49 protein-coding genes and 1 tRNA gene (1 of these 50 cut by a window edge) are annotated in these 57,671 nt (G+C 60.7%); 21 read left to right on the forward strand and 29 right to left on the reverse strand.

Annotated elements, in window-relative coordinates:
* Window positions 1-300 precede the first annotated feature (300 nt).
* The 9 genes from rplT to recJ all read right to left on the reverse strand — a co-directional run bounded on the left by rplT (window position 301) and on the right by recJ (window position 11,056).
* The gene (rplT, locus tag DW112_RS08540; protein WP_006234421.1) at window positions 301-660 is read right to left on the reverse strand and encodes a 50S ribosomal protein L20; all 360 of its coding nucleotides are present in this window, start codon (window positions 658-660) and stop codon (window positions 301-303) included.
* A gap of 45 nt (window positions 661-705) precedes the next feature.
* Window positions 706-897: a 50S ribosomal protein L35 gene (gene rpmI, locus DW112_RS08545; RefSeq protein ID WP_006234422.1), complete on the reverse strand. Its 192-nt coding sequence runs from the start codon at window positions 895-897 to the stop codon at window positions 706-708.
* A gap of 32 nt (window positions 898-929) precedes the next feature.
* Window positions 930-1,499: a translation initiation factor IF-3 gene (infC, locus tag DW112_RS08550; RefSeq protein ID WP_089573296.1), complete on the reverse strand. Its 570-nt coding sequence runs from the start codon at window positions 1,497-1,499 to the stop codon at window positions 930-932.
* A gap of 249 nt (window positions 1,500-1,748) precedes the next feature.
* A tRNA-Leu gene (locus DW112_RS08555) sits at window positions 1,749-1,835 on the reverse strand.
* A gap of 39 nt (window positions 1,836-1,874) precedes the next feature.
* Window positions 1,875-3,308, reverse strand: coding sequence for a transglutaminase-like domain-containing protein (locus DW112_RS08560; protein WP_118328774.1), 1,434 nt, complete (start codon window positions 3,306-3,308; stop codon window positions 1,875-1,877).
* A gap of 254 nt (window positions 3,309-3,562) precedes the next feature.
* Complete coding sequence (gene fba / locus DW112_RS08565) at window positions 3,563-4,429, reverse strand: class II fructose-1,6-bisphosphate aldolase (protein WP_035137086.1); 867 nt, start codon at window positions 4,427-4,429, stop codon at window positions 3,563-3,565.
* A gap of 195 nt (window positions 4,430-4,624) precedes the next feature.
* Window positions 4,625-5,308, reverse strand: a complete 684-nt coding sequence (locus DW112_RS08570; RefSeq protein ID WP_118328775.1) for an MBL fold metallo-hydrolase — start codon at window positions 5,306-5,308, stop codon at window positions 4,625-4,627.
* Window positions 5,309-5,392: 84 nt separating this feature from the next.
* The gene (locus tag DW112_RS08575; protein ID WP_118328776.1) at window positions 5,393-7,753 is read right to left on the reverse strand and encodes a bifunctional (p)ppGpp synthetase/guanosine-3',5'-bis(diphosphate) 3'-pyrophosphohydrolase; all 2,361 of its coding nucleotides are present in this window, start codon (window positions 7,751-7,753) and stop codon (window positions 5,393-5,395) included.
* A gap of 15 nt (window positions 7,754-7,768) precedes the next feature.
* On the reverse strand, window positions 7,769-11,056 hold the full coding sequence (recJ, locus tag DW112_RS08580; protein WP_118328777.1) for a single-stranded-DNA-specific exonuclease RecJ: 3,288 nt from the start codon (window positions 11,054-11,056) through the stop codon (window positions 7,769-7,771).
* A 276-nt stretch (window positions 11,057-11,332) separates the two neighbouring features.
* Between recJ and DW112_RS08585 the strand changes: the two genes are divergently transcribed.
* Window positions 11,333-12,331: a bile acid:sodium symporter family protein gene (locus tag DW112_RS08585; RefSeq protein ID WP_118328778.1), complete on the forward strand. Its 999-nt coding sequence runs from the start codon at window positions 11,333-11,335 to the stop codon at window positions 12,329-12,331.
* Window positions 12,332-12,361: 30 nt separating this feature from the next.
* Here DW112_RS08585 and DW112_RS08590 read toward each other — a convergent pair whose 3' ends face one another.
* Entirely contained in the window at window positions 12,362-13,159 is a 798-nt protein-coding gene (locus DW112_RS08590) for a DUF4931 domain-containing protein (protein ID WP_117757687.1), read from the reverse strand.
* A gap of 3 nt (window positions 13,160-13,162) precedes the next feature.
* Entirely contained in the window at window positions 13,163-13,840 is a 678-nt protein-coding gene (locus DW112_RS08595; protein WP_089573303.1) for a copper homeostasis protein CutC, read from the reverse strand.
* Between the two features lie 284 nt (window positions 13,841-14,124).
* Here DW112_RS08595 and DW112_RS08600 point away from each other — a divergent pair, with 284 nt between their 5' ends.
* From DW112_RS08600 to DW112_RS08610, 3 genes are read left to right on the forward strand one after another with little or no spacing between them, the layout of a single operon-like run.
* The gene (locus DW112_RS08600; protein ID WP_187362357.1) at window positions 14,125-14,445 is read left to right on the forward strand and encodes a PadR family transcriptional regulator; all 321 of its coding nucleotides are present in this window, start codon (window positions 14,125-14,127) and stop codon (window positions 14,443-14,445) included.
* Window positions 14,432-15,064 carry a DUF1700 domain-containing protein gene (locus DW112_RS08605; RefSeq protein WP_118328779.1) on the forward strand — a complete coding sequence of 211 codons (633 nt, stop codon included), beginning with the start codon at window positions 14,432-14,434 and terminating at the stop codon, window positions 15,062-15,064. Before DW112_RS08600 ends, DW112_RS08605 begins: the two co-directional genes overlap by 14 nt.
* 14 nt (window positions 15,065-15,078) lie before the next feature.
* Window positions 15,079-15,342 (forward strand): hypothetical protein, encoded by a 264-nt coding sequence (locus DW112_RS08610; RefSeq protein WP_118328780.1) that lies wholly within the window; start codon window positions 15,079-15,081, stop codon window positions 15,340-15,342.
* 359 nt (window positions 15,343-15,701) lie between these two features.
* Here the strand turns inward: DW112_RS08610 and DW112_RS08615 are convergent, their stop codons facing one another.
* From DW112_RS08615 to DW112_RS08640, 6 genes are all read right to left on the reverse strand, one after another.
* Window positions 15,702-16,403 carry an ABC transporter ATP-binding protein gene (locus tag DW112_RS08615; protein WP_035137222.1) on the reverse strand — a complete coding sequence of 234 codons (702 nt, stop codon included), beginning with the start codon at window positions 16,401-16,403 and terminating at the stop codon, window positions 15,702-15,704.
* Window positions 16,404-16,415: 12 nt separating this feature from the next.
* A complete protein-coding gene (locus tag DW112_RS08620; protein ID WP_089573307.1) occupies window positions 16,416-17,276 on the reverse strand; it encodes an ABC transporter ATP-binding protein in 861 nt (286 codons plus the stop codon).
* Window positions 17,266-18,345 carry a branched-chain amino acid ABC transporter permease gene (locus tag DW112_RS08625; RefSeq protein WP_118328781.1) on the reverse strand — a complete coding sequence of 360 codons (1,080 nt, stop codon included), beginning with the start codon at window positions 18,343-18,345 and terminating at the stop codon, window positions 17,266-17,268. Before DW112_RS08625 ends, DW112_RS08620 begins: the two co-directional genes overlap by 11 nt.
* Window positions 18,346-18,354: 9 nt before the next feature.
* Window positions 18,355-19,236 (reverse strand): branched-chain amino acid ABC transporter permease, encoded by an 882-nt coding sequence (locus DW112_RS08630; RefSeq protein WP_117757685.1) that lies wholly within the window; start codon window positions 19,234-19,236, stop codon window positions 18,355-18,357.
* Window positions 19,237-19,375: 139 nt separating this feature from the next.
* Window positions 19,376-20,563 (reverse strand): ABC transporter substrate-binding protein, encoded by a 1,188-nt coding sequence (locus tag DW112_RS08635; protein WP_118328782.1) that lies wholly within the window; start codon window positions 20,561-20,563, stop codon window positions 19,376-19,378.
* Between the two features lie 271 nt (window positions 20,564-20,834).
* Window positions 20,835-22,001: an ABC transporter substrate-binding protein gene (locus DW112_RS08640; RefSeq protein WP_118328783.1), complete on the reverse strand. Its 1,167-nt coding sequence runs from the start codon at window positions 21,999-22,001 to the stop codon at window positions 20,835-20,837.
* A gap of 251 nt (window positions 22,002-22,252) precedes the next feature.
* On the opposite strand from DW112_RS08640, the gene DW112_RS08645 reads away from it, so the two are divergent.
* Together DW112_RS08645 and DW112_RS08650 are read left to right on the forward strand one after the other, a co-directional pair.
* Window positions 22,253-23,596, forward strand: a complete 1,344-nt coding sequence (locus DW112_RS08645) for a homoserine dehydrogenase (RefSeq protein WP_118328784.1) — start codon at window positions 22,253-22,255, stop codon at window positions 23,594-23,596.
* Window positions 23,597-23,810: 214 nt separating this feature from the next.
* Complete coding sequence (locus tag DW112_RS08650) at window positions 23,811-24,560, forward strand: SDR family NAD(P)-dependent oxidoreductase (protein ID WP_118328785.1); 750 nt, start codon at window positions 23,811-23,813, stop codon at window positions 24,558-24,560.
* Between the two features lie 281 nt (window positions 24,561-24,841).
* Here DW112_RS08650 and DW112_RS08655 read toward each other — a convergent pair whose 3' ends face one another.
* Entirely contained in the window at window positions 24,842-26,404 is a 1,563-nt protein-coding gene (locus DW112_RS08655; protein ID WP_118328786.1) for a cation:proton antiporter, read from the reverse strand.
* Window positions 26,405-26,588: 184 nt separating this feature from the next.
* On the opposite strand from DW112_RS08655, the gene DW112_RS08660 reads away from it, so the two are divergent.
* A complete protein-coding gene (locus DW112_RS08660; protein WP_118328787.1) occupies window positions 26,589-30,335 on the forward strand; it encodes a phosphoribosylformylglycinamidine synthase in 3,747 nt (1,248 codons plus the stop codon).
* 99 nt (window positions 30,336-30,434) lie between these two features.
* Entirely contained in the window at window positions 30,435-31,370 is a 936-nt protein-coding gene (locus DW112_RS08665) for a DMT family transporter (protein WP_117655185.1), read from the forward strand.
* Between the two features lie 101 nt (window positions 31,371-31,471).
* Here the strand turns inward: DW112_RS08665 and DW112_RS08670 are convergent, their stop codons facing one another.
* The 4 genes from DW112_RS08670 to DW112_RS08685 form a co-directional block, all read right to left on the reverse strand.
* On the reverse strand, window positions 31,472-32,614 hold the full coding sequence (locus DW112_RS08670; RefSeq protein WP_158571748.1) for a diguanylate cyclase: 1,143 nt from the start codon (window positions 32,612-32,614) through the stop codon (window positions 31,472-31,474).
* 190 nt (window positions 32,615-32,804) lie between these two features.
* On the reverse strand, window positions 32,805-33,827 hold the full coding sequence (locus DW112_RS08675) for a 2-keto-3-deoxygluconate permease (RefSeq protein WP_117797664.1): 1,023 nt from the start codon (window positions 33,825-33,827) through the stop codon (window positions 32,805-32,807).
* A 150-nt stretch (window positions 33,828-33,977) separates the two neighbouring features.
* Window positions 33,978-34,301 carry an AzlD domain-containing protein gene (locus DW112_RS08680; protein WP_117797665.1) on the reverse strand — a complete coding sequence of 108 codons (324 nt, stop codon included), beginning with the start codon at window positions 34,299-34,301 and terminating at the stop codon, window positions 33,978-33,980.
* Window positions 34,291-34,983, reverse strand: coding sequence for an AzlC family ABC transporter permease (locus DW112_RS08685; protein WP_117629653.1), 693 nt, complete (start codon window positions 34,981-34,983; stop codon window positions 34,291-34,293). The genes DW112_RS08680 and DW112_RS08685 overlap by 11 nt, the downstream gene beginning before the upstream one ends.
* A 126-nt stretch (window positions 34,984-35,109) precedes the next feature.
* Between DW112_RS08685 and DW112_RS08690 the strand changes: the two genes are divergently transcribed.
* Window positions 35,110-35,922, forward strand: coding sequence for an HD domain-containing protein (locus tag DW112_RS08690; RefSeq protein ID WP_118328789.1), 813 nt, complete (start codon window positions 35,110-35,112; stop codon window positions 35,920-35,922).
* Here the strand turns inward: DW112_RS08690 and DW112_RS08695 are convergent.
* From DW112_RS08695 to DW112_RS08705, 3 genes are read right to left on the reverse strand one after another with little or no spacing between them, the layout of a single operon-like run.
* Complete coding sequence (locus tag DW112_RS08695) at window positions 35,919-37,124, reverse strand: electron transfer flavoprotein subunit alpha (protein WP_118328790.1); 1,206 nt, start codon at window positions 37,122-37,124, stop codon at window positions 35,919-35,921. The two genes, DW112_RS08690 and DW112_RS08695, sit on opposite strands and share 4 nt — an antisense overlap.
* On the reverse strand, window positions 37,125-37,940 hold the full coding sequence (locus DW112_RS08700; RefSeq protein WP_117786358.1) for an electron transfer flavoprotein subunit beta/FixA family protein: 816 nt from the start codon (window positions 37,938-37,940) through the stop codon (window positions 37,125-37,127).
* A 2-nt stretch (window positions 37,941-37,942) separates the two neighbouring features.
* Complete coding sequence (locus DW112_RS08705) at window positions 37,943-39,544, reverse strand: FAD-binding oxidoreductase (protein WP_118328791.1); 1,602 nt, start codon at window positions 39,542-39,544, stop codon at window positions 37,943-37,945.
* A 346-nt stretch (window positions 39,545-39,890) separates the two neighbouring features.
* On the opposite strand from DW112_RS08705, the gene DW112_RS08710 reads away from it, so the two are divergent.
* The 9 genes from DW112_RS08710 (at window position 39,891) to DW112_RS08750 (ending at window position 49,614) form a co-directional block, all read left to right on the forward strand.
* Entirely contained in the window at window positions 39,891-40,187 is a 297-nt protein-coding gene (locus DW112_RS08710) for a hypothetical protein (RefSeq protein WP_089573322.1), read from the forward strand.
* A complete protein-coding gene (locus DW112_RS08715) occupies window positions 40,184-40,693 on the forward strand; it encodes a hypothetical protein (protein WP_117647479.1) in 510 nt (169 codons plus the stop codon). The genes DW112_RS08710 and DW112_RS08715 overlap by 4 nt, the downstream gene beginning before the upstream one ends.
* Before the next feature lie 90 nt (window positions 40,694-40,783).
* A complete protein-coding gene (locus DW112_RS08720) occupies window positions 40,784-41,383 on the forward strand; it encodes a hypothetical protein (RefSeq protein WP_089573324.1) in 600 nt (199 codons plus the stop codon).
* Entirely contained in the window at window positions 41,367-41,645 is a 279-nt protein-coding gene (locus DW112_RS08725) for a hypothetical protein (protein WP_117629647.1), read from the forward strand. Before DW112_RS08720 ends, DW112_RS08725 begins: the two co-directional genes overlap by 17 nt.
* 18 nt (window positions 41,646-41,663) lie before the next feature.
* Entirely contained in the window at window positions 41,664-43,094 is a 1,431-nt protein-coding gene (locus tag DW112_RS08730; protein WP_117629646.1) for a hypothetical protein, read from the forward strand.
* A 118-nt stretch (window positions 43,095-43,212) separates the two neighbouring features.
* Window positions 43,213-43,929, forward strand: a complete 717-nt coding sequence (locus DW112_RS08735; RefSeq protein ID WP_172622415.1) for a DUF554 domain-containing protein — start codon at window positions 43,213-43,215, stop codon at window positions 43,927-43,929.
* An 87-nt stretch (window positions 43,930-44,016) separates the two neighbouring features.
* Window positions 44,017-45,756 (forward strand): TerB N-terminal domain-containing protein, encoded by a 1,740-nt coding sequence (locus DW112_RS08740; protein WP_233505685.1) that lies wholly within the window; start codon window positions 44,017-44,019, stop codon window positions 45,754-45,756.
* Window positions 45,749-47,053, forward strand: coding sequence for an ATP-binding protein (locus DW112_RS08745; RefSeq protein ID WP_117797670.1), 1,305 nt, complete (start codon window positions 45,749-45,751; stop codon window positions 47,051-47,053). Before DW112_RS08740 ends, DW112_RS08745 begins: the two co-directional genes overlap by 8 nt.
* 116 nt (window positions 47,054-47,169) lie before the next feature.
* Window positions 47,170-49,614: a DEAD/DEAH box helicase gene (locus DW112_RS08750; RefSeq protein ID WP_117797671.1), complete on the forward strand. Its 2,445-nt coding sequence runs from the start codon at window positions 47,170-47,172 to the stop codon at window positions 49,612-49,614.
* 28 nt (window positions 49,615-49,642) lie between these two features.
* On the opposite strand, the gene DW112_RS08755 is transcribed toward DW112_RS08750, so the two are convergent.
* The 4 genes from DW112_RS08755 to DW112_RS08770 all read right to left on the reverse strand — a co-directional run bounded on the left by DW112_RS08755 (window position 49,643) and on the right by DW112_RS08770 (window position 54,142).
* Window positions 49,643-50,521, reverse strand: a complete 879-nt coding sequence (locus DW112_RS08755) for a spermidine synthase (RefSeq protein ID WP_117797672.1) — start codon at window positions 50,519-50,521, stop codon at window positions 49,643-49,645.
* Complete coding sequence (locus DW112_RS08760) at window positions 50,522-52,429, reverse strand: elongator complex protein 3 (protein ID WP_117797673.1); 1,908 nt, start codon at window positions 52,427-52,429, stop codon at window positions 50,522-50,524. It lies immediately after the preceding gene.
* 97 nt (window positions 52,430-52,526) lie between these two features.
* The gene (locus tag DW112_RS08765; protein ID WP_158566190.1) at window positions 52,527-53,426 is read right to left on the reverse strand and encodes a DUF4097 family beta strand repeat-containing protein; all 900 of its coding nucleotides are present in this window, start codon (window positions 53,424-53,426) and stop codon (window positions 52,527-52,529) included.
* On the reverse strand, window positions 53,426-54,142 hold the full coding sequence (locus DW112_RS08770) for a helix-turn-helix domain-containing protein (protein ID WP_117797675.1): 717 nt from the start codon (window positions 54,140-54,142) through the stop codon (window positions 53,426-53,428). Before DW112_RS08770 ends, DW112_RS08765 begins: the two co-directional genes overlap by 1 nt.
* Window positions 54,143-54,409: 267 nt before the next feature.
* On the opposite strand from DW112_RS08770, the gene DW112_RS08775 reads away from it, so the two are divergent.
* The 3 genes from DW112_RS08775 to DW112_RS08785 all read left to right on the forward strand — a co-directional run.
* Window positions 54,410-55,282, forward strand: coding sequence for a hypothetical protein (locus DW112_RS08775; protein ID WP_117640542.1), 873 nt, complete (start codon window positions 54,410-54,412; stop codon window positions 55,280-55,282).
* 119 nt (window positions 55,283-55,401) lie between these two features.
* Window positions 55,402-56,241: a tRNA (guanosine(46)-N(7))-methyltransferase TrmB gene (locus DW112_RS08780; RefSeq protein ID WP_117797676.1), complete on the forward strand. Its 840-nt coding sequence runs from the start codon at window positions 55,402-55,404 to the stop codon at window positions 56,239-56,241.
* Window positions 56,242-56,553: 312 nt separating this feature from the next.
* Window positions 56,554-57,671 carry the 5' end (the start) of an RNA helicase gene (locus DW112_RS08785; RefSeq protein ID WP_117640540.1) on the forward strand. It continues 1,564 nt past the right edge of the window, so the window shows 1,118 of its 2,682 coding nt (coding positions 1-1,118); the start codon lies at window positions 56,554-56,556; its stop codon lies beyond the right edge, outside the window.

Here is a 57,671-nt window from a genome sequence, read left to right on the forward strand (position 1 = left end):
GTCCGGTCCGACCGGGCCGCGCGGCAAGGAGATATATTGCCAGACCGCGAAGCCCTGTGGGACGTCAATTCCACTCTTCACAAGTCCTACACAACATATTGCTTTCTATAGGTAATAGAAAGACTGGTGCGGATCTTCCGCACGTATCAGATGATGGCCCTTTGGTTCAGGAATATATAGAGATCGGTCACCTATAAATGTTTATCTACCCGCGCTTTTAGCAATGTAAACCGCGCTTCAGATAAAAAGAGGGAGCGCCGCGCACAACGCGACACTCCCCTAGCGATTCAAGAGAATCTATTAGGCCTCGAGAGCCTTCTTGGCGATGGTAGCCAGCTCGTTGAAGGACTCGATGTCCTCGTAAGCCATCTGAGCCAGGACCTTGCGGTCGAGCTCGATGCCGGCAACCTTCAGGCCGTGCATGAACTGAGAGTAAGAAATATCGTTCAGGCGAGCAGCAGCGTTGATACGAGTGATCCAGAGAGAACGGATCTCGCGCTTCTTGTTGCGACGATCACGATACTGATACTGCAGGGAATGCTGGACCTGCTCTTTAGCATGCTTGTAAGTACGCGAAGCGGCACCGTAGTAACCCTTCGCACGGTGCATAACGGTACGGCGCTTCTTCTTGGCGGCAACAGCGCGCTTAATACGTGCCATGTTCTATCAACTCCTAGATGGTAAAACGAAAACGGAAACGCGAACTTAGGCGAGACGCGACTTGATGACCTTACGGTCGGCAGCGGCGATCTCGGTCTCCTGACGGAAGCCACGCTTACGCTTGGTGGACTTCTTGCTCAGGATGTGGCTCTTGAAAGCCTTGGCGCGCATAAGCTTGCCGGTACCAGTCTTGCGGAAACGCTTCTTGGTGCCGCTGTGGGACTTCATCTTAGGCATGAAATACTCCTTAATCGGTTACAGAACACTAGTTACTTGCTATCGCTTGCCGCTTTATCCTCATCGAAGGCGCCCTTAATCGGGGCGAGCAGCATAAGCATGTTACGGCCTTCCATCTTAGGCTTGGACTCGACCGTAGCGTAAGGCTTGAGATCCTCGGCGAGACGCTCGAGAACGTTAAGGCCCTGCTCCGGGTGAGCCATCTCACGGCCGCGGAACATGATGGTGATCTTAACGCGTGCGCCCTTCTTGAGGAAACGCAGAACGTGACCCTTCTTGGTCTCGTAGTCGCCAACGTCGATCTTGGGTCGGAACTTCATTTCCTTGACCTCGACCTTGGACTGGTTCTTACGAGCGGCCTTGGCCTTCATGGCCTGCTGGTACTTGAACTTACCGTAGTCCATGACCTTGCAGACCGGCGGCTCCGCGTTGGGAGCGATCTCGACCAGGTCGAGACCCTGATCGTCGGCGACGCGCTGGGCATCGCGGATGGCGAACAGGCCGAGCTGAGAGCCATCGACGCCAATCAAACGGCACGAAGATGCAGTGATCTCGTCGTTGATGCGGGTGTCATCAGACTTAGCTATTTTCCCTACCTCCATTCATAAAAAAATAACCCGGCGCTTCTTTGCAACCAGGTCGTACACATAGACATCCTCAATATGAGGAAGGGAATCTAAGTTGTATGACCAGTCAGCTGCTCATTGGCGCCAAAAGGTGGGAGCCCTCGGGTTCCTCTTTAGGGCATTGCGGGAACAACGCCTTGCGAATAATAACACGTACCGCGCGTTATCACATTACGTACACGAAAAAAGGGGGCCTTGACCCCCTTGAACGCTCACTCGCATGTATGGTGCCCGAGGCGAGACTCGAACTCGCACGTTGTTGCCAACGGTGGATTTTGAGTCCACTGCGTCTGCCAATTCCGCCACTCGGGCACGTAATGCGTGAGTTAGTTTATCACAGCTTTCTGTTGATTAGTCCGAAAATGGAACTTCAAGCATTTCGATGAGTTCGACCGAGCGGAGCATCTCGCGCCGACGGCATCCGCGACCGTCGACCGAAGCCTCACCCATCTGGTTATCGTAAGGGTCCTCGCGCATGCCGTCGAAAGCAGGCACAAATTCAGCCTGGAATCGATTATTGGCCACCATGCGCCACGGGTCGAGATTGCCAAAGTAGTGACGACGACGCCACTCCTCCCCCATCCTGCGTGCCGAGGAACCAAACGATACGTCGGCGTTAAGCCAACCGGTCTGTGGAGTATAGAACTCAGCCCAATCGTGCGGCCCCACCGAATCGGGCGCAACATACAGGCCGCTCTGCCAACGGGCAGGAACGCCCGCAATGCGGCACATGGTGATAAACGTGAGCGCCATAACGCCGCAATCGCCGCGGAGCGAGTGCACACAGTCATCGGCAATAGATCCCAAAAGCAGGTACGGTGGCTGATAGCGATAGTCGACATGCTGTGTCAGGTAATCATAGATAGCACGAGCGCGATCGAGCGGATCCTCGAGGCCATCAACGACATGCTCGGTCAGCTGTTGCAGATACGGCGTGAATGCAATGTGCGGACGGTCCTCGGAAATATCTTCGGGCAGCGGCGCGTCCATACACGGATGCGCCGGAAGCGCACCCCCATAGATATCGCGATAAGCGGCATCGATTTGATAGCGATAGGTCACCGAGAATGAGCGATCGGTCGAGGAGACCCATGAGGCAGTGCGCGCCGAGGAGTTCGCGGGAGCAACGACCCCCTCCGGCGTCATATCAAGCATCTCGACCTGAGACTGCTGGCGGCAGGCGGCGGCAACGGGAAGCCACGCGCGAACGGTCTCTCCCTCCAAAGCACCGGGGACAGATACGCATGCCTTAAGCGTGATGGCGCGAGACAGCCCGCCCTGCAACTCCATCTCCTCGAGCATCTGGTTGCGCAGCGCAATTCCATCCGTAGAATCGGGATGCAGGCCCGGAACCTCCTTGGGATACACACGCAAAGAATCAAGGAAGTTGTCGAGAACGAACAGTTCACCATCGATAAAACGCCAGTCAATACGCTTGCGATCGATCAGGTCGTCAAACTGCTCCTCGGTAAACTCTGGCCACTCCTCGCGAATCATCGCAATAGCCTGATCACGCGGCACCGAAAAATAAAGCGGCGTCTCGATCATGCGATACCGCTCGGCGCGAACGCAGGCAGCCAGCGAAGGCTCAGGGTTCTGCTCCAAAAGGCGATCGCAGGCAGCAACAGCCTGCGTCAAATACCCGGCATCCTTAAGACGAAGAATCTCAGGCGGCAGTCCAATATCGAGATAACGAAAGTCATCACAGCAAACATCAACAGAGCAACCAACAGGACCCTCGTCAATAACCTTCCCATCCGAAGGCAGCAAATTAATAACAGCCATACCAAACTCCAAGTCATTAGAACTCTCGAAGCCCATTGTAGCGAGATAAAAAAGAAAGCCCCAATAGAGGAGCCCTCAACACCGATAAACGGTACCTATAAAAATGAATTCAACCCAGTAACCCTGCGGCGGTAAACGAAGGAAGCCCCGTCCCCCGGAACTGATTCCGTCTCGCGACTTCTGGCAAAGCCAGGTGAGCGCGAGGGAAACAGCGTAGGGGAAACGGGGCCTCCGGCGGGAAGTTAAACCGCTACTTACGCCTTGTTGACGGAGCCAAACTCCTCCATGAGCTCCTTGGTGCGAGCAACGATGTTGTCGCGACCAGGCTTGAGGAGCTTGCGGGGGTCGAAGCCCTTGCCCTGCTGATCCTTGCCAGCCTCGATGTACTCGCGGACGCCCTTGGCGAAGACGAGCTGCAGGTCGGTGTTGACGTTGATCTTGGAGATGCCCAGGGAAATGGCCTTCTTGATCTGATCCTCGGGGATGCCAGTACCACCGTGCAGGACGAGGGGCAGGTCGCCGGTCTGAGCCTTGATCTCGCCCAGACGCTCGAAGGAAAGGCCAGCCCAGTCGGCAGGGTACACGCCGTGGATGTTGCCGATACCGCAGGCGAGGAAGTCGACGCCCAGGTCAGCGATCTGCTTGCACTCAGCAGGATCAGCGAGCTCGCCGCTGGAGGTCACGCCGTCCTCGGTGCCGCCGATGCCGCCGACCTCGGCCTCGATGGACATGCCCTTGGAGTGGGCAAGCTCAACGAGCTCCTTGGTGCGGTCGAGGTTAAGCTGGAAGGTCTCCTCGTGAGAGCCGTCATACATGATGGACGTGAAGCCGGCCTCGATGCACTTGAAGCAGTCCTCGTAAGAACCGTGATCGAGGTGAAGGGCGACGGGAACGGTAACGCCCGTGGCCTCGACGGCAGCCTTGACCATGTCGGCGCAGACCTTGAAACCGCCCATCCACTTAGCGGCACCAGCGGTGCACTGAAGGATCAGCGGAGACTTGGCCTCCTCGGCGGCCTGGAGAATAGCCAGGGTCCACTCGAGGTTGTTGGTGTTGAAGGCACCGAGACCGTACTTGCCGGCCTCAGCCTTCTTGAGCATGTCTGCTGCGTTGACGAGCATAAAAGAAACCTCCTGTAAGGTTGCTCCGATAACGCCTGAGATTTTACCACGGCGCACCCGGGCATAAACGTTCGTTTGTTCACGAATATCGTCCAAACAGACTTTTTTTGACCGTTTGCCCTACGGAATCGACCCGTTGGGGAAAAATAGCTTGACGTTTGGACGCTTCTCGTGCTTCAAAAGCCGACTATTAAGCTACATCTGCATGAAAGGGTTCTGCATGAGCTCGCGTGCCATGGTGGTCGAATCGCCATGGCCGGTTAGGCAAACGGTATCGGGCGGGAGAAGCCGGGCGAGCTTGGAGAGCGAGCGCAGAATCGCCGCCTCGTCGCCACCGGCAAGATCGGTGCGGCCGTGGCTGCCCGGGAATAGCGTGTCGCCCACAAAGGCAATGTTCCCCTGCTCGGTGGCAGCAAACAAGACGATCCCGCCCGGCGTATGCCCTGGCGTCTCGATCACCTGCAGGTAGATATCGCCCACCTCGATAGCATCGCCCTCGGCGAGCAGGCGCGTCGGCTCCCCGGGGTCGGGCGTCTCAATGCCCCACATAGCTCGCTGTTCCCCGATGTTCGTATGCGGCACCGCTGCGTCCTTGCCACACAGCTCGTACAGGGCGTCAACGCCAGCGGCGGCCCGAACTCCAGCGATACCGCCAACATGATCGGCATGGCCATGAGTGCATACGGCGCCAAGCACGCGTACGCCGGGATGCTCGGCTCGAATATGCCCCACTAAGCGCTCGCCTTCCCATGCGGGGTCGATAATCACGCACTCATTGTCCGAAATGACAGCATAGCTATTGGTCTGAATGGGACCGTTTACGAGCGTCTCGATCTCGACCGATCCCTTGGGAGTTAAATCCAAGGACACAGCACTCATGTCCCTCTCCTCTCTATAGAACTCGAGGCATCAAACGATGCCTCGAGTGTAGCGAATATCGATAATGTGGCACGTTCGTCGCGACTAAACGCGGCGCTTAAGCTGGGCTCCACCCTCGCCGGGCATCAAGCGACGCGCGTCGTAGACCGAGTCAACGCTGCTGATAGAGGCCAGCAGCGGATCCAGACCACTCGCGTCCGAGATCTCGACCATAAAGCGCAGGGTTGCAATACCCTCGCGGTTGGTCGACGTGGCGGCAGAAAGGATATTGCCACCCGCATCGCCAATGGCAATGGTGACATCCTTGAGCAGGCCCATGCGGTCCAGGCACTCGACCACGATCTCGACCTGGAAGAGGGTGTCGGCAGCGCCGTCCCATTCCACATCGATCATGCGCTCGGGATGCTCCATAAGACCCTTGACGTTGGGGCAGTTGGCGCGATGCACCGAAACGCCACGACCGCGCGTGATGAAGCCGACGATGTCGTCGCCCGTCACGGGGTTGCAGCAATGGGCCAGACGGACCAGCAGGCCGCTGCTGCTCTCGCCCTTGACGATAATGCCGTTGCTGGCGCTCTTGCCGCGCTTTTGCGGCTTGCGGTTGGAGCCGCGGGCAGGCTGCTTCACGACCTCGGCGATAGCCTCGGCCTTGGTGAGCTGTTCCTCGGGTTTGGGGTCCAAGATTTGCTCGACCTTATTGCCAACGGCACGTGGGGCGACTTTGCCCGCACCAACGGCGGCAAACAGGTCCTCGAGCTGCTTATAGTTAAACTGCTCCGCCACGGCGTTGAGCGCACGCGTGGATCGTGGCGTAGAGATGCCATATCCGCGCTTGCGCAGGTCCTTAGCCAGTATATCGCGGCCGGCGGCAGCGTCGTCGTCCTTGGTCGCGGCGGCGAAGTAACGGCGGATCTTTGACTTGGCGGAAGGTGTCTTAACGATCTTGAGCCAATCACGCGACGGCTTGGAACTCTTGTTGGTCAGAATCTCGACACGGTCGCCCGTCTTGATCTCATGCGTGAGCGGGGCCACCGCACCGTTGATCTTAGCGCCGACGCAGTGGTTTCCCACCTCGGTGTGAACGGCGTAGGCAAAGTCGAGCGGCGTGGAGCCGGCACGAAGCGCCATGACCTCGCCCTTGGGCGTAAAGACGAAAATCTCCTGATCGAAGAGGTCGACCTTCAGCGAATGCAGGTATTCCTTGGCGTCGGTGATCTCATCAGACGCAGCCCAATCGAGCGAATGTTTGAGCCAGTTAATCTGGTCGTCCAAGCGCTGGGCATCATTGGTCTTAGACGCGGACGATCCGCCCGACTTCTTATAGAGCCAGTGGGCAGCAATACCGTACTCGGCCTGCTCGTGCATCTCGTAGGTACGAATCTGAATCTCGAGCGGACGAGCCGTGGGGCCGATAACCGTCGTGTGGAGCGACTGGTAGTTATTGACCTTGGGCATGGCGATATAGTCTTTAAAACGACCGGGCATGGGATGCCACAATGTGTGCACCGCACCGAGCGTAGAGTAGCAATCGCGCACCGAATGGGTGATGACGCGCAACGCCACCAGGTCGTAAATCTCGGAGAACTCCTTGCCCTTGCGCTTCATCTTTTGATAGATGGACCAATAGTGCTTGGAACGACCGTTGATCTGGAAGCCCTCGAGGCCAATGCGATTGAGCTCATCGGTGAGTGTCTTGATGGTCTCGGCCAGATAGCGCTCGCGCACCTCGCGCGACTCAGCCACCATGCGCGCGATGCGCTGGTAGGCATCGGGCTCCAAATAGAAGAAGGACAGGTCCTCGAGTTCCCACTTGATAGAGCTCATGCCCAGGCGGTCGGCCAGGGGCGCGTACACGTCCATGGTCTCGCGCGCCTTAAACAGGCGGCGGTCCTCGCGCAGGGCGGCAAGCGTGCGCATATTATGCAGGCGGTCGGCGAGTTTGACGATGATAACGCGAATGTCCTTGGACATGGCAAGGAACATCTTGCGCAGCGTAAGCGCCTGCTTCTCGTCCATGCTGTCGACTTCGATGTTGGTGAGCTTGGTCACGCCGTCGACGAGCTCTGCCACGGTTTCGCCAAACAGGCCGGAAACATCGGCAAGCGAGGTCTCGGTATCCTCGACGGTATCGTGCAGCAGCGCGGCGCACACCACGTCACAGTCCATCTTAAGGTCGGCCAAAATGATGGCCACCTCGACGGGATGGTTGATGTACATCTCGCCCGAGCGGCGCTTTTGGTTGCAATGCTTCTCGGCGGCAAAGCAGTAGGCCTGTTCCACCTTAGAGAAGTCGTCCTCATTCATATATTTGAGGCACAGGCGCTCCAGCTTGTCGTAGCTGTCCGCCATAATCTCGGGTGGCAGCTCATCGGCATGCTTATAGTGCTCCATCTCCGAAAAAGGCTGGAGGGTGGAATCATGGGCGGTACGGGCTGCGGCATCCATCGAGGTCCCCTTCCCCTAGGCCCGCGGTACGATCGGGCGGTTAACTTTGGCTAGCATATCAGAAGCGCACGAATCGAGCGCCCAGCTCCGGAAAGCCGAGAACTCCATGCGCGAGCGCAAGCCCTCCAAATAGCGAATCGACCTGCTCAATTGCACGCGGCCGGGGTTTTCGGCCATCGCGATGCGACGGGTGTCATCAAACCCCGAAACGCGACAGAAACCAAGCTCTTCGAAGATTCCCAGGCCGCTTTCCACCGAGCGCTCGTCAACCGGCGTGCGAGCATCGATGGCAAGACACATCTGCGCGATGTCGATATCGCTTGCGCAGAATGAATCATCCCCGGTCTTACCGCGGTTGGAGCGCCACATGGTCTGCAACGCACGATAGAGTGTGACGAGATCGTCGCGCTCGGGTGCGTAGCAGTCGAGCAGGCGCTCGTTGATGCGGGCGTCGCGCGACGAATAGAGCAGGTGGATCACGGCGGGCTGTCCGTCACGACCGGCACGCCCGCTCATCTGGTTGAACTCAATGGCGCCAAACGGCATGTGGTACAGCACGACATGGCGGATATCGGGCAGATTGACACCCTCGCCAAAGGCAGAGGTCGAGACGATGCAGCTGAGGCTTCCGTCTCGGAATGCTTCCTCCACGCGGCGGCGATCGGAGCGCGCAAGCCCCGCGTTATAGAACGCGATATGGGTTGCGCAATCGGGCACACGCTTGCGCAACGTCTTGGCGAGCGCCACGGACTGGTCGCGCGAATTGACGTAAATGACGGTCTTCTCCCCCGTCGCCACGATCGACACCAAACGGTTCTCGCGGCTCGCAAGGTCGCGGTCGTCCTCGAGCTGCAGGTTCTCGCGCACCGTCTCGTCGACCACCGTGCGAGTAATCGGCAGCATGCGGGCAAGCTCCGACACGACCGGAGCCGTTGCGGTGGCGGTCGTGGCCAGAACGACCGGATCGCCCAAGGCCTTGAGGATATCGGGCATGTCGAGGTATGCGCTGCGGTCGCCGCCCTTGGCAAGACCGGCATGATGCGCCTCATCGATAACGACAAAACCGATACGTCCAGAACGCGCAAAGCGGTCGCGGTGAATGGACAGGAACTCGGGCGTCGTGAGCACGATGCCGGTACGGCCCGAAGCCAAGCCGGCAAACACGTCATCGCGCGCCGCCTCCACAGTCTCGCCGGTCAGCACGCCTACGCCAATGCCGAGCGCGGCCATCGTCGACGAGAGGTGATAGGCCTGGTCGGCAACGAGCGCGCGCAGCGGATAGACAAAGATGCTCGCACGCCCGCGAAGAACCGCCTCGCGCGCGGCGTGCACATGGAAGATAAGAGACTTGCCGCGCCCCGTTCCCATAACGGCCAGAACACTTTGGTGATCGGCCAAGGCATCGAGCGCCTCAACCTGCGCGCGGTGCGGCTGGTTCGATCCGATAAAGCTATGGATAAGCGAGCGCGTGAGCTCGGTATAGGAAAGCTGGGCGAGCGTCTCGCGCTTACGCGACTCCAGGCGCAGGCCGGAATCCGCCGGCTGCACGCCACGACGAAGCTCGCATGCCGGATCATCGACGCTGGGCAGCGTGGTATCGCGAACCAGAACATCCTTGATCATGAGCTTGGGCTTCACACGCCCCTGCCAATGCTCGGCAACGGCCTCGAACACCAAGTCGACAGCGCTATCGCAGTTGATGAGCTTATCGATTTGCGGCACGCGGAACATAATGGCCGGCACACTCGCGGCGCCATCGGTCGCCACAAAGCGCATGTGCTCGCCGGTTTTGCCCACCACGGCGCGGTCGCACATCGTCACGCCCTCGGCAGCCAGCAGCGGCACCTTGTTGCCCTGGCCAAACGGCTCAAGACGGGAAATCTGCTCTATAGTCTCAATATTCAGCTCGGAAAGGTCGACGGTGGCGGCGACCTCGTCGGTGTCTTCAAAGTCCTCGGCGGAAAGCTCCGATAGCACGGCGGAAAGGCGGCGGCGGAACTCATCGAGCTTGGATGCCTCGATGGTCACACCCACCGCACCGGCATGTCCGCCGCGACGAATCAGCAGGTCGGAACAACGCTCGACGGCGTCAAACAGGTTAACTTTGCCCACCGAGCGACCAGAGCCGCGCGCGATACCGTCCTCGATCGAGAACAGCAGCGCCGGCACGTGATAGCGATTGGTCAAGCGGCTCGCCACGATGCCTTTGACGCCCTCGTGCCAGCCCTCGCCGCCCACGACGATTGCGCGCCCGCCGTCATAAGTCTCCTCGACCTTCGCCATGGCATCGCGCGTGAGCTCCGCCTCGATCTCACGGCGTTGGCGATTGATTTCCTCGAGCTCGGCTGCCAGTGCACTTGCTTCGATAGGATCACGGGCAAGCAGCAGGTCGAGCGCCAGCTTGGGATCAGCCATGCGGCCGGCAGCATTCAGACGAGGGATGAGCGAAAACGACAGGCCGTCGGCCGTAATGGTAGAAAGGTCGGCCTTGGCAAGTGCGGCAAGCGCGATATAGCCGGGACGGGCCGTCGCGCGCATCTGCTGGATGCCCTCGGCGACCAGTGCGCGATTCTCGGGCGTGAGCGGCATCATGTCGGACACGGTGCCCAGCGCCGCGACCTCGATCAGCGAACGCCAATACGACGGCTTGCCCAAACGCTCGCCCAGGACCTGCACCAGCTTGAGTGCCACGCCGGCACCGGCAAGCTCGCGCGAGGGGCCCTCGTCCTCGAGCTTGGGGTCGGTCAGGGGCACGCCCTGCGGCACCTGGTCGGAGGGCTCGTGATGGTCCGTGACCACCAAATCGATCCCCAGGCTCTCCAGATAGGAGACTTCTTCCTTGGCGGCAATACCGTTATCGACGGTCACGATCAGCTGAGGGCGAGCGAGCTCGTTAACGCGGTCGAGCGCCGCGCGCGAAAGACCGTAGCCCTCGTCAAAGCGATGCGGAATAAACGGCGTGACATCGGCGCCAAACGTGCGCAGTGCCTCGGTCAACAGGCAGGTCGACGTAATACCGTCAACGTCAAAATCGCCAAAGACCGCAATGTGCTCGTGGTTGCAAATAGCACGCTCGACGCGGTCGGCAACGACCGACATGCCCGGGATAATGAGTGGGTCGGCCCAGTCGCGATCGAGCGAAGGCGTCAAAAACAGCTGACCTTCTTCGATGGATGTAATGCCGTGCGCGACCATAATACGCGCCACCAGCCCGGGAATGCCCAGGCCAGCCGAAAGCTCCTTTTCGAGCTCGGGGTTTTGCTGAGCGACCGCCCAGCGATGCGTCGTCTTAAGCGATGACATAGGCGCCCACCCCCGATAGGGGCAGGTCGCCGCGATACCTCTCACGGTTCATAGCGATGAGTCCTCTGTGTATGCCCGCTTCGGCAGGCAGATCTGTTGAACGGATTTATTATACCGTGCAGAGCAGACGCAAATCGCCGCAGCACGCCGCGGTTTCGGTAAACGATGCCGGTAATAGCCTCGAAATATTCGAGCGTTTCTGACGCACGGACGCATGCGAGCGTCTAGCATATCCATTCAAAACGGGTTCACGGGCAAAGGGAGTCACAAGCGCATATGAAGCAATGGGTTGGACTGGGCAAGTTTCTCGCGGGGCACATGCAGGTCATCGTTCCGATTTGCGTGGCACTCGGCGTGCTCTTTCCCCAACAGATTGGCGTACTCAAGCCCATCGTTCCCACCTTGTTTGCCTTTATGACGTTTCAGGGTGCGCTCAGCAACACCTTTCACCAGGTAACCGAGGTGTTCCGCCGTCCGTTGCACCTAGTCTTGGCGCTGCTCGTCTCGGCGGTGCTTATTCCCATCGCGGCGTATGCCATGGGGTCACTCTTCTTTGGCTCCAACCCCAACCTTGTCTGCGGCATTGTGCTCGAATACAGCGTGCCCGTGGCCGTCACCGCTTTTATGTGGATCAGCATGTTCGGCGGCAACGGCCCGCTCGCGCTCACCATCATCCTGACGTCCTCGGTTATCTCACCTGTGACGATTCCGCTTACGCTCAAGCTCCTGCTGGGCGCCACTGTCTCGATCGACGTGCCGAGCATGATGCAGAACATGGCCTTTATGATCGCCATCCCCGCTGTGCTCGGTATTGCCATCAATGAACTCACGCGCGGCTGGGGCCACGAGAAACTCTCTCCCGTGCTCTCGCCCGCCTGCAAGTTCATGATGATGGGCGTCATCGCGTCCAACTCCACCGCTATGAGCGAGTACGTGCTGCACATAAACGCGGTGCGCCTGGAAGTCGCCCTCTTTATTTTGGTCTTCGCCATCAGCGGCTTTGTCGTCGGTTTTCTGGTCGCACGTGCGCTGCATCTGCCATATAGCGAGACGACTACCATGTGCTTTACCTGCGGCATGCGCAACATCTCTTCGGGCGCCGTCATCGCCACGCAGTATTTTCCCGGCGAGGTCGTGTTTCCCGTCATGTGCGGAACGCTGTTTCAGCAGGTGCTCGCCTCGGTTATCGGACATCTCTTTGAGCGACTGACCGGCGAGGAGCGCGCCAAACAGCGCAAGCGGGTCAAGGCCGGGCGCGACGCGATGGCACGCTAGGCAGCACACTTTTCGCAGGCGCTCGCCTTGCTATACGAGCGTTTCCAGATGCGCACGCAGACGCTCAGCATCGATATCGAGCGTCGTCTCGGCATTGACTTGGGCCAAACGATAGCCGACAAAGTAGGGCGAAACCACCCAACGCGGCAGCGCCTTGGCAATGGTCCGACCGCCCAGGTGATAGAAGAACAAGTTGTACGACTCTGCGCGACCACCGTGGTGCTCGTTTAGGATATAGCGCAGAGCTACCTGGATCGCATCGGCAAAGAGATCCGCCTCGGCTTGGTCTCGTGCGTCATCGCTGGCGGCGATTCCCTGCGGGGCTGAAACGTTGATCTCAAAGAACCCCATGATCGGTTCGGTTGAGATATTGACCGAGATTCTCCCCTGTTGCCAGACATTGATGCCTTCGAAATTGGCAGAAGTCAGCGAAGTGTAGCCGTCTTCCTGCTCCAAACCCACAATCTGCATGTGCGGATGAACGAGACTACCGCCCGAGAGCGGACCCTTGTTCTTGTACATGAGAACGCTGCGATACTGCTGTGAATCGATCATCTGCTGCCAGCAACCCAGGGCAAACCGTATCACATGGTGGAGTTCATCCGGCTCATAGATCACCAGGTCGGCATCGTGATCGGCCGACTCGATCAGCACGGTTTGACGGGTGGCGCGCAGGGTCTTGAACTTATTCTCGAGCCAGATGCAGTCACCATCGCGCCGGATGATATCGGCAAGTTCCTCGGTATCGCAAAAGGGACACGCGGTGCCAGGGCGCCGGTTGTCGTCGGGCTTACCGTTCGCCTGCTGAACGTCAAATACCAGCGCCACGGGTTACGCCTCCAGCGGCACGATCTTGGTGCCATGGAGCTCGGAGACGCTCAATGCCGCCGCCACGGTATCGCGGTTGGCCGTAGAAATGCCGCCGCCGGGAAGGATGGTCAGGCGGTCGCCCGCATACTCGACAAGACGCGACAGGTGCTCCAGGTTGTCCTCGATCGGCGTTCCGGCAGCACCACCATGCGTCAGGATGCGCGTGATGCCGCAGTCGGCGAGTGTGTCAATGGCGTCCAGCTGAGCCTCGGGCGAGAGCTGGTCAAAGGCCATGTGGAAGGTGATATCGATGGCCCCGCGCTTGCACTCCTCGGTCGCGCAGCCCGTAGCCATCACGAGGGCGCCGAGGGTGAGCTCGTCGAGCGCCCAGCCGCCGGCACAGGGCTTGCAGCAGCCAAAGACCAGGCCGTCAACGCCGGCGCTCACGGCAAGACCCAAGTCCATCTCCATCATGCGCAGCTCGTCCTGGTTGTAGTGAAAGTCACCGCCACGCGGGCGAATCATGCACATCACTCGCGCGTCATGCTCGTGAGCATAGCTGACCGTAGTGCTGATAACGCCGGCCGAGGGCGTGGTACCACCGACGGCAAGGTTGTCGCACAACTCGATGCGCTTAGCACCGGCATCGATAGCCGCCGGCACACGCTCAAAGTTCTCGGCACAAAACTCGTACAGCATAGATAGCCCCCAGGAGACATTTCGATTTCCACACGGCATTGTCGCACGTTAAATAGCAACCCGCACGATGGAACAAAACCTTGACAAGGAGTGTCCCAAAGTGCCGGCACATAAGGAACGTCCCCAGGTGCCACCTTGAGCGATGGGTACTCATTTAAGTACGTCCCCAATGAGTACCCGCAGGGGACAGACAGACCGGACTCCCTATACGACAACTGTTGACATCATATACTATGTGTCGTATAGTAGGTGTTACACAGTATACTACGAAAGGAGGTGTGCGGATGGAGGCACAGATGAAGCGCGGCTTCCTCGAGGCCTGCGTGCTCGCGGCCGTCTCGGGCGAGGAATCCTACGGCTATCAGATCGTGAAGGACGTGCCCGCGAGTATGGGGCTCACGGAATCCACGCTCTATCCGTTGCTCAAGCGCCTGGAGAAGGCGGGCTGCATCACCGCGCGCTCCGCCGAGCACAACGGGCGGCTGCGGAGGTACTACCGCATCACGGACGCCGGGCGCGAGCGTATCGCCGAGTTCCTCGCCGAATGGCCATCCGTGCAGGAGATCTACCGTTACGTGGAGGGGGCGCACCATGACGCGCGATGAGTTCTTGAACCGGCTGGGCGATCTTCTGGCCTGCCTGCCGGCAGATCAGGTAAAGGAAACGCAGGAGTTCTACGCGGAGGCCATCGCCGACCGTATGGAGGACGGCATGACGGAGGCCGAGGCTGTGGCCGCCATGGGCACGCCCGGTGAGGTCGCCGAGGCAACGCTCAACGAACTGCCCGCCGTGCCGCGCGCGATCGCGAGGACCAAGCGCAAGAGCACGGCACTTCTATGGGCGCTCGCCATCGTGGGCTCTCCGGTATGGATTCCGCTGCTGCTCGCGTTCGTCGCCGTTGCCGCTGCAGTCTACATCTGTATTTGGGTTCTTGCGCTCTGCGTGTGGATCGTGGCCGCGGCATTCGGGGGCGCGGGCCTGGTAGGGCTCCTGTTCGCCGTGGACGGCATCATTATCGGGCATGTTCCGTACGTTTTGGCCTCGATGGGAATGGGATTCGCTTCCATCGGTGTGGCGCTCCTCACGGGAGCCGGCGCCTGGACGGCGTCCAAGCAGATCGCGCGCCTCTCTGCCCTTTGGGCGAAGAAAGCCGTTTCGCCCTTCTGGAAAGATCGAGGCAATAAGAGCCGCATGGGCGCCGAAGCGGCGCCGCTCACGGCATAGGAAGGAGTGCAAACATGTCCAGCGTAAAAAGGACTTACCTTGCCGTAGCGGGTGGGCTTGTTGCCACGGGGCTCGTCCTGGCTGCTATCGGATTTGTGGCCTCCGGCTTTAACCTCGCTGTGCTCAACACGCAGATCGACCTGCGCGATGACACCATCATTCTGGGTGGTGTTGAAATAGACGACCCGACAGGGCTTCCACTCATCGAGCAGCTTGCCGAGGTCGGCGAGATCCATATTGGATCTGCAACGACTGGTTCGTCTTCTCCTCGCAAATGATCGAGCTCGTAGCAGCCGTCCCCCCCTTCGGGCGCACCACGACGGGCATGAGCACGCCGCGCTCGGAGCCTTTTGACCTAGTCATTGGGGACGTTCTTAAACGACTAGTCATTCAAGAACGCCCCCAATGACTACCGGCAGAAAAGGAACGTCCCCAAGTGTCACCCCCATGTGCCAGCGACAACGGAAACGCCGATGTTTTGGAAATGTTAGCGAGCGGGCCGCATTTGAGACAAGGTGACGTGAAACGAAAGGGCGCTGACCTTCTGGTCGCGCCCTTGAAGTTGAACGTCAGATTGTCCAAATGCGGCCCGCGCAGCGTCGAGCCGTTACGCCGTTCGGCAGAACGGCGTAACAACCTAGCCGCCCAGGTAAGCCTTGCGGACGTTGTCGTCGTGCAGGAGCTCTTGGCCGGTGCCGGTCATGGTGATCTTGCCGGTCTCGAGCACGTAGCCGCGCGTGGCGATCGAGAGCGCCATCTGGGCGTTCTGCTCGACCAGAAGCACCGTGGTACCGGCCTTGTGCAGGTCCTCGACAATCTGGAAGATCTGCTCAATCAGAATCGGCGCCAGACCCATGGAAGGCTCATCGAGCATGAGCAGCTTGGGGTTGCTCATAAGGGCGCGCCCCATAACGAGCATCTGCTGTTCGCCGCCCGAAAGGGTGCCGGCGACCTGGCGACGGCGCTCCTTAAGGCGCGGGAACTGCTCGTAGACGCGCTCAAGGCCCGGAGCCACCGTGGACTTGGGCTGCGTGTAGGCGCCCATCTCCAGGTTCTCCTCGACCGTCATCTGCAAAAAGGCGCGACGGCCCTCGGGAACCTGGGCCAGGCCCTTGCCCACCAGTTTATCGGCAGGCGTATGGGTAATGTCCTCGCCCATAAACTTGATGGAGCCGGTCTTGGAACGCAGCAGGCCCGAGACGGTTTTAAGCGTCGTGGACTTACCGGCGCCGTTCGCGCCGATCAGGGCCACGATCTCGCCCTCGTTGACGTTAAAGGAGATGTCCTTGATGGCGTGGATAGCGCCGTACCAGACGTTGATGTTGTAGACGGAAAGCATCGGCTCTGCCATTTAGTTCTCCCCCTTATCCTGCTTGCCCAGATATGCCTCAATTACGGCATCGTTGTTCTGGATCTCCTCGGCCGTGCCCTTGGCGATGACCTTACCAAAGTTGAGCACGCAGATGCCCTCGCAGATGTTCATGACGAGCGACATATCATGCTCGATAAGCATAATGGCGATGCCAAAGGTGTCGCGGATCTTGACGATGTTCTCCATGAGCTCCGCGGTCTCGGACGGGTTCATGCCGGCGGCAGGCTCGTCGAGCAGCAGCAGTTTGGGGTTGGTGGCAAGCGCGCGGACGATCTCCAGACGACGCTGGGCGCCGTAAGGCAGCGAGCCGGCCTGCTCGTTTGCCAGGTGCTCCATATCAAAAATGGACAGCAGCTCCATGGCGCGCTCGTGGGCGGCCTTCTCGTGCTTCCAATACGTCGGCAGGCGCAGCACGCCCTCAAAGCCGGAGTAGCGCTCCTGGTTGTGCAGACCGACCTTGACGTTGTCCTCCACCGTCATGGTGTTGAACAGGCGAATGTTCTGGAAGGTACGGGCAATACCCATGCGGTTGACCTGATAGACCGACTTGCCCGAGGTGTCCTCACCGTCGAGCAGGATGGTACCGTGCGTGGGCTGGTACACCTTGGTGAGCAGGTTGAAGACCGTGGTCTTACCGGCACCGTTGGGACCGATCAGACCGGCGATCTCGGTCTTACCGATGGTCAGGCTAAAGTCGTCGACTGCCTTAAGGCCGCCAAATTCAATGCCCAAGTGGATGCACTCGAGCGCCGGGCGCTGGCCCAGGTCGCGGTCGGGAACGATGGCGCCAGAAGGATACGGGACCATCTTGCCCTTGTTGAACTCAAATTTACTGGGCATCGGCTGCCACCTCCTTCTTGGAAGCAAAGCGGTCCTTAATGCGTGCGAAGAACGCCTTGAGCTGCGGGTTGTTGGTAAAGATCATGACCAGGATCAGCACGATGGCGTAGATGAGCATGCGGTAGTCCGAGAACTGACGGAGCAGCTCGGGAAGCACCGTGAGCAACGCCGCCGCGATGACGGAGCCGCGCATATTGCCCAGACCGCCCAGGACCACGAATACCAGGATGAGGATGGACGTGTTGAAGTCGAACTTGGTGGCGGAGAGCTGCGAGAAGTTACCGCCGAAGAGGGCTCCGGCAGCACCGGCGAGAGCGGCGGAAACCACGAAGGCGATCATGCGGTACTGGGTGACGGAGATACCCACGGACTCGGCAGCGATCTTGTTGTCGCGCACGGCCATAATGGCACGGCCGGTACGGCTGCGGACCAGGTTGAGTACAATCACGAGCGCGACCATGACCAGGATGGCGCCGGCAAGGAAAGTCGAATAGGTCGACACGCCCGATGCGCCCTGCGCGCCCTTGATGATGGCGGTGCCGTCCTCGAGCAGGTGCAGGTCGTCGATCGTGGAGTTACCCGTGATGTTAAAGATCACATGCAGGCCGCGGGAGTCGACGCCCACAATGAGGCAGGTGACGATCTCTTTGATGATCTCGCCAAAAGCCAGGGTCACGATGGCCAGATAGTCGCCGCTCAGGCGCAGGACCGGGATGCCGATCAAGAAGCCCAGGATGGCGGCAGCGATGGCGCCGACCACGATACTGATGATAAGGCGCACCGGATCGGAGGGAACGGCGCTCTCCAGCGCGACCGCGGTAACGATTCCCGTATAGGCACCGACACTCATAAAGCCCGCGTGGCCCAGCGACAAGTCGCCCGCGATGCCGACGACGAGGTTAAGGGAGATGGCCATGACGATATAGGCCGTGATGGGAACCAGCTGACCGGCGATCATGCGCGGAATCATGTGGTTGGACTGCATAAAGAACACGATGGCGAACGCCACAAGGCACATGGCGTACGTAACAAAGTCGTGACGCGTCTGCTTGTCTTTAAGAAACTTCATAACGCTCACCTACACCTTCTCGGGGACGTACTTGCCCAAGAGGCCGGCAGGCTTGACGAGCAGGACGATGATCAGAACACCAAAGACGATGGAGTTGGCAAGGCTCGTGGAAATGTAGGCCTGCGCCATCGCCTCGATGATGCCGATGAGAATGCCACCGACAAAGGCGCCGGGGATGGAGCCGATACCGCCGAAGACGGCGGCGTCGAAGGCCTTGATGCCAGGCATGGCACCCGTCGTGGGCTGCAGCACCGGCGAGTAGGAGCACAGCAGCACACCGGCGATGGCGGCAAGGGCAGAGCCGATGGCAAACGTCATCGAGATGGTGCGGTTGACGTTGATGCCCATGAGCTGAGCGGCGGCCTTGTCCTCGGACACGGCGCGCATGGCTTTGCCCATCTTGGTCTTACCTGTAAAGAACATCAGGCCGGCCATGATAACCAGACAGGCGACGATGGTGACGAGCGATACGGCGCTCACGTTGAACTTGGCCAAGAACTCCGGCACCGGGAAGGTGACGAGCGAAGTGAAGTTCTTGGGCGTGGCGCCCCACAGAAGCTGCGCGGCATTCTGCAGGAAGTAGGACACGCCGATGGCCGTGATCAAAACGGCCAGCGGGCCTGCTTGGCGCAGCGGCTTATAGGCCAGACCCTCAATGAGAACACCGAGAACCGTGCAGGCCACGCAAGAGAGAATTACAGATGCCCAGCCCGGGAGGCCGAGATACGACGTGGCGCAGAACGAGACATAGGCACCGACCATGATGACGTCGCCGTGAGCGAAGTTCAGCATCTTGGCGATACCGTAGACCATGGTGTAGCCCAACGCGATGATGGCGTAGACGCTGCCCATGGACAGGCCGTTGACCAGGTATTGGATAAAGACCGTCATGTTCCACATCCCCCTTTCGAATAGGTTTCCAGTTGATGTATGAAACAGGGACGTTACACTGTCCCTAGATACCAAGCAAGCAGGGAAGGCCAAAACCTCCCCTGCTTGGGATCAAAACCGCTCTATGTAAGGCGGTCTATTAGGCCTGTACGTACTTGCCATCGGTGATAACGTACGCCGTGGGGTCCTTCTGGACCTGACCCTTATCGTTCCAGGTGAGCTTGCCGGTCAGACCGTCAACGGTAATCTTGAGCATAGCCTTGGGCAGCTTCTCGGCGACCTCGGTCGGGTCGGCGTCGACACCAAGACCGGCCTCCTTGAGGGCCTCGGCCACCGCGTGCACGCCATCGTAGGCGTCGGCGGCAAACTGGTCGGGGGTATCGCCGTACTTATCCTTGTAAGCGTTGACGAAGTCGGCGTTCTTCTCGTCGTCGGCGGAGAACGGGGTCATGAGCAGCAGACCCTCGGCAAGAGAAGTGTCGAAGCCCTCAACGCCCAGGATGCCGTCCATGCCGTCGCAGCCCATCATCTTGACGTCGTAGCCCATGTCCTTGGCGTTCTTGAGCAGGACCGAGGCAGGCGTGTAGTAGATTGGCGCAAAGATCATGGTGGCGCCGGCCTGCTTGGCCTTGGTCAGCTGGTTGGTAAAGCTCGTGGCGGAGTCGTCCTTAAAGGTCTCCTCGTCGACAATCTCGAGCTTGGACTCAGCGGCCTGGGCCTTAAAGGCATCCGCGACACCCGAAGAATAAGCGTCGCCGGAGTTATAGAACAGCACGAACTTCTCGTCCGCATACTTCTGCGCCAGGAACTTGGCAGCGTTGACGCCCTGGTTGGGGTCGGTGAAGCAAACCTGGAAGACGCAATCCTTGCCGTCGGTGACGTCCTCGGAGGACGCGGACGGGGTGATCATGAACGTCTTGGGGTCGTTGCCGCACTCTGCGGCAACGGCAACCGACGCACCCGTGGTGGTCGGGCCGACAAGGGCCTGCATGCCCCAGTCGAGCAGGGTATTAAAGGCGTTGACGGCCTTCTCGCCGTCGGCCTGGTCGTCCTCGGCCTTGCTGGCAAGCGGCAGCTCCTTGGTGGAGAAGTCCTTGCAGCCAAGCTCGACGCCCTGGGTAACGGACTTGCCGTAGGACGCGGCGGCACCGGTCAGCGGGCCGATGGTGCCGATCTTAAACGAAGCGTCGCCCGAAGCGGAACCGCTGTCGCCGCCGTTGGAGGAGCAGCCAGCTAGAATGGACATCGCCCCCAGACCTGCTGCGCTCGCGATAACGCTCCTGCGATTCATAACAGGGTTCAATGACTTACCGGTGAGGCTCGACATGCGGCTCTCCTCTCAAATCTCGTCGGGTTTTGGTTACCCGACAGGCCATCCTTCGCCGTGTTCGGCGTTCGCAAAATAGTAGACGCTTTAGTTGAGAAAAGTGGCGATTATTTCAACTTTTCTTTTGTTTTGTCCGTTTATCCATAGTTATGCGTATTTCTATTGGTTTATGCAGTTTAGCCACTTTATTGTGTAAAAGTAATGTTTCCATTCTGTTACAAGCGTCCCCGCCCTGATTAAAACGGCCTCACCGGTAGCGCTTTATGCGCACTTAGGCGGCGATGTACTTGCCGTCCTGGATCACATAGGCTGTAGCGGGCTTCTCGACTTGGCCCTCGTCGTTCCACGTGAGCTCGCCCGTCAGACTCTCGATCTTGATCTTGCGCATGGCCTTGGCAAGATCGCCGGCAATGTCGGCGCCGTCGGCCGTAATGTCGATGTTTGCCTTATCGATAGCCTCGACAATCGCATGGACGCAGTCATAGGCATCGGCGGCAAACTGGTTGGGCGTCTCGTCGTAGGCGTCCTTATATGCCTTGACGAAGTCGGCGTTCTTCTCATCGTCGGCAGAGAACGGGGTCATGAGCAGCACGCCCTCGGCAAGAGAGGTGTCGAAGCCCTCGACGGAGAGCAGGCCGTCCATGCCGTCGGTACCCATGAGGGTCATGTCGTATCCCATGTCCTTGGCGTTCTTGAGCAAAACGGACGCCGGCGTGTAGTAGATCGGCGCAAAGATGAGCGTGGCGCCGGCCTCCTTGGCCTTGGTGAGCTGGTTGGTAAAGCTCGTGGAGGAGTCGTCCTTAAAGGTCTCGGTATCGACGACAGCAAGTTTGGACTCCTTGGCCTGCTCGGCAAAGGCATCGGCAACACCCGAGCTGTACGTATCGCCGGAGTTGTAGAACAGGGCGATCTTGGCGTCTGCATACTTCTCGGCCAAGAACTTCGCGGCGCTGGCACCCATGGTGGGATCGGTGAAGCAAACCTGAAAGACCGTTGTCTTATCCTTGGTCACGTCGAGCGACGAGGCCGAAGGCGTGACCATGAGCATATCGTCGGCAATCTCGCCCGAGACGGCGACGGCAGCACCGGTGGTGACGGGGCCGACGAGCGCCTGCATGCCCCAGTCGCACAACGTATTGAAGGCGTTGATGGCCTTCTCGCCGTCGGCGACATCGTCCTCGGACTTAAGCGAGAGTTTGAGGTCCTTGGTCGAGAAATCCTTGGCGGCAAGCTTGGCACCCTTCTCGGCCGAAACGCCATAGGTTGCCGCGGCGCCGGTCAGAGGGCCGATGACACCGATCTTGAAGGTCTTGCCGTCATCGGCGGAGCCGCCGTCCGAGCCACCCGACGAACAACCAGCGAGTGCCGCGGTGCTGCCGAGCGCCGCGGCGCCGGCGAGAAAGTTCCTTCGGCTGAGCGTGCTGTTGATGTTGAACATGGTGTCCCCCTTTTTCGCTGGCCGCAGTGCGGTCGTCTTGCGGTACGGGGCAAACCTTATGGCGCAAACGTTGACAGTTTGTTACGGAGTTCCGTTTGTAGCGAGCATGTTTCCAATGTTTCCGCAGCGTTTCGGGGGTGCCGTTTTGTGCGACTCCTGTTGCCTGGCGAGCACGCGCCCTCGGTTCACGCTAGAATGCACTCAACCTTTAAGCGGTTAATCCATCCATAAGATGCACGAAGGAGCTATCTATGAGCGAACCCCTGCGCACCGTGAACGTCGGTCTGATCGGCCTGGGAACCGTCGGCGGCGGCGTGGCCCGTCTGATCAAGAGCCACCACGATGAGTACCTGGCAGCCTACGGCATCGACCTTAAGCTGACCCGCGCCTGCGCGCTTGCCTGGGAGCAGGCCGAGGCAGCCGGCATTGAGCGCGAGGCCTTTACGAGCGACTGGCACGACGTCGTCACCGACCCCGCCATCGACATCGTCGTCGAGCTGATCGGCGGCGAGCACCCCGCAACCGAGATCTTCACCACCGCCTTTGAGCACGGTAAGCACGTCGTCTCTGCCAACAAGGCCCTGCTGGGCCGTCACGTCGAGACGCTTGCCGAGAAGGCGCGCGCGTGCGGCGTACAGATTAAGTGCGAGGCCAGCTGCGGCGGCGGCATCCCCATCGTGAGCACGCTCGAGCACGACCTGGTGGGCAACAAGATCCTGACCATCGCCGGCATCCTCAACGGCACCACCAACTATATCCTGTCGCGCATGGACGCCGAGGGCGCCGATTACGCCGACGTGCTTGCCGACGCGCAGGCCAAGGGCTATGCCGAGGCCGACCCGTCCGCCGATGTCGACGGCTTCGACGCCGCCAGCAAGACGGCAATCCTGGCCTCTATCGGCTTTGGCACCCGTGTGACCACCGACGACGTATACCAGCAAGGCATCCGCACCATCGGCGCCGAGGACATCGCCCAGGCCCGCGAGCTCGGCTACACCATCAAGCTGCTCGGCATCGCCCGCAACACCGACGCCGGCGTCGACGTCCGCGTCCATCCCACGCTGATCCCCGCCGACCACATGCTTGCCAAGGTCAACGGTGCCATGAACGCTGTCTACGTGGTAGGCGACGCCGTGGGCGAGACCATGTTCTACGGCGCGGGCGCAGGCTCCTTCCCCACCGCGAGCGCCGTCGTGGGCGATATTCTGTCGCTCTCCGAGCAAATCAGCCGCGGCGTGGCCCCGCTGCCCGAGATTGAGCCCTATGGCCACAACCTCGCCTTTAAGCCCATGGACGAGCTCCAGACCAAGTACTATGTGCGCCTGAAGGTCGCCGACCGCGTGGGCGCCCTGTCCGAGACGGTCGACATCTTTGCCAAGCACAACATCTCGATCTCGCTCATCAACCAGGTCGAGGACGGCAAGTCGGGCGTCAGCGATGCCTGCTCGGTCATCTTCCTGACGCACCGCGCACTCGAGAAGGACGTCCAGGCTGCCGCCGCCGAGCTTGCCAGCGTCGACTGCGTGGCCGAGGTCGCCAACGTCCTGCGCATCGAGGACGTCGAGGCCTGGACCGAAGGCGTCATGGCCAACTAGCTCAACGCTCACCTAGCAATATGCGCTTTGAGGGCTCCCGTCCGATGCGGGACGGGAGCCCTTTTGTCTCCTGCCCTAAGCACAACGGCAGAGCACATTTGCGCGAGCCGCTCATCGGTAACGCGGGCTACCGTTCACCGATATGCAAACACGGCCGATTCCGGTTACGGCTACGCTGTGCTGCGAATGTCCGCCCGCGATGAGAGGAAATACCATGTTGCTCGAGGGCAAGAAAGCAATCATCACCGGAGGCACGCGCGGTATCGGCTATGCCATCGCCTGCCGTTTTATCGAGGAAGGTGCTGCCGTCACCGTCTTTGGCTCGCGCCAGGAGACTGCCGACGCTGCCGTTGAGAAACTGACGACCGCTTATCCCGAGGCCAAGGTCTGGGGCCGCTCCTGCGACCTCACCTCGCTCGAGGCCGTAACCGAGGCCTTTACCCAGGCTGCCGCCGATATGGGCGGCCTGGACACGGTCGTCAACAATGCCGGTATCTCCCAGCGCTCGCCCCTTTTGGACTACACGGCCGAGGAGTTCGCCAAGGTCATGGACCTCAACGTCGTCGCCGTCTTTAATGGTCACCAGGCCGCTGCCAAGATCATGACCGAAGCCGGCCACGGTGGCACCATCACCACCACGAGCTCGATGGTCGCTAAGTACGGTCAGCCCTCCGGCGTTGGCTATCCCACGTCCAAGTTCGCCGTCAACGGCATGGTCCAGTCGCTCTCACGCGAGCTCGCCCCCGTGGGCATTCGCGTCAATGCCGTCGCCCCCGGCGTAACCAGGACCGACATGGTCGCCAACCTGCCCGAAGAAGTCATCAAGCCCATCATCGCTACCATCCCGCTCGGCCGCATGGGCGAGCCCGAGGATGTCGCCAACGCCTTTGTCTTCCTAGCGAGCGACATGGCCGCCTACGTTACGGGCGCTGTGCTCCCCGTCGACGGAGCTGCCCGCTCTTAAGGGACCACAAGCCTCAGCTCCCAGCCTCAACATTGCTCAACTAAAAGGCGCGCTTCCTGCATCAACTGCAGGCGGCGCGCCTTTGTTCTGTTTGTATGGGAAACTGCGTCCCGGTATTTCAGCTCAGAACGGGGCGCAGCTTCCCCCAGAGCCTTCTTTCGGAAACTATGTCCCATTCTGGGTCCGGATTCCGGGATGCGCTTTCCGCAACGGACTTCTCGTGGAAAGCGCATCCCACTCTAGACGCCAATTCCGGGATGCATTTTCCGCGGCGACGTTGGCTACCTGCCGTCGTCGTCCTGGGCCTCTTCGTGTGCGTAAAGCTCCAGCATGCGGCGGCGGTATTCGCGCACGGCGAGCTTGGCGCGCTCCAGGCGGCGGCGCTCACGCGGGGTGAGCTTGCCGGGGTCGATCTCGTCGCCGTAAGTCTTTTCGGCCAGCAAATGGGCGGCGTCCACGATACGGGCATCGATGTGCCCGCTTGCCGCCTCGGCCGAGAGGCGGTCGGCAATAGAATCAAGGGTAGGTACGCCGTCGAGCGTGCGACCGTGACCATGCGAGGTCAGCAGCTCGTGCTCGCGTGCGAGCAGGCTCGCCAAATCGTGATGGGCACGCAGGATGTCGAGCGCATCGGATGGATGCTCGGCAACCTCTGCCACGGCGGCAACCGGCGCGGCATCGACCACGCGGTAGAAGAGCTGCGCGAGCAGTGGCATCAGGAACACCGTGATGGCGCCGGCCGCCACCATAACCGAAGCGACGCCCTGTGATAATGCGCCGGCGTTGACAGCGACGCTCGTCACGGCGACGATAATCGGCAGCGCCGTGGTGCAGTACAGGGCCACGGTAATGCGGCCATACGCCGACACATCGCGCGTCGCAGGACAAATGCTCATAGAAATAAGAATGGGCACGGCGCGGATAACCAGCAACGCCACGATAAAGCCCACGAGCAAGCCGGGGCGCGATGCTACAGCAGTCAGGTCGATCTTGGCACCCGACACGGTAAAGAACACCGGGATCAAAAAGCCATAGGCAAGGCCATCGAGTTTAAGCTCGAGCGTATGGTTGCCCTCGGGGATGATATAGCGCAGGACAAAGCCCGCGGCAAAAGCGCCCAACACGATATCGAGGCTAAAAATGGCGGAAAACGCCACGAGCGTGACCAGGATGAGCACTGTGAGGCGCACGAACGTCTGAGAAGTCGTATCGGCGCGCTCCTGAATAAAGGCAAAGAAGCGGCTGCCAATACGCTTGGAGCGACTGGGGACCACGGCAAGCAGCACGCACACCACGGCGAACAGCCCCAAGATCAACAGCGTCTCGACACCCGTACGGGCAGACAGCAGCACCGACATGGCGAGCACGGGCCCGAGCTCGCCCCACGTACCATAGGCAAGAATCGAATCGCCGACGCGCGTCCCAGCAAGCGACCGCTCGCGCAAGATGGGCATGAGCGCCCCAAGCGCCGTCGAGGTCAACGCCAGCGTCACGGCGATACCGTCGAAATGACTGACTGAGTACCACGGGGTAAAGCGCACGGCAAGCCAGGCGATACCAAACGTGACGACCCACGTCGCCAAGCCGTAGCGCCCCTCGACGCCTGTGATGCTCTTGGGGTCGATCTCAAAGCCGGCAAGCAGGAACAAAAAGGCCAGGCCCAGCTCGGACACAAGCGAGACCTCAGCATCTACATGGATGACGCCGAGCATATGGGGTCCCAGTACCGCGCCGAGCACGAGCAAAAAGACCGTCTCGGGAACGGGTTTTCCGGGAATCGCCGAGGCGATAAAAGGACTCGCAAAGGCCACGAGTGCGATGATGGCGAGCGAAACGAATGCCATGTGATGCCTTTCTCTTGTTTGCGCTTCACTGTAGCACCCTCGCCGTCCTCAACGCGCCGCGAGCTGTCGTATCATAGTGAGGTTTACAAACATGTGGCTCAAGGCGACCGCAGGGCAGACCCCGCAAACCGACCGCTGCCGCATACCGTACCGTACGCCCAACCGATCAGGAAGGCAGGAACCAATGGTCTCTCGTATCTACGTGGAGAAGAAACCCGGGTTCGACGTCGAGGCTCAGCAGCTCAAGGGCGAGCTGACCGAAATTCTCGGCATCAAGGGCATCGAGGCCCTGAGGATTATCAACCGCTACGACGTCGAGGGCATCGACAAGGAGCTTTTCCGGTCCTGCGTGCCGACCGTCTTTAGCGAGCCCCAGGTCGATGTGACCTACGACGAGCTCCCCGCAAGCGATGGCGCCGTCTTTGCCGTCGAATTCCTGCCTGGCCAGTTTGACCAGCGCGCCGACTCCGCCAGCGAGTGCGTGCAGCTCATCAGCCAGGGCGAGCGCCCCGCCGTGCGCTCCGCCAAGGTCTATATGATCTCGGGCGCTCTGGACGAGGCCGCCATTGATGCCATCAAGCACTACGTGGTGAACCCCGTCGAGGCGCGCATCGCCTCGCTCGACCTGCCCGAGACGCTGTACATGGAGACCCCCGAGCCCCAGCCCGTCGAGGTGCTCGACGGTTTCCGCGAGCTCGACGAAGCCGGCCTTGCCGCCTTTATTTCCGAGCGCGGCCTTGCCATGGACGAGGCGGACATCGCCTTCTGCCAGCAGTACTTCCGCGATGAGGATCGCGACCCCACCATCACCGAGATCCGCGTGATCGACACCTACTGGTCCGATCACTGCCGCCACACCACCTTCGGCACCGTCCTGGACGACGTGACGATCGACGACGCCGTGGTGCAGCAGGCCTTCGACCGCTACATGGAGATGCGCCACGAACTCGGTCGCGACACCAAGCCCGTCTGCCTCATGGACATGGGCACCATCGGCGCCAAGTACCTCAAGAAGACCGGCGTCATGACCGATGTCGACGAGTCCGAGGAGATTAACGCCTGCACCGTCAAGGTGAAGGTCGATGTCGACGGCGAGGACCAGGACTGGCTGTTCCTCTTTAAGAACGAGACCCACAACCACCCGACCGAGATCGAGCCCTTCGGCGGTGCCGCCACCTGCGTGGGCGGTGCCATCCGCGACCCGCTGTCGGGCCGCAGCTACGTGTACCAGGCCATGCGTGTCACCGGCGCCGGCGACCCCACCGTCCCCGTGTCCGAGACGCTCGAGGGCAAGCTGCCGCAGCGTAAGCTCGTGACCACTGCTGCCGCCGGCTACTCCAGCTACGGCAACCAGATCGGCCTTGCCACCGGTCAGGTCAACGAACTCTATCACCCCGGCTACGTCGCCAAGCGCATGGAGGTCGGCGCCGTCGTGGGCGCTACCCCGGCAAACCACGTGCGTCGCGAGTGCCCCGCCCCCACCGACAAGATCATCCTGTTGGGCGGCCGCACCGGCCGTGACGGCATCGGCGGTGCCACCGGCTCCTCCAAGACCCAGAACACCGAGTCCATCGAGACATCGGGCGCCGAGGTCCAGAAGGGCAACGCCCCGGTCGAGCGCAAGCTGCAGCGCCTGTTCCGCCGCGGCGATGCCTGCCGTCTGATCAAGCGCTGCAACGACTTTGGCGCTGGCGGTGTCTCGGTCGCCGTAGGCGAGCTTGCCGACGGCCTGTATGTCGACCTTGATACCGTGACCAAAAAGTACGACGGTCTTGACGGCACCGAGCTCGCCATCTCTGAATCCCAGGAGCGCATGGCCTGCGCCGTCGCCGACGGTGACGTCGAGGAGTTCATGGGCTACGCCGCCGAGGAGAACCTGGAGGCGACCGTTATCGCCGAGGTTACCGCCGAGCCGCGCATGCGCATGGCCTGGAACGGCGTCGCCATCGTCGATCTGTCCCGCGAGTTCCTCAACTCCAACGGTGCGCCCAAGCACCAGGTCGTCCACGTCTGCGCCCGCAGTGTGTGGCAGCCCAGCTGGGCCGGTACCACGCTCGCCGAGCGCATGACCTCGCTCGTCACCGACCTCAACGTCGCTTCCAACAAGGGCCTTTCCGAGCGCTTCGACTCCACCATCGGCGCCGCGACCGTGCTCATGCCCTTTGGCGGCAAGACGCAGCTCACCCCAAGCTCGGCCATGGTCGCCAAGTTCCCCGTGGACGGCGAGACCACCACGGCGAGCGCCATGGCATGGGGCTTCAACCCCTATCTGATGGAGGCCGACCAGTTTGCGGGCGCCTACCTGTCCGTGGTCGAGTCCATCGCCAAGCTCGTTGCCGCCGGCTTTGAGCACAAGCGCGCCTACCTCTCCTTCCAGGAGTACTTCGAGCGCCTGCGCACCGAGGCCGAGCGTTGGGGCAAGCCCATGGCAGCCGTCCTGGGTGCCCTTATGGCCCAGGTCGATCTGGGTGCCGGCGCCATCGGCGGCAAGGACTCCATGAGCGGCTCCTTTGAGGACGAGGCCGGCGAGCTCAACGTTCCGCCGACCCTGATCAGCTTCGCTGTGGCCGTGGGCCGCGCGGCGCGCGCTGTCTCCCCTGAGTTCAAGGGTCTGACGCACCGCGTCGTCCGCATCGCCCCCGCCACCTACGGCGAGGACTACCGTCCCGATGCCCAGCAGCTGCTCGCCGCATTTGACGCCGTCGAGGCGCTCACTGCTACCGGCAACGCCCTGGCCATCTCCACGCCCGGCTACGGCTGCGGCGCCGAGAGCCTCTTTAAGATGTGCGTCGGCAACCAGATCGGTATCGAGCTTGCCGAGGATGTGGACGTGGAGAGCTTCTTCACCCCGCTCTACGGCGGCTTTATCGTCGAGCTCGCCGATGACGCCGAGCTGCCCGAGGTCGCCGACGGCGTTGTCGTCGAGCCCCTGGGCACCACCGTCGAGGGCTATGTCATCGACACCGGCTCCGAGGTCATCGAGCTCTCCGAGCTCCAGGAGGCCTGGGAGAGCGGCATCGAGGGCGTCTTTGCCTACCGCAGCGCCGACGAGACCCCCGAGGTCGAGACCATCGACTTCCGCGCCAAGGATATCCACGTGTACGGCGGCGCCAAGATCGCCCGCCCGCGCGTGATTATCCCGGTGTTCCCCGGCAACAACTGCGAGTACGACAGCGCCCGCGCCTTCCGCGCCGCCGGTGCCGAGGCCGACACCTTCGTGATCAACAACCTCACGCCCGAGGCCGTCGCCGAGAGCACCCACGAGCTTGCCCGTCGCATCCGCCAAAGCCAGATCGTCATGATCCCCGGCGGCTTCTCGGGCGGCGACGAGCCCGACGGCTCCGCCAAGTTCATCACGGCGTTCTTCCGCGCTCCCGAGGTCACCGAGGCAGTTCGCGACCTGCTCAAGGCCCGCGACGGCCTGATGCTGGGCATCTGCAACGGCTTCCAGGCCCTGATCAAGCTCGGCCTGGTACCCTACGGCGACATCGTCGACGCCACGCCCGATGCGCCCACGCTGACGTTCAACACCATCGGTCGCCATCAGAGCCGCCTGGTGCGCACCCGCATCTCGTCCAACCTGTCCCCGTGGCTGTCGCAGTGCAGCCTCGACGACCCCTACACCGTCGCCATCAGCCACGGCGAGGGCCGCTTTGTCGCCAACGACGAGGTGCTCGCCCAGCTGATCGCCAACGGCCAGGTCGCCACGCAGTACGTGGGCGAGGACGGCAAGCCCAGCATGGACCTTTCCGTCAACCCCAACGGCTCCGCACTCGCCATCGAGGGCATCACGAGCCCCGACGGCCGCGTCCTGGGCAAGATGGGCCATGCCGAGCGTCGCGGCGACAACCTGTACCGCAACGTGCCCGAGCATGTCCCCGGCGACAAGTTCATGCCGATCTTTGAGAGCGGCGTAGCCTACTTCGCCTAAGCCTTTCCCATCGGGTACAATCCCCTCGGGTAACAACACCCGCCACCGACACATCCGGTGGCGGGTTCTTTTTTGCTTCGCGCATGTAGGAAGGACATCATGGAAAGCCGCAAGCCGTATCTCGCCACCCTGCCCGGACTCATCCTGGGCTGTCTTGTTTGCTGTGCACTCTGGGGATCGGCCTTTCCCTGCATCAAGATCGGCTACGCACTCTTTGGGATCCCGGCGCACGATAGCGCCTCGCAGCTACTCTTTGCAGGTTTGCGCTTCACGCTTGCCGGCATCCTGGTTATCGTCGGTATGAGCACAGCTCAGCGCCGCCCGCTCGTCCCACAGGTACGCGATATCAAGCCCATCTGCATCCTGTCACTCTTCCAGACTATCGGGCAGTACTTCTTTTTCTACCTGGGACTCTCGCGCGCCAGTGCCATGTCGAGCTCCATCATCGAGGCCAGCGCCAACTTCCTCGCAATCCTCTTTGCCGCCCTGGCGTTTCGCACCGAAAAGCTCGATGCGGCCAAGGTGCTCGGCTGTGTACTGGGCTTTGCCGGCGTCGCGCTCGTCAACCTTTCGGGCGCGGACGGCACCTTTGGCTTTACGCTCGACGGCGAGGGCTTTATCCTGGCCTCCACCGTCGCGGGTGCCCTGTCGACCTGCCTGATCGGCATCTTCTCGCGCGAGCACGACGGTGTCTTGCTTGCCGGGTGGCAGTTCTTGGTCGGCGGCCTGGTCCTCACCGCCATCGGGTTTTTGATGGGCGGCGCGCTCTCCCCCACCGCGATCATCCCCGCCATCGCGCTCATTATCTATATGGCACTCATCTCCGCCATCGCGTACTCGCTATGGTCGCGCCTGCTTGCCGTCAACCCCGTCAGCCGCGTCTCGGTCTTTGGGTTTATGAACCCCGTCTTTGGTGTGCTGCTGAGTGCGCTGCTGCTCGGCGAGGGCGCCGGCACGAGCCCCGTTACCGTTATAGTTGCCCTGCTGTTGGTCTGCGGCGGCATCATCATCGTCAACAGGCCTAAAAAGGCCTAGCGAACTGCCCTTATTTAGCAGAGGGGATTCACATACTTTAGTTTAATGGAATACATCGGAGAGCCGAGGGCCACCATGCACGCAAGCGTGCGCCCCTATTTCTAGCGTATCTGGACGCCAGCTTTCTTCTTCTCGTACTTTACGCGGTAGAGCTCCGCGTCGGCGGCGCGAAGCAAATCTTGCCAGGTATCGACACCATCACCGACCCGTGCATAGCCGATGGACATCCGCAACAGATACGGCACCTCGGCGCGTGCGAGTTCATCGTTGATTGCCGCGCACAGACGCATGATGTCCTGTTCCGCCGCTGCCTTTTGGAGCACCACGAACTCATCGCCACCATAACGTGCGATAAAGCCACCAGCCGGCGAACAGACATCCTTGAGCGCCGTCGCAACAACCTGAAGAGCATGGTCGCCCTCCACATGTCCATAGCGATCGTTAATCTGCTTAAAGCCGTCGGCGTCCATCATAAGCAGATATACATCTTCGGCCTGATCCACATTTGAGAAGAGCGACAGCATATAGGTCTCAAAACGGTTGCGATTGTTAAGTCCAGTCAACGGGTCGGTCGAGATGAGCTGCTCCTGGTAGATGATGTAGAGCAGCAACATGCTAATCATTATGCCGACACAAAGGCCGGGCACCGAGTATACGACCTGAAAGGTACCGCCCACCAGGGCCGGAATGGTGAAAAATGCCAAGGTTCGATAGATGGCCTTCGTCTGCAGGCTCTCGACCCTGCGAGATTGCACAAACGCATGTAGGGACGTATGTATAACGTAACAGTAGCTGACGATGGGCTGGATCATATAGGCAAAGCCGCGACGATACACGCCCTGCGAATCGATATAGAACAGGGCGTGCGTCCAGTAACTGGTAAACGCCAGCACGACCACCAGAGCCGTAGGCAACGCTACAAGCACCACCCTATAGCGCGAGGTCAAAAGGCGAGAACCCTGCACCGTCTCGGAATAGATAAACCAAATGAGACACGCGATAGCAAAGAGCGAAAACGAAACCGCGTTGGAAATCCAGTTGGCAGCAATGCCCAACGTGCCGTCCACACCGTCCGAAAGCGTCCAGATCATATCGAATAATATGTACGCAGCAGACGTGTAGCCCAGCATGCTAAACAAAAGCTGCTGGGTGCTAGAGAACAGGGAGCGACGGCTTCGTACGGCAAGCCCGATAAGAACAATCATGCATAGCACGAATATCTCAATCTTGAGTGCCTTAACCACTAGCGCCATCCCTTCAATATCCAAGTGGTCAGAATCGCCCAATTCGAATCAGGGCAATAAACACCCCTTTACTCCGCAGGGGTAAAGGGGATAATAGCAGAGCGCCCGAACATCACTGCAAAACAGTTTCTGTTCGGGCACCCATACGGCGCGAATTGCACACGCCGGCTTGATTGACTCGCGTCGACGATTACTCGCCGTCGATGTCGGTCGCGACGGCCTCCTCAATAGCCTCGACGCCTTCGACCGACAGATCCTCTTCGCCGTGGCAGAACTTCTTATCGACCCAGCCGGTCAGAATCGGGGCCATGATGGCCGTGATGATGACGGCGGTGGCGATCTGCGCATACGCGGTGGGCGCAAGCTCGGCATAGCGCGGCGCGACCTCAGCAAGAGCAACCGGCGTGGTCATAGCCGTGCCGGCAATGGTGGAGCAAGCCACAGCGGCCTTGCCATTGCCGCCGCACAGACGCTCGAACGCAAAGGTGATGGGACCGACGACAAACAGCGTGACAAGGCCCAGCAAGATGCCGGAAATACCGCCGGTGATAAAGCTCGACAGGCTCATGGACGCACCGAGCTGAAATCCGATGACGGCAATCGCGGGATTGGCACCGGGAACCAGCAGGTTCTTGATAAACGGGAACAGGTTGCCCAGAACCATGCCGATAACGAGTGGCAAGATGGAGCCGATAATGGTGCCAATGGGAATGTTGGCGAGGCCGGAAACACCGAGGATGATCATCGTGACGGCGGGGCCAGCCGTAAAGAACAGGATACCGACGGCGCCCTGCTCGGACTCATCGCCGAACTCGCCCATGATGCCCGTATAGAGCGCCATGTTACAAAACGTGATGCCGCCGATGATAGACACGGAGCTCAGACCCAGGAAGTTGTCGTTAAAGAAATATGCCACGCCCAGGCCGAGAGCCGCTGCGACGACCAGCTTGGGGATCAGCACGACGATACCGGTCTTGATGGCACCCGGCGTGGACTTAAAGCTGATGCCGGCGCCCACAAACAGCAGGATCGCGGCGACGATGGTATTGGAGCCACCGCGGCAGGCAGCCGTAAAGAAGCCGCCGATCTCAAAAACCTGCGGGCAGAAGGTGTTGAGCAAAAGACCGACGATCATCGGATAGATCATGATGTCGCCCGGGATGCGCGGGACCTTGAATTTCTTTTGCTCGTTGGCGGTCGCTTCCTGTGCCATGAAACCCCCATTTCCGCTGACGGGGCACAAAAGCCCACGTCACGCTTTGCTACAGTAAAGTTTGACCATGGTACCAGAAGAAATAGACCAGCTCGGTGAAAAATCCGACGAGTTGGGATGGAACGAGATTCGGCGCCCGCGACGCCACCCCTATATAAGGCTCAAGACAATATAGAGTACGATGCCCGAGACGCAGCACCACAGCATCGATTTTGTCTTGACCGCCACGACCACGACGCCGGCGGCCGCAATCCAGGGAACCAAGGCAGGCCAGAGTCCCGCGTCGAACGCGCCGGGGCTCACCAAGTCGTTGGCGACCAGCGCGGCAAAGGCGGCGGGCGGGATATAGCCCAGGGCCTCGGTAATGCGGGGCGACAGGGTCCGCCCGCGCAAGGCGAGCGCCGGCGCGATGCGAAAGAACGCGATAGCAGCCCACGACGACAGCCACAGAACCAAGAACTCGTTAACGGGCATCGCGGGCACCTCTTCCGTCAAATACAGCATCGCACGCCAACGCAATGGCAATGCCGGCCACGACGCTTGCCGGCACGGCAATATTCGTGAGGCCCAAGAACTTGCATACGGCGACGGACACCGCGCCCGAAACCGCCGCGACAACGTTGCCGCGCGACAGCCGCTGCGAAAAGAGCAGGCAGATAAAGAGCGAGGTGCAGACAAAGGCTGCAATGGCGGTGGGAACATCGACAACGGCGCCTACGATGGCGCCCATCGTACACGAAACGCCCCATGTTGCGATGAGAATCACGTTGAGCACGAAGGACTCGCGCGGGCCCCAATCCTCCCCTTCAACCAACTTGGCAAGCGAGATGCCATATGCCTCCTCGGTAAGTGTCGCGGCAACAGCCAGCGTCTGACGCTTCGAGGCACCCGTCAGATGCGGCGCGATCGATGCCGAGTAAAGCGCAAAGCGCGAGGAGATGGCAGCAACGCTCGCGACGATCGATGCTGCAGGCACGCCCGCCAGCCACAGGTTGCAGATCATAAACTGGCCGCTGCCCGTCACAAACGTGCTGCTCAGGGCAAAGACCATCCAGGGTTCCATTCCCGTCTGCCCCATGATCATTCCGCACGGCGCGCCTATTGCAACATAGGTAAGCATCACCGGCCAGACGGTTCTAACGATTTTGAGCACCATACGCTTCTCATCCTGACAAGGTCTCCGAGCCGCATGTAGCGATACGGCAGAATCATCATCCGACAGCAACCGAGTTCACCTACAATTGCCACCGGATCGAAAGACACAACTTTTTAGGAAGTCATTATGACAGCTATCGATCGAGACCGGGCGCGCGCGGCCTTCAAAAGCTACACCGATGCCTACGACGCCACTAACCCACGCATCGCGCTCAAAATCGAGCATACGTACCACGTTGCCGAGGCATGCGATGCCGTGGCACACGAACAGGGCTGGTCGTCAGAAGATATTGACCTGGCATGGCTTTGCGGCCTGCTACACGATATGGGCCGCTTTGAGCAGCTGCGACGCTGGGATACGTTTAAGGATGCCGAAAGCATGAGCCATGCGGCGTTGGGCGTCGGGGTCCTCTTTGGCGAGAACCCCGACGACGCGCCTGTCACAACAAACATCCGAGATTTTATCGAGACCGAAGAGCACGACGAGCTCATCCGCGCGAGCATCGCCTATCACAGCGATTTCCGTCTACCCGCGCAGCTCGACGTGCGCACGCGAAGCTTCTGCGATATCGTGCGCGATGGTGACAAGATCGACATTATGCGCACCATCGCCGACAGCACCGTCGAGACCATCCTCAAGGTGGATGAGGACACGTTTCTCGCCAGCCACTTCTCGACACCGGCGCTTACCGCCTTTGACGAGCATCGCTGCGTCGCGCGTGACGAGCGCAACGAGCCGGCGGACTACCTGGTGGGGCTCATCTGCTTTATGTTTGAGCTCGTCCATCCGGCAAGCCGTGCACTGGCGCGCGAGCAAGGCGATATCTATCGCCTGCTCGACGCGCCCTTTGGCATTACGCGGCCCTTTACCGACCCCGCCACGCAGGCAACCTGGAGCCGCCTAAAGGACGAGATGCGCGACTGGCTGACGCGCGCTTAGCGCTCAAGCTGAGCCAGCAGCTCCTCAACGATCTCAACGGCATCGCCGACGACCTTGTACTGGGCGGCACCAAAGATGGGGGCATCCGGGTCCTCATTGATGGCGACAATGCACTCCGCCCCACCGATGCCGGCGAGATGCTGGATAGCGCCCGAGACACCGATGCTCACGAGGAGCTTGGGCGAGACCGATACACCCGTCTGGCCAATTTGGTGGCGATACTCCAACCAGCCTGCCTCCACAATGGGACGCGTGCAACCAAGCTCGGCTCCCAGAGTCTCGGCGAGCCTTCGCATCAGCGGCAGGTTTTTCTTGGAACCAATGCCGCGACCCACCACGACCAGGCGCTCGGCATCGGCGATCGAGGCCTGCTGCCCCCACTCCTCGGCGGGAATCGAGATCTCGACACGGGCCTTAGCATCATCCGCAAGCGATATCTGGGTGATCGTGCCGGAGCGGCCGTAGTCAAAGTCGGGTGCCTTAAAGATGCCGGGACGAACCGTTGCCATCTGGGGACGATGATTGGGGCAGACGATGGTGGCCATCAGGTTGCCGCCAAACGCCGGACGCGTCTGTTGCAGCAGTCCCGTCTCCGTATCCATAGAAAGCACCGTGCAATCGGCCGTAAGGCCCGTCTGCAAGCGCACGGCCACACCGGGCGCCAGCTCGCGACCAAAGGCGGTCGCGCCGTACAGAATGGCCTCGGGCTTGCGCTCGGCTACCAAATCGCAGATCAAGCAGGCGTAGACCTCCGCGTCGTTCTGACGCAGGCGCTCGTCACGACAGACCAGAACTTCGTCCGCACCGGCGCAAATCAGATGCTCCAGGTCCCCGAGTGAGCCCTCGGGGCTCATGCCGACCAGTGCCACCAGACGGCAGCCGCGGGCATCGGCAAGCTCGCGCCCCTTGCCCATGAGCTCGAAGGCCACGGATGCCACGGCATCGTGCTTGTCAGTTTGCACGAAGATCCAGATGTCTCGATATGCGTCAAGGTCTGCCGCGCCGGCGGCCTCGTCGCGCTCAATCGAGATGGCGTTGACGGGGCAGGCGTCGACGCACCCACCGCACAGGATACAGCCGTCGGTTACGCGGGCACAGCGATTGGGGCGCTCACCCTCCACCACAATGCCGCCCGAGGCGCAGGCGCGAACGCAGCGACCGCAGCCGATACAGGCTTCGCTATCGATAATCAGCCCGCTCATCTATGCCATCCCCTCGATAATCTTGGCAAGTTTTACCGCCTGCTCGGACGCCGTTCCCTCAACGGCCTCGCACGTTTGGTCACGGTCGGGCACAAACGAGCGCACGACCTGCGTCGGTGATCCGGCAAGGCCGCAACGCGAGGGATCGGCGTTTACGTCGGCAGCGCTGGCCACACGCACGTCTGCATCCTCGGCCGCGCGAATACCGGCAATACTCGGCATGCGCAGCTGGCCAATCTCCTTGGCGGTCGTCATCGCACACGGCATCTCCAGGTACACCGTCTCCTCGCCGGCATCGCAGCCGTGGACGAGCGCCAGCGAGCCACACGTCGTAAATCCCGCGCTCTGCACACAGCTCACGTCGGTCACGCAGGGGACCCCAAAGGCGCCGGCCAGCTCGGGGCCGATCTGGGCCGTATCGCCGTCCACTGCCATCTTGCCGCAGATGAGCAGGTCAAAGTCCTCATCGAGTGCCTCGATGCCGCATTTGAGGGCATAGGTGGTGGCTAGGGTATCGGCGCCCGCAAAGGCTCGGTCGGTCAGCAGCAGCGCGTCGTCGGCACCGCGGGCGATGCAGTCGCACAGCAGCGATTCGGTCGCGGGGATGCCCATCGACACCACCGTCACACGCACGTCCATGCCAAAGCCGATAAAGTCGTCCTTCAGCGCTAGCGCACATTCGAGAGCACTTGCATCGAAGGGATTAATGACCGCCTGCTTGCCATCACGCACGATAGTATTGGTCTTGGGGTCCATCTTGACCTCGGTGCTTCCGGGCACCGCCTTGACGCACACCACCATATGGAAATCACTCATCTTCACGCGCCCCCTTTCTGGACGAGTTCATCCAAGAGCTTCTCCGTAAACAGGTTGCCGCGACCCAGCTGGCCGGCAGGATCGAGCTGGAGTTTGAGGCGCGCCGACTCGACCATGGCCTCGTGGCCGTACATCGTCTCCAAGAAGCCCGCCTTGATCTTGCCGACGCCGTGTTCGGCAGAAACGGCACCGCCCATGGCCGTGACCTCGGAAGCCCACTGGGCAAAGAGCTCTCCACCACGACGGTAGTCTTGCGCATCGCGCGGCAGGATGTTCACATGCAGATGGTTGTTCCCGATGTGTCCCCAGGCAGCAGACTCAAGCCCGCTTTCGGCCAGCGTGCGGCGATAGAGGGCCACGACATCGGCAAGGCGTGCATTGGGCACCGACATATCCGATCCCAGCTTGGTAATGGTGGGGTCGGTGCGGCGACGCTCGTCGATGAGCATGTTGACGCTCTCGGGCACCGCGTGGCGGAAGAACCGCTGGCACTCGCGATCGACTTCGGTGCGGGCGACCCATGTCGCATCGTCGCGGCCGCCCGCAAGCTCCAGCACCCATCCCAAGTGGTACAGCTCCTCGGTCGCCTGCGCCTCGTCATCGCAATCGAGCTCCACGTAGACACAGACCTTTGCCTCGTCGTCGAGCGCCGGCAGCGAGGCAAACGCCGTCGACTGCTCGCGCTGGCGACGTAGAATATCCAGGGCGCCAGCATCGAAGTACTCGATGGCAGCCGCATGGGACAGGACAGGGCGCACGGAATCGGTAAAGGACACCGCCTTGTCCTCGCTATCGAAAAAGCAACTCACACCCCAAACGACCGCAGGCGCCGCCTGCAGGGCAATCTCGAGCTCGGTGATAACGCCGAGCGTGCCGCACGCGCCGATAAAGAGGTCGATGGCGTCCATATCGTCCGCAACGAAATAGCCTGAGGCATTTTTTGTCTCGGGCATGGTATAGCCGGGAAGATCGAGCTCGAGCGTACGGCCCTCTGCCGTCACGAGCGACAGGTGGCGGCCCTGGGCAAAAGCCTCGCCGCGCTGAAGCTCAAGCAAATCGCCATCAGCCAGCGCGACGTGGAGTCCCGTGATATGCGGGCGCATGGGGCCGTAAGCGTAGCTGCGGGCGCCGGAGGCGTTGCATGCCGCCATGCCACCCAGACAGGCAGATGCCTCGGCGGGATCGGTGGGAAAGAACTGCTCGGGGGACTCTTGGAACTCCTCGTAGGCCTCAAGCGATGCCTGGTCCCAACCAGCGGTCGGCAGTACCTTCTTGCTCAGCTGCTTACGCAGCTCCGAGAGCACAACGCCCGGCTCCACGCGCAGCAGAAATTGGCCTTGTTCATCGCGGCGAAGGCCCAAGTAGCGATTCATACGGGAAGTATTGAGGATATGCCCACCGTGGGGCACGGCACCGGCGGCAAGGCCGGTTCGGGCGCCCTGAACCGTTACCGGGACACGCTCGGCATGGAGCGTTTCCAAAATGGCACGGACCTCGTCTTCCGTTGTCGGAAACGAGATGCTCGATGCTTCGCCCGATGCACGAGATTCATCGCGGCCATACTCTTCGAACTCATCGGTGAAGGGTTTAATGGTTGCAGACACGCGAACTCCCCCTTTAGCTAACTACAGTGTTTGCAGGGAGATGTTACCGCATCGTTTCGTCGACGTGTTCGAGACCGTCTCCATAATTGGCGATTTTTACGTTTGTGCAATTCGGCGAACGGCAAGGCTTCCTCGGCAGACGATGCTTTTGACACATATCGCCCCGCCGTCGCCGACCGCTCGATTGTCGCTCGAAAAAAGTTGAAGTAATTTTTTCCACCTTTTACCTGCGGAGATGTCAATCCGTCAAGCATTTGGTCAGAAATTGGTCAAGTAGCGGCTGATACGGTCGGCGTCGACAGCCAAAACCGATAGAAGTTTTGGCCCCAGAAGCAGGGAGGTTCCCATGGCATATTACTGGCCCCAGTACGGCGTCGCCATCGAGGTCGACGACGATCCCTATCTCCTGCCTTTCGACGAAGAGGCGTTCCCCGATACGGCGGTCTACCACGTCACCACCGATGTTATCTGCGACCCCGAGTCGTTCTCGGCGCTCGCCCACCACATCGCGCGTATCCACGACATCGAGCTCCCTCACGACTTTGACGAGCTCATCTACTCGCGCCGCCTGATGCTTCACATGCTCTTTGGAGCGGACCCGTCCACGTTCGCACGTGTCTACACCACCAAGGACGCCGCATGAGTGCGAAGAAGCCGCCCCGCCTCGCAGGACTGGGGCGTCGCAAGAAACTCGTCGTTGTCTGTCTGGCTATCGTCTGCGCCCTTGTCGCCGTAGGACTATACGCCTGGCAGTCGCAGCCCGTGCCCGAAGCGGGCGCCTCAGTCACGACGGCAGAGGGTAAATCGCGACAAGAAATCCAAGATGAGCTCGATGCCATCGTCCGCGACAACATGATGACGATTTCGGTCGCGCCGGTCGCTCAGCTACAGGAGGACGGCAAGCTGCGCGTCAACGTGCAAAACGTCCAAGACAATAAATTTCCCCAGCGATTCCGCGTCATCCAAAACGACGAGACCATGTACGAATCCGGTGTGGTCGAGACCGGCAAGACAATCGAGACGTGCCCCGCCGGCGACATCAAAGAAGGCGAGGCATACATCGAGATCCAGGCACTCGATGCCAAGACCCTCGACAGCCACGGCAATCCGACACGTGTCAAGGTACGGGTTGAGCAAGCCGAGAACTAGCTTTTTCGGCCGACGCGACACCGCACGCAATTCACCAGCATTCGTCCAATCATCGCGGGGACGGCCCGCGGCGAATAGAAAGGAACGACCATGGACATCACCAGGAACATGAACGGAGCCAGAGCGCTCGTCGTGGGCGCAGGGCTCGCGCTCGCGCTCGCAATGGGCGCCGCCCCGACGCCAGCTCTGGCAGCCGGGCGCGTTGGAACCACGAAAGTAATGGTCAGGACCGAGATCGACAACGTAGAGTTCAAAGTTCCGACGGTTATTCCCTTCGTCGCCAAGGCCGACGGCACGCTTCAGGGCCCCTCAGAAGACGCGACCACCATCGACAATCATTCGGCCTACGGCATCCATGTCACCAACATGAAGATCGACGCCATGAACACCTGGACCATTGCCGCCGACGCCAAGGCCGGAACCGCGCAGAATTCCATCGACTTTAAGGTCGGCCCCGACGGCGCACTCCAGAACGCCAGCGCCGCAATGCAGGAGACGGGCCTCGATCTTTCCAAGAATGCAGCCTTCGACATGGGCTACCAGGGCATTGCCGGCGGCACGGACAAAATTAAGCTCAAGACAAGCGGAAACGTCGCCCGCGTCACGCGCGACATCTTCCGCGTAACCGGCGAAGGCGATCAGGTTGCAACGATCACCTGGACGGTCGAGCCCGGTGCGCACACGGCATAAGGCCGTCGCCCTGGCCGCCGTCAGTATCCTAGCGTTTGGGCCAGCCATGGCCTTTGCCCAGCAAGAACAGGCGCAGGCCGCCACGCAAGTGACGGTCGACCTCTCGGAGCTCGACCGCGGCAACTGCAAGGAACCGTTGGCACAGACAGACGACAGACGATGGCTCTTGGCAGCAGGCGCCACGGCAGCAGGTGCGGGAACCGCCGGCCTCGGTCTGCACATCAAACGCAGCCAGAAACGAAACACGGACAGGCCGCACTAAATTAGCTAAGGAGACCCCATGGCATCGAAGAACCTTTTGCCCGTCGTCGCACTCTGCGGCGCGCTCGCAACCGGAACGCCTGTCGCCGCTTGGGCGACTCCCGTCATGGCAGACTCCTTACCAGCAGCCCTAAGCTCCGCACCAAATCCGTCGAGCGCCATTGCGTGCAAGCGTTTTTCGTTCGCACAGGCCGCAATCTCAACCTCGGGATGCCTTCGTCGTAATACGGACGGCTCGATAGTCGTGGATATCAATCGTTCGAACAAGGCAAACGGCTCCCAGGCGGGGTGCGCCGTCTGCACATGGCGCTCGATTGTGCTCGATGCAGATGGCGATCCGTGCGATTTGGGGTTGCGCATCGATATCGCTTCGGTCGATGACTCGGCGAACGGAGCGAAGGTCGCCTTCGACGGTGCGTTTTTCGAGAAAGGAGGCGGTATATGTCTGGGCTGCGCCGCCGCGAATGCAGACGATGTGCAGCCCACCCTCTCATTCACGGCATCGCTGCGGCTGACCAAGGCGGGCACCGATGCCATCGCGGCGGGAGAAGCATCCCTGCTGTTCTACGCCGCCAGTACCGAAGACACAGACATTCATTTCGAGAAGCCGGCCGGATCGCTCAGCCTTACGCGCGGGACGGAGGCAGGCCCTATTGCGATCGATACCCACACGCTAGGCAGGCAACGCATTCTTGCCGACCCGGCGCTTCTCGAGATGGAGTGGAACGGATCCGGAGCCATCGGGATTGTCCCCTCCGCGCTTGACGCCAAGACGCTCCCCTCAAACGACGAACCCATCAACGCAACCATACAAGAAGAGAGCACGGACAAAGAAGCAGGTGCGGGCGACACGCCGTCGCCGACAAACAGCGTCCCAGCTTCTTTCGAAGCACCGAATGAGCCCGCTACCGATCCAAACGATCCCGAGCTCGCGGACAGTCTGGGACTTGCTGATCCTCAGGAGATCGATGAAGGTAACTGCTGCGTGCTTGCCGCCCTCGACCACACAGAGGTCATCGATGCTGCAAACATCGAAGTTGCCGCCGCCAATCAGCCCGTCCGCAAGTCGGCCATCATCGCATTTCCCGAATCCATCGAAGTCGTCTTTTTGCCATCGGGCGAGGTCGTGGCCCCAACACTGCTCACCTTGTTGGGCGCCAAGAATACTCGAAACGAAATTAAAAAGGTCACGGTTGTCGACCCTGCAACCACCGCTAAACTGCGTCTATACGCCGTTGCCCCAGACGGAGGCAAGACCTTGGAATTCGATGGCGACACACTTCTAGCCTGGCGACGTCTGGACATTATGCAAGACGTCTCGTATCAGATCGAACTCGAAGGGTTTGATCGTGCCCGCGATGCCAATATCATCGCCGCGGCTATTGAATCCCCGCAGCGGCTTATGACACTGCGCTTTGACTACTACCCCTATGTCCCGACAACCACCTGAGGCTTAAATGCTGCGCATCATTCCTAATACCACTTATATAACGTATTAGATGAGTCGCGATGTGCCTCGCATTTCGTTCTGCTACGATTGCCACGTTGGCATCAATACAGGAGGGCTCATGCCGGGCTTGGGAACAATCATCAACGTTGCGCTTTTAGTTGCGGGCGGTCTTTTGGGATTAGCGGGCGGCCGCTTCATTACACCGCGCATCCAAGACACGCTCATGAAAGCATCGGGGCTGTGCGTCCTGTTTATCGGCCTGGGCGGCACCATGCAAAAGATGCTCATCATCGATGGAAAGGCGCTAGCGACCACCGGTACCACCATGCTCATCGTCTCATTTGCGCTCGGTTCGCTCATCGGCGAGGCCATCAACTTGGAGGCCGCCATCGAGAACCTTGGCGAATGGCTCAAGCGCAAGACTGGCAGTGAGGGCGATAACGAGTTCACCAACGCTTTTGTCTCGACTTCACTCACCGTGTGCATCGGCGCCATGGCCATTGTGGGATCGATCCAGGACGGCCTGCTCGGCGACTGGTCAACGCTTGCCCTCAAGGGCGCACTGGACTGCATCATCGTCTGCACCATGACGGCCTCGCTTGGCCGCGGCTGCATCTTCTCCGCCCTGCCCGTCGCCGTGTTCCAGGGGACGATCACGTTGTTTGCCGGCGCGCTCTCCCCCATCATGACCACAGCAGCCCTCAACAGCCTTTCGCTCGTAGGCTCCATGCTCATCTTCTGCGTCGGCGTCAACCTCATCCGTCCTCAGACCTTCCGCACGGCCAATATGCTTCCCTCCGTCGTCATCGCCGTCATATACGCCCTCCTGTTCTAAATCTAGCAACGCAGCGGTATCTCGAACATCTGTTTGATGCTGTGCTATGATATGAGGTCACCGTAGCTGCGTTCGAGAGGAGGAGCGGTGGCCGACCAGGACATCAAGATGCTCATCGAGCGCATTATGGCCGAGGCCCGGACCCATCAGTCCGCCCGCTTCTCAAACGAAACCTACGCAGACGAGCCGATTCTCAAAACCGGCCGACAGATGCAGAATTTCCTCCCCGACCAGTACCGTAAAATGCGCGAGATATCGCGCTGGCAGGATGACCCCAAGGGCGGTGCGGGCCGCTGGCTTTCGGAAGCCGAGCTTTTTTACCGCCAGGGCCTGCTGATGGCCGACTTTGAGGACGACTGTCCCTACAACGGCACCTTTAAGTCGTACTTTCCCACCTACAACGCCATGAGCGACCGGCAACTGCGCGGCTACTTTACCTGGCGTGCCCAAGTGCGCCGCGGAACCGTCGAGGAAACGTCTACGTCCTTTGCCTTTCTGTATCTCTATGAGCTGATCTGCGGCATTGGCGTAGATAATCCACTCGATGGTTTTAACAAGATCAAGGCTTTTTGGGATGTCTATCGCGCCTTCGAGCCCGGCATCGACCGGTTTGCGCGCGTGTGGCTGCAAGATTACGCCGTGTTCCACGGGCTCGACCCCAAGCTGCTTCGCGACTCTAAAACCGTCATGTTCGATAACGCCCTTATCGAACTGCGGCGCGCGGCACGAGACCTTGTACCGGCACCGTCCGGCCAGACCCCTAAGCGTCGCAAAACCTCCGAGCCCACGCTCCCCCTTCCGCCCGATGAGGTGCGCGAGGAGCGACTCATGGCCGCCATCAACGCCCTCTCCACGTACAACCTAAGTAGCTCGCGGCTCGACCGCAGCCACCACCGTGATCTGCGCCACGTGGCGTGCGCCGTGTATGTCCGCATGGCGCGCTACTATGACACGCACCGAAAGACCGGCATCGTGGCAAGTTTATTTGGGGAGGAGACGGCCATGCCCTACACCATGTTTGCCTCGGCCGTATTCTTTGCGCCCGAGCGCCACGAGGACTGCGAATACCGTCTGGACCCCATCCATATCTACCGTTGCCAAAACGGTTTTTGGGAATGCATGCGGATTCACGGTAGCAGGCAAAAGAGCAGCAAGCTCGGTGAAATGATGCGCGCCTGCGACCAACGCCTGCGCCTGGCGCTGGACCCCGCCCATCCCCTTAAGGAAGAAAAGGTCCCCAAATATCTGGCCAAGATTATCGATGACGAGATTGTGGCATGGCTTTCGTGGGACGCCGCACACCAGCCCGTCAAGATCGATATCGATTTGAGCCAGCTGGGGCACATTCGGAGCGCTGCCGCACAAACGCGCGAAGCGCTTTTGATCGACGAGGAACGCGAGGACGGCACGCTTGCGGATGCCGAGGTGACAGTTGCCGAACGACGGGAAGCCAAGCCCGTGGCCGGCACGATCGCCGAACCAGTCGCGACGACCATGCAGCAGGACGAGGCTAGCGAGCCGACCATCTCCACCGAGCAGTTTGGCGTCGTGGCCCCGCTCCTCGCACCAGCACCCACGTCCGCTGACACCGCGTCCGCACTCGATCCCGCCGCAGACGCCTATCTTCGAGCACTACTCGAGCAAAACGCAGCGCAGACGGCATCGGCGGTGGCGCAGTCGGGCAAGAGTGAGGACATGCTTGTCGATACCATCAACGAGGCGCTCTTTGACCTGGTGGGAGACACCGTTATCGAATTCGGCGCGGCAGGGCCGCAGATTATCGAGGACTACGAAGCAGACGTGAGAGGATACCTAGACCATGAGTGATACCGCATCCGCAGCACCCCGCGTGCCCAAGCGCGTCGCTGCCGTCATTCTCAACTCGCTCAAGGGCGGCGTGGTCCCGCGCATCGGCCTTCCTTACATCACCGTAGGGCGCGAGGTCGAGATCCGCGCCCTGCTCACCGATTTAAGTCTCATCGCCGATGGCGGCGCGAGCTTCCGCTTTTTAGTCGGTCGCTACGGCGCCGGTAAGAGCTTTTTGCTCCAGACCATCCGCACGCACGCCATGGGCGAGGGATTCGTCGTCGCCGATGCCGACTTGTCGCCCGAGCGACGCCTGCAGGGCGGTCAGGGGCAGGGCCTTGCCACCTACCGCGAGCTCATCCGCAATATATCGACCAAGACGCGCCCCGAGGGCGGTGCGCTCAACCTTATTCTGGATCGCTGGGTCGCCTCGTGTGCCAACGTCGACGAGTCGGTCGTCAATGCCCAACTGACCCCGCTCGAGGAGATGGTCCACGGCTTCGACTTCACCCGCATGCTTCGCCGCTATCGCACGGCCGTATCCGAGGGCGACGAAGAGGCCATGAGCCGCGTGACCAAATGGATCCGCGGCGAATACCGCACCAAGAGCGAGGCTCGCGCCGAACTGGGGTCCTCAACCATCATCAGCGACGATGACTGGTACGACTACGTCAAACTCATCGCGCGTTTTTTGGTTTGCAGCGGCTACAAGGGCATGCTGGTGCTCATCGACGAGCTCGTGAATCTGTATAAGATTCCCAACGCCATCACGCGCCAGTACAACTACGAGAAGATCCTGACCATGTACAACGACACACTTCAGGGCAAGGCGCAGTACCTGGGCATGATCATGGGCGGCACGCCGACCTCCATCGAGGACCGCCGCCGCGGTGTGTTTTCCTACGAGGCCCTACGCAGCCGACTCGCCCAGGGCCGCTTTGCGCGCGAGGACCTTAAGGACATGCTTGCGCCCATCATCCGCCTGCAACCACTCACCTACGAGGAGTTGCTGGTGCTGATCGAAAAACTCATGCAAATTCACGCCGGCTACTTTGGCTGGACGCCCACGCTGACCGAAAACGACTTGGTTGACTTCCTCAAGATTGAGTTCGGTCGTGTGGGAGCCGACACGCACCTGACGCCGCGCGAGGTCATTCGTGACTTTATCGAGTTGCTCGACATCCTATGCCAAAACCCCGACGCCAACGTGGCCGAGCTGCTGCAAAGCGTCGGCGGCGACACGCTAGCGCCGGCGACCGCAACAGGCGACACCGATACCGCAGGCGGCGACCGCAATTTCGCCGAGTTCACCATCTAACCTGCCAAAAATGGACAGGTTTATTTTGGTAGGTTTTATCTGGGCGAACGTTGAAGCAGTAATGCAGCAAGCCGTTGCCAGCCGCGTTGAGAGATTCGTTGTTGAAAGGAGGCCCCGTGAACGCCTTTGACCGCTACGCCCCGTTTATCCAAGACTTCATCTACTCCCACGATTGGGAGAGCTTGCGCTCTATCCAGGTTGCGGCGGCAGATTCCATCTTCAACACACAGGACAATGTGCTCCTGACGGCATCCACGGCTTCCGGCAAAACCGAGGCAGCCTTCTTTCCCATCCTGACCGAGTTTTGGGAGAACCCGCCCGCAAGCGTGGGCGCCCTCTACATTGGCCCCCTCAAGGCGCTCATCAACGACCAATTCGTCCGCCTCAACGACCTGTGCGAAGAAGCCGATATCCCCGTCTGGCACTGGCATGGCGATGTCTCGCAATCACACAAGGCCAAACTCATCAAAAAACCGAGCGGCATCCTACAGATTACGCCCGAGTCGCTCGAGGCGCTCCTGATCCATAAGCACATGGCGATCCCTCGTATGTTTTGCGACCTGCGCTATGTGGTTATCGACGAAGTCCATTCGCTCATGCGCGGCGACCGCGGCGGGCAGACGCTCTGTCTTATCGAGCGCCTCTCACGCATGGCAGGCGTGCAGCCCCGCCGCATTGGCCTTTCGGCCACCATCGGCGACCCCGAGCGCACGGGCGCCTTTCTCTCGCAGGGAACGGGGCGCGACTGCGTTATCCCCCGCTTTGAGGAACCGCGCCGCGTGTGGCGCATCTCCATGGAGCACTTCTACAACTCGGGCCCCCAGGCTCAGCAACGAGGATTCGTAGGCACAGGTCCACAAGAAGCCGAGGTGCTTGCTTGCGAGCGTATTGAGACGGCGGCGCCCGCGGCGCTGCCCGCATCCGGACAAGACATGTGCCACAGCGGACAGCTTACACAGGAAGAACACCGTCAACGTCGTGAGCAGGCGCGGGGCAAGGCCGCTCCCAAAGACCGTCGCACTTCCTCGGCCCCCGAGGGCGAAGTCGACATCCCACGAGCGACCGAGCAGGCGCTTCTCAACCCCACCGACACGGCGCCCGACAACGCCGACCCCGGCATGGGCTATATCTTTGAGCATACGCGCGGCCGCAAATGCCTGGTCTTTGCCAACTCGCGCGAGGAGGCAGAGGCCGTGTGCTCCATGCTGCGCAGCTACTGCGAGAGCCGGCACGAGCCCGACCGTTTTCTCATCCATCACGGCAATCTTTCGGCATCGCTACGCGAGACGGCCGAGGAGCTCATGCGCGACGAGGAGCAGACGCAGACAACCGTCACCACCTCTACGTTGGAGCTCGGTATCGATATCGGCCGCCTGGAGCGCGCCTTCCAGATTGACGCGCCGTTTACCGTCAGCTCCTTTTTGCAGCGCATGGGGCGCACAGGCCGTCGCGATCTTCCGCCCGAGATGTGGTTTGTCATGCGCGAGGAAGAGCCCGAGCCGCGCGCGATGATGCCCGAAACCATTCCCTGGAAGCTCCTGCAGGGTATCGCGCTCGTACAACTCTATCGCGAGGAAAAGTGGGTCGAGCCACCCGAGCTCGATCGTCTCCCCTACAGTCTGCTCTATCACCAGACCATGTCGACCCTCGCCAGCACCGGAGAGCTCACGCCGGCCGAACTTGCCCAGCGCGTGCTCACGCTCAGCTATTTCCACCGTGTCTCGGCAGACGATTACCGTGTGCTGCTACGTCACCTCATTAAGATCGACCATATCCAGGTCACCGAGGGCGGTGGGCTCATCGTGGGTCTCGCGGGTGAGCGCATCATTAACAACTTTAAGTTCTACGCCGTATTCCAGGAAAACGAGGAGTTCACCGTTCGCAGCGAGTCGGCCGAGTTGGGCACGATCGTCAATCCGCCACCGCCCGGTGAGCGCATCGCCATCGCCGGACACTGCTGGATTGTCGAGGAAGTGGACTGGAGGCGCCACACCGTCTTTGCCACGCAGGTCAAGGGCCGGGTGCCGGCCTACTTTGGCGACTGCCCCGGCGACATCAATACACACGTACTCGAGCGCATGCGCAAGGCGCTCAACGAGCACGCGGCATATCCGTACCTTATGGGTAACGCACGGGCCCGCTTAGCACAGGCTCGTCATACGGCCGAGATTTCGGGTGCGGGAACCAAGCCGCTCATCAACCTGGGCGGCGATACCTGGGTGCTCTTCCCCTGGCTGGGCAGCTACGCCTTTTTGGCGCTCGAGCGCATGCTCAAGATTAAATGTGCCGCGGAGCTGGGCCTTCGCGGACTCGACTCGTCACGCCCGTACTTTATGCAGTTTAAGATGAAGGCCGACGAGGAGACGTTCTTTGAGGTGCTCGCCGCCGAGGCCGAGAAGGACTTCGATCCCATCGAGCTCGTCTATCCTGGCGAGGTGCCTTACTTTGACCGCTACGACGAGTTTGTTCCCGAAGAGCTCGTGCGCAAGGGCTTTGCCGAAGGCGTGCTCGACATAGAGGGCATGAAGCAGCGTGTCCGCAGCTGGTGCGACCACGCCTAGGACCAGTCTTTTTTTGGGACGGGGAGACTTACTTGTCGTGGAGGGCCGCGCCGAGGAAGTCAGCATCGAAGGGCACGGCTTCGGCAAAGGTGTAGTCGCCGTCGCTGGCGATGAGCAGGTAGTTCTCCTCGCCACCGAACTCCGCATCGCCACACGGGACCACCCAGGCATGGGCGAACACCTCGAGCGCCGTGGCTGCGCAATCGCGCAGGAACGTCACGTCGCTCCCCTCGTTCGCGCTCACGATATTGGCCGCATAGATACCGCCGGGGTTCAGGCTGCCCCGCACCAAACGCATCGCCTCAACCGTCGCCAGCTCGCGTACGGGCTCGGCACCGCCAAAGCAATCGCTCACGACCACGTCGTAGCGACGATGCCCCACGCTCGTCACGCCCAGGTACGAACGCGCCTCGGCGGTAATCACCCGCAGGCGATCGCCCGCCGTACGCTCCAGCTCGTCTAGGTAGAACCAACGACGCGCTAGACGTGTAATCTCGGCATCGTACTCAATGACGTCCATGCGCAAACTCTCATGCAACATCAGCGCGAACTTGGGATAGGCAAACCCGCCGCCGCCCAGCATAAGCATGCGGTCGATGCCATGACCATAAGCGTCACGCATTGCGCCCTCGGCCTCAAACACGTCGTCAAACGCACGATAGTACGCAAAGACGGGCTCCGCCCAACGTTCGCCAACGTAGCTTGCGCTTTGGTAGACGCCGCCTTGCACCAACACGCGAATCTCATCGCCGCCCTCATCGTGCACGCGTTTCACACGCGCCAACCCATTGCGGGTTCGCGCAACCTGCAGACAGGCAGCACGAACAGCGACGGCGGCCGCACCAAGCGCCGCGGCTCCCAGAGCAACGCCGGCAACGACGCCAGCAGAAACACTCGGCTTGTTCATTTAGAGCTCCTTTTGCAGATAAAGGCCATGATCGTAAAAACCCAAATGGCGATAGTACTCGCGCGTACCAATCGCGCTGATCACGTTGATGCGCGCATAGCCCGCGTCCCGAGCAATATGGCACGCACACTCCACCAGCGACCGTCCCAACCCATGGTGCTGGGCTGCCTGGCCTTGATCCCCCACGCGCGCCGCCATGCCATACACGTGCACCTCGCGAATCATCGCCTCGTCCGGCGTCGTCGGCAACTCGTCCGCATGCGCGGCAACAAATGCGCGATCGGGCAGCGACAGCCGCAAAAAGCCCGCAATCTTGCCCTGCGGCGTCACCCACTGCAAAAAGCGCTCGTGCGTCACCGGCGTCTCGTACGTCACTTCTTCGTCAAGGGTCAACTCGCCCAGGTCGGCACCCGCCGTGCTGATCTCGCGATAGCGAATCTCACGCACCGTCGCACCGTCACCCCGAGCAGCCAGGCGGTTCTCAACGAGCTGACGCAGGTTGGGCTTCTTGTTGCCCACCATAATGTCGTCGGAGCTAAAGTCGCGAATCATGCGGCTGATGCGGCAGAACGCCGGCGTCACCACGATGTCATCGGCCAGTACGTCGAGCAGCTCTTCCTCGGTATAGGGGCGCCACTCGCCACGCTCGTAACAGCCCACCAGGCGCGAACCCTCGATGAGCGCACACGGGTAGACCTTGACCTCGTCGGGCATAAAGGCGCCCTCGGTCATAAAGCGCTCGTAGTCGCGCTTGTCACCCTCGGGCGTGGCGCCCAGCAAGTTGAGCATAAAATGCGCATGGATCTTAAAGCCAAACAGGCGCGCAAGCGAAAACGCGCGCTCGATCTGCGCCACCGAAATGCGACGCTCGTTGATATCGAGCAGATGCTGGTCGAGGCTCTGGATGCCCATCTGGATCTTGGTACAGCCCAGACGACGGATGAGCGTGAGCGCCTGCGGCGTTACAGCATCGGGGCGCGTCTCGATAACGAGTCCCACCACGCGATGCTTCGCCGTCTCGTTGATGCGTTGCTGCTGCTCAAGCTCCTCCATCGTTGCCGCCTGCCACTCGGCGACCTCGCCCCACGGCGTGCCGGGGCCGTACAGACAACGCACCGCGCGGTTATAGCCGCCCACGGCAGCATCCACACGCCCCTGCTCGTCGGCAACGCCGGCAGCGAGCTTGGCCTCGTCTGTCGCAATGCCGGCAGCCCGATAGCGCTCGCGGCGCTCTGTTACCACCGGCGGCAGGGCATCGGCGGGAGCATCATCGAGCAGGCGCCCTGCCTCGGCACGGCTGATGCCCGGACGCGCCAACATGGGGTTTGCCGCCACGCCGGCGACGGCATCGTCATTGAGCGCACGGAAGAGCTCCGACATAAACCATGCCTGATACCCTTGCGGATAGTCGCTCCAGGTACCACCGAGCACGATGAGCTCTATCTTGTCGGTCGCATGCCCCATCTGCGAAAGCGCGGTCAGACGAGCGCTCACCTGCAGATACGGATCGAAGCAGTTTTGCTCCGCACGGGCACACGCCGGCTCAGCGTGCAGATAGCTCTTGGGCATGCGCAGATCGTTGGGACAAAATAGGCAATCGCCCGAGCATGGCCAGGGCTTGGTGATGACGGTAATGGTCGCCACGCCCGAAGCCGTGCGGCGCGGCTTCATGCGCAGCACCTGCAGCAGTTGGCGTTCCAGATCGGAATCGACATTCCACGCAGCCCACCGAGCCGGCTCCTCACGTTTAACCCGCTGGTAGAACGGCAGCAGACGGCGCTTGGCCAAATCACGTTTGTCGGCACCCTCACGGCGCGCCTCGGCATGTATCAGTTTGACGAGCGCTTTGTCATCCACGGTCTCGCCGCGACGCAGAGCCTCGAGTATGTTCAAGATAATCTGTTCCATGCCCCCATTGTAAAGGCAAAGGCGCCGGAGCCGATCTCGGCTTCGGCGCCTTCATCAAAGAGCATGCCTATATGCACCAATCTCCGAAAACCGCATGTCACTCCGGATCAAACGACATGTCACCCGAACCAACCTCAAAACGATACGTGGCAGACTTATCACCGTTGTCGAATTCAAGATTCAATATGGTCTCGCCATCGTAGCCAAGCGGAAGGAAACCGCTCTCGAAGTCGCCGCTGCCCACGGTGAGGCTCGCCGTAAAGCCCGTAGAGTTCGGAACCGTTATCTCCACATCGCCCGAGTCCACGCTTACGTCCATCGACTTCGCGGGGGCCTGGTAGAGCTCGAACGTCACATCGCCCGAACCGACCTCAGCACTGAGCGCATCAGTCACGCTGCCCGTAAACTCTACATCTCCCGCACCCAGGAAAAGGTCAAGACCATCACAGATGACACCGGCAATCTGCAGATCACCCGAGCCCACGTGTGCGTTGATCCCCTTCAGATGTTCGGCAACACGGCGTGGCAGCTCAACCGTAACCGAGCGGTCAATTGCCTTACCGTCATCACTTCCAGATCGGGAAACCTTGAGCGTCGAGTCCTCAACGGATGCGATGTTTTGCGTCGCGGCCTTGGAGGCATCCACGCCCTTGGCAACGCGTCCCCGCTCGATAACACGGACCTTGTTGTCATCAACAACCTTGACGTCCACCGTAGCCGCGGCGATATCGAAATCGAGGTAGCGAAATTGATCGGCATCAAAGGTCGCACTCGAAAGCTGCTGAGGCTGAGCGGAATATTTACCGCCATCGTTCATAAAATCGTCGTCGTCAACCACATCGTCCATACTGGACAAGCCGGATACAACATCGTCGAGATCCCACGGACCATCAAAATGAATCAATGTCCGCGAAATGCCAAAGACAAGCCCGATGATGAGCACAAACGCTCCGACGCCAACGCCCAAGCGCACCTTGGATTCATGCGAAAGCTTCATCATTCATCACCCTCTTTGGAAATCGGCTCAGCGGTGGCCGCGGTGGCCACGTCAGCGTCAACCGCAGCGGAAACATTCTGAGCCCTAGCTGCCACCGACGCCGAACCAACCTGGATATCCCCACGCGCCCAATCGCCATCAAGCGCACGCGCCACCCAGTGATAGATGGGGATTGTAAAGAAGATCAGTGCGGCAAAGGGGCCGGCACCAAACAGGAACATCAGCAAAAAGAACAGTAGCCAGCACACGGCCCAATACGGGAACGACTGAAACGGGCCCTTCACCGGAGTCGAGCCAACTGCGCCGCCACTCGTCACCTGCGCCGTAGCGGCATTGGCGGCCTGTGCACTCCAGCTTGCCGCTTGCGCCGCCTTGGCGGCGGCGTCACTCGCCTGTGTTGCCGCCTCGGTTGCGCGTGCCGCCGCCTCATGGGTACGGGCGCGCTCTGCCGCCTCGGCCTCGCGCTGACGGGCACGGTCCTCGTTCTCAAACTCGATATCGTCCTCGATCTCATCGCTCGGATTGAGTAGCTCGTCCAGGCTCACGCCATAGAGTTTGGCGAGCGAGATCAGGTTCTCGGTATCGGGCGAGCTCTCCGCGCGCTCCCATTTACTGACCGCCTGGCGCGACAGCCCCAGCTTTCGCGCCAGCCCTTCTTGGCTAAAACCCTTGCTGCGGCGAAGGTCGGCGAGCCGCTGCGCAGTTTCTACATTCATGGTTCCTCCTATGCGATGCCAGCCGTGCCGCCGGACCGTTTTTGTTCTTAAGGCGCCTTGCACAGTTAAAAATCTATCCGCCACCGCCAAAAGCATGCCACCTATTCTAGTGAGATTTTTGACAACCGGCGGTTGCGGGCATATATGAGCTGCGGAAATGTGTCCAAACAAAGCAATGACCCGCAGCTCGGTTGTCCCCGTTGCGGCGTTAACGGTAGTATGGTCGTACTGTTTATTCCGCACCGCCAACGGAGGGAGTTCCGCGCCGTGAACCGCGATTTCGCCTCATCGCTCATTCAGCTCAACAATACGTTCTATCGCGAGCACTCCGCCTCCTTCTCCGATACGCGCCAGGCACCGTGGCCCGGCTGGGTGCGCACTATGGACATAGCGCTCGAGCAGCTCGACGTCGCCACGATCGAGCATCCCGTCCGCGTCTTCGATCTTGCCTGTGGAAACATGCGATTCGAGAACTTTGCCGCCGGCGGCGCACTTGCCGCCAAGGGCGTCGATGGCGCAAACCCCTCGGCAGACGCCAGCTGCCCGTTTGAGTTCTATGGCGTCGACTCATGCCAGGACCTGGCCATCGATGCACGTGGCCACGCCCTGCGCATTCCCAACCTGCACTTCCAGGAACTCGATGTGCTCGACGCCCTCATGAAGCTCAACCCCGCCAAGACACCCGACGTGCTTTTCGACGCCCCGCTCGCCGACATCTCGGTCTGCTTTGGATTTATGCACCACGTGCCGTCGTGCGAGTACCGCGTACGCGTGCTCGACGCCCTGGTGCGCCAGACGCGCCCAGGCGGCATCATCGCCATCAGCTTTTGGGAGTTTATGAACGACGAGCGCATGGCGTGCAAGGCCGTTCGTGCCGAGGCCCGCGCCGAGCTCACCCCGCCGTTTGAGGGTTACGATTCCGCGCAGTTTGAAGCCGGCGACCATCTCATTGGCTGGCAAAACGACCGCCACGCCTACCGCTATTGCCATCACTTTGACGATCAGCAGATCACCGACCTGGTGCGCGGCGTCCGTACGTTCTACAAGAGCGGCGAGGTCCCCGTGCGCGAGCTTGAGCGCTTCCATGCCGACGGTCGCAGCGGCGAGCTCAACCGCTATGTGATTCTCAAGCGTCTGTAGGCATCGGCGACTCGCCGTCGAGCCGCACCGCGTCTTTCGGGCAAACCATGCCCACCCTTTTTTCAACCCATTGACGGAACGCGCAGCTATGCGTTCCATACTTATGACCAAGGAGCCTCATGGGAGCCGTCCACGTCCGCACGCCTAAGAACTTTGTGCTCGAAGAGCGCTTGGAGCGCTACGCCGATGCGATTGAGACGAACCCCGAGGCCTATGCCGGAGATTGGCGCGAGGCCTGTGCGCCCGCAGGCAGCAAGCCTTTCGAATACCTTCATCTGGATCTTGGTTGTGGCAAGGGAACGTACCTTGTAGAGCGCGCGGCCCGCGAGCCAAACACGTTCTTTATCGGCATGGACCAGGAGCCCATCTGCATCGCCTATGCCGCACAGAAAATCTGCGAGCAGGAGCTATCCAACGCACTCGTCCTGCCCCGAGGCGCCGCAACGTTGCCGCAGCTGTTTGCCGCAGGCGAGCTCGACGCCATAACCATCAACTTTCCCACGCCGCAGCCCAAGGCCAAGTACGCCAAAAAACGGCTCGTCCATGTCGACCATCTGATGCTCTACCGCCCGCTCTTTGCAGCCGGCGCCACCGTCACGCTGCGCACCGACAGCAAACCGCTGCGCGACTACGCCCTGGGGCAGATTGCCGCGGCCGGCTACGACACGCTTTGGGTAAGCGACGACGTCCGCCGCGACCATCCCGAGCATCCCGAGACCGAATACGAATGCCGCACGCGCGAGATGGGTGCCGTCGTCTATGGCATTTGCGCCACACCCGGCGCGCGGCCCACCGACGAACAGCTCACAGCGGGTCGCATGCAGGAGCAAAGTCTTGCTTGCTACCTGCCCGATAACCTCGATGAGCTCACCTACGTGCCCCTCGGCATGGAAGAGGCCGTCGAGAACTTTAGAAACCGCGCCCGTAAAGGCAAGAAGCGCCTGCCGCAAGAGTCCTAGGGGCTTTTGGCGGTCGCTACGCCAGCGAGCAAGCACAAATAGGCACCGATGAACGACCCTCAAACCTAAGTGAGTAGACTTTTTTGCAATAGCCAAGCACAACCCGCATAGGAAGAAATAAAACCGCAGGTAGAGCCCTTGCGCAAAAGTCATGTGCTCGCGATATTGCAAAAAGTCTACTCACTTAGCTGACAACTGCACCAAACGGCTGAGCAGAACGCCCATTTCCTGCATTTTCTTTCGCGCTGGCGCCCCGCACCGCCGCTACGCCATAATGGATGGCGGACAAACGGCGAGAGAAAGTACCCCCACATGGCACAGACCACGATAGATACCGCCGCCAGCACCGTCTCTGGCGCCGGCGCCGCCAGCTCATTCTCGGGCGGCACGGGAACCGAAGCCGAATTCGGCTCACTCGGTGCGCTCTCCCCCACCTGGTGGGAGCCCGAGGACGGCAGCGAGCCCGAACCGTGGCTCACGCCCGACCAGGCCTTCGAGCGCTTCTTTGAATGGACGAGCAATCGCGGTATTGAGCTGTGGGACCACCAAGAAGAGGCCCTCATGGATCTAGCCGCCGGCGATCACGTCATTCTGGGCACGCCGACCGGCTCGGGCAAGTCGCTTGTCGCGCTAGGTATGCTCTTTATGGGCATGGCGCAAGGCAAGCGCTGCTACTACACAGCTCCTATCAAGGCTCTGGTCAGCGAGAAGTTTTTCGACTTGGTGCAGGTGCTCGGCCGCGATAACGTCGGTATGATCACCGGCGACACGCATATCAACACCAAGGCGCCCGTCATCTGCTGCACGGCAGAGATCCTTGCCAACGACGCACTGCGCGAGGGCGAAGATGCCGATGTTGGCTGCGTCGCCATGGACGAGTTCCACTACTTTGCCGACCCTGATCGCGGTTGGGCCTGGCAGGTGCCGCTGCTCACCCTGCCTCACACGCAATTCATGCTCATGAGCGCCACGCTCGGCGATGTCACCGCGATTGCCGCCTCGCTCGAGGAACACACCGGCGCTACCTGCGACTTGGTCGTCGATGCCCCACGCCCTGTGCCGCTGAGCTACGACTATGTGACGACCTCCCTCGAGGGCACCGTCGAGCTCGCGATGCGCCGCGGCGAGGCCCCGCTCTACATCGTGCACTTTAGCCAGGATGCCGCCCTTGCGACGGCACAGTCGCTCGCCAATTTTGGCATCGCCAGCAAGGAGCAGCGCGAAGCCATCAAAGAAGCGGCAAAGGGAACGAGCTTCTCGACGGCCTTCGGCAAGATCCTCAAGCGTTTGCTCGGCTGCGGCGTCGGCGTGCACCACGCCGGTATGCTGCCGCGCTATCGTCTGCTGGTCGAGCGCCTGGCGCAGCAGGGCCTACTGCCCGTCATCTGCGGCACCGACACACTCGGCGTCGGCATCAACGTGCCCATCCA

Source organism: Collinsella sp. AM09-41, from assembly GCF_003473245.1.
Lineage (GTDB): Bacteria > Actinomycetota > Coriobacteriia > Coriobacteriales > Coriobacteriaceae > Collinsella.

Excerpts from the sequence above, each read along its gene's own strand:
- rplT (WP_006234421.1), bottom strand. The coding sequence starts at position 660 with ATGGCACGTATTAAGCGCGCTGTTGCCGCCAAGAAGAAGCGCCGTACC.
- rpmI (WP_006234422.1), bottom strand. The coding sequence starts at position 897 with ATGCCTAAGATGAAGTCCCACAGCGGCACCAAGAAGCGTTTCCGCAAG.
- infC (WP_089573296.1), bottom strand. The coding sequence starts at position 1,499 with ATGGAGGTAGGGAAAATAGCTAAGTCTGATGACACCCGCATCAACGAC.
- DW112_RS08560 (WP_118328774.1), bottom strand. The coding sequence starts at position 3,308 with ATGGCTGTTATTAATTTGCTGCCTTCGGATGGGAAGGTTATTGACGAG.
- fba (WP_035137086.1), bottom strand. The coding sequence starts at position 4,429 with ATGCTCGTCAACGCAGCAGACATGCTCAAGAAGGCTGAGGCCGGCAAG.
- DW112_RS08570 (WP_118328775.1), bottom strand. The coding sequence starts at position 5,308 with ATGAGTGCTGTGTCCTTGGATTTAACTCCCAAGGGATCGGTCGAGATC.
- DW112_RS08575 (WP_118328776.1), bottom strand. The coding sequence starts at position 7,753 with ATGGATGCCGCAGCCCGTACCGCCCATGATTCCACCCTCCAGCCTTTT.
- recJ (WP_118328777.1), bottom strand. The coding sequence starts at position 11,056 with ATGTCATCGCTTAAGACGACGCATCGCTGGGCGGTCGCTCAGCAAAAC.
- DW112_RS08585 (WP_118328778.1), top strand. The coding sequence starts at position 11,333 with ATGAAGCAATGGGTTGGACTGGGCAAGTTTCTCGCGGGGCACATGCAG.
- DW112_RS08595 (WP_089573303.1), bottom strand. The coding sequence starts at position 13,840 with ATGCTGTACGAGTTTTGTGCCGAGAACTTTGAGCGTGTGCCGGCGGCT.
- DW112_RS08600 (WP_187362357.1), top strand. The coding sequence starts at position 14,125 with ATGGAGGCACAGATGAAGCGCGGCTTCCTCGAGGCCTGCGTGCTCGCG.
- DW112_RS08605 (WP_118328779.1), top strand. The coding sequence starts at position 14,432 with ATGACGCGCGATGAGTTCTTGAACCGGCTGGGCGATCTTCTGGCCTGC.
- DW112_RS08610 (WP_118328780.1), top strand. The coding sequence starts at position 15,079 with ATGTCCAGCGTAAAAAGGACTTACCTTGCCGTAGCGGGTGGGCTTGTT.
- DW112_RS08615 (WP_035137222.1), bottom strand. The coding sequence starts at position 16,403 with ATGCTTTCCGTCTACAACATCAACGTCTGGTACGGCGCTATCCACGCC.
- DW112_RS08620 (WP_089573307.1), bottom strand. The coding sequence starts at position 17,276 with ATGCCCAGTAAATTTGAGTTCAACAAGGGCAAGATGGTCCCGTATCCT.
- DW112_RS08625 (WP_118328781.1), bottom strand. The coding sequence starts at position 18,345 with ATGAAGTTTCTTAAAGACAAGCAGACGCGTCACGACTTTGTTACGTAC.
- DW112_RS08630 (WP_117757685.1), bottom strand. The coding sequence starts at position 19,236 with ATGACGGTCTTTATCCAATACCTGGTCAACGGCCTGTCCATGGGCAGC.
- DW112_RS08635 (WP_118328782.1), bottom strand. The coding sequence starts at position 20,563 with ATGTCGAGCCTCACCGGTAAGTCATTGAACCCTGTTATGAATCGCAGG.
- DW112_RS08640 (WP_118328783.1), bottom strand. The coding sequence starts at position 22,001 with ATGTTCAACATCAACAGCACGCTCAGCCGAAGGAACTTTCTCGCCGGC.
- DW112_RS08645 (WP_118328784.1), top strand. The coding sequence starts at position 22,253 with ATGAGCGAACCCCTGCGCACCGTGAACGTCGGTCTGATCGGCCTGGGA.
- DW112_RS08650 (WP_118328785.1), top strand. The coding sequence starts at position 23,811 with ATGTTGCTCGAGGGCAAGAAAGCAATCATCACCGGAGGCACGCGCGGT.
- DW112_RS08655 (WP_118328786.1), bottom strand. The coding sequence starts at position 26,404 with ATGGCATTCGTTTCGCTCGCCATCATCGCACTCGTGGCCTTTGCGAGT.
- DW112_RS08660 (WP_118328787.1), top strand. The coding sequence starts at position 26,589 with ATGGTCTCTCGTATCTACGTGGAGAAGAAACCCGGGTTCGACGTCGAG.
- DW112_RS08665 (WP_117655185.1), top strand. The coding sequence starts at position 30,435 with ATGGAAAGCCGCAAGCCGTATCTCGCCACCCTGCCCGGACTCATCCTG.
- DW112_RS08675 (WP_117797664.1), bottom strand. The coding sequence starts at position 33,827 with ATGGCACAGGAAGCGACCGCCAACGAGCAAAAGAAATTCAAGGTCCCG.
- DW112_RS08680 (WP_117797665.1), bottom strand. The coding sequence starts at position 34,301 with ATGCCCGTTAACGAGTTCTTGGTTCTGTGGCTGTCGTCGTGGGCTGCT.
- DW112_RS08685 (WP_117629653.1), bottom strand. The coding sequence starts at position 34,983 with ATGGTGCTCAAAATCGTTAGAACCGTCTGGCCGGTGATGCTTACCTAT.
- DW112_RS08690 (WP_118328789.1), top strand. The coding sequence starts at position 35,110 with ATGACAGCTATCGATCGAGACCGGGCGCGCGCGGCCTTCAAAAGCTAC.
- DW112_RS08695 (WP_118328790.1), bottom strand. The coding sequence starts at position 37,124 with ATGAGCGGGCTGATTATCGATAGCGAAGCCTGTATCGGCTGCGGTCGC.
- DW112_RS08700 (WP_117786358.1), bottom strand. The coding sequence starts at position 37,940 with ATGAGTGATTTCCATATGGTGGTGTGCGTCAAGGCGGTGCCCGGAAGC.
- DW112_RS08710 (WP_089573322.1), top strand. The coding sequence starts at position 39,891 with ATGGCATATTACTGGCCCCAGTACGGCGTCGCCATCGAGGTCGACGAC.
- DW112_RS08715 (WP_117647479.1), top strand. The coding sequence starts at position 40,184 with ATGAGTGCGAAGAAGCCGCCCCGCCTCGCAGGACTGGGGCGTCGCAAG.
- DW112_RS08720 (WP_089573324.1), top strand. The coding sequence starts at position 40,784 with ATGGACATCACCAGGAACATGAACGGAGCCAGAGCGCTCGTCGTGGGC.
- DW112_RS08730 (WP_117629646.1), top strand. The coding sequence starts at position 41,664 with ATGGCATCGAAGAACCTTTTGCCCGTCGTCGCACTCTGCGGCGCGCTC.
- DW112_RS08735 (WP_172622415.1), top strand. The coding sequence starts at position 43,213 with ATGCCGGGCTTGGGAACAATCATCAACGTTGCGCTTTTAGTTGCGGGC.
- DW112_RS08745 (WP_117797670.1), top strand. The coding sequence starts at position 45,749 with ATGAGTGATACCGCATCCGCAGCACCCCGCGTGCCCAAGCGCGTCGCT.
- DW112_RS08755 (WP_117797672.1), bottom strand. The coding sequence starts at position 50,521 with ATGAACAAGCCGAGTGTTTCTGCTGGCGTCGTTGCCGGCGTTGCTCTG.
- DW112_RS08760 (WP_117797673.1), bottom strand. The coding sequence starts at position 52,429 with ATGGAACAGATTATCTTGAACATACTCGAGGCTCTGCGTCGCGGCGAG.
- DW112_RS08765 (WP_158566190.1), bottom strand. The coding sequence starts at position 53,426 with ATGAAGCTTTCGCATGAATCCAAGGTGCGCTTGGGCGTTGGCGTCGGA.
- DW112_RS08770 (WP_117797675.1), bottom strand. The coding sequence starts at position 54,142 with ATGAATGTAGAAACTGCGCAGCGGCTCGCCGACCTTCGCCGCAGCAAG.
- DW112_RS08780 (WP_117797676.1), top strand. The coding sequence starts at position 55,402 with ATGGGAGCCGTCCACGTCCGCACGCCTAAGAACTTTGTGCTCGAAGAG.